The sequence below is a fragment of the Anaeromassilibacillus sp. 1001302B_160321_C8 genome, from assembly GCF_015554745.1.
GTDB classification, from domain to species: domain Bacteria; phylum Bacillota; class Clostridia; order Oscillospirales; family Acutalibacteraceae; genus Anaeromassilibacillus; species Anaeromassilibacillus stercoravium.
This window is the reverse complement of the sequence record NZ_JADNJD010000009.1, coordinates 1-57,671: the sequence shown is the minus strand read 5'-3', so window position 1 is coordinate 57,671 and position 57,671 is coordinate 1. Positions and strand designations below refer to the sequence as shown.

Annotated in this window: 53 protein-coding genes, 4 tRNA genes and 1 riboswitch (1 of these 58 running past the window's edge); of the genes, 40 read left to right on the top strand and 17 right to left on the bottom strand. The window is 54.7% G+C overall.

All coding sequences use genetic code 11. From position 1 onward, the window contains the following. The 13 genes from argH to I2E77_RS07775 form a co-directional block, all read left to right on the top strand. Nucleotides 1-700: the 3' end of an argininosuccinate lyase gene (gene argH / locus I2E77_RS07835; protein ID WP_195450967.1), read on the top strand. The gene continues 710 nt to the left of window position 1, outside the view; only the last 700 of its 1,410 coding nucleotides appear in the window; its start codon lies off the left edge, out of view; its stop codon occupies nt 698-700. Further along, a complete protein-coding gene (locus I2E77_RS07830) occupies nt 697-993 on the top strand; it encodes a hypothetical protein (RefSeq protein ID WP_087231653.1) in 297 nt (98 codons plus the stop codon). Before argH ends, I2E77_RS07830 begins: the two co-directional genes overlap by 4 nt. A gap of 37 nt (nt 994-1,030) precedes the next feature. Further along, nucleotides 1,031-2,071: an N-acetyl-gamma-glutamyl-phosphate reductase gene (gene argC, locus I2E77_RS07825; RefSeq protein ID WP_195450966.1), complete on the top strand. Its 1,041-nt coding sequence runs from the start codon at nt 1,031-1,033 to the stop codon at nt 2,069-2,071. A 36-nt stretch (nt 2,072-2,107) separates the two neighbouring features. Then, nucleotides 2,108-3,328 carry a bifunctional glutamate N-acetyltransferase/amino-acid acetyltransferase ArgJ gene (argJ, locus tag I2E77_RS07820; RefSeq protein ID WP_195450965.1) on the top strand — a complete coding sequence of 407 codons (1,221 nt, stop codon included), beginning with the start codon at nt 2,108-2,110 and terminating at the stop codon, nt 3,326-3,328. 91 nt (nt 3,329-3,419) lie between these two features. After that, nucleotides 3,420-4,280 carry an acetylglutamate kinase gene (argB, locus tag I2E77_RS07815; protein WP_087231662.1) on the top strand — a complete coding sequence of 287 codons (861 nt, stop codon included), beginning with the start codon at nt 3,420-3,422 and terminating at the stop codon, nt 4,278-4,280. Nucleotides 4,281-4,297: 17 nt separating this feature from the next. Further along, the gene (locus tag I2E77_RS07810; protein ID WP_191441778.1) at nt 4,298-4,621 is read left to right on the top strand and encodes an MGMT family protein; all 324 of its coding nucleotides are present in this window, start codon (nt 4,298-4,300) and stop codon (nt 4,619-4,621) included. A gap of 38 nt (nt 4,622-4,659) precedes the next feature. Further along, the gene (locus tag I2E77_RS07805; protein ID WP_195450964.1) at nt 4,660-5,838 is read left to right on the top strand and encodes an aspartate aminotransferase family protein; all 1,179 of its coding nucleotides are present in this window, start codon (nt 4,660-4,662) and stop codon (nt 5,836-5,838) included. Between the two features lie 43 nt (nt 5,839-5,881). After that, nucleotides 5,882-6,790, top strand: a complete 909-nt coding sequence (gene argF / locus I2E77_RS07800; RefSeq protein WP_087231671.1) for an ornithine carbamoyltransferase — start codon at nt 5,882-5,884, stop codon at nt 6,788-6,790. Between the two features lie 442 nt (nt 6,791-7,232). Beyond that, entirely contained in the window at nt 7,233-7,841 is a 609-nt protein-coding gene (locus I2E77_RS07795; RefSeq protein WP_191448473.1) for a recombinase family protein, read from the top strand. Between the two features lie 234 nt (nt 7,842-8,075). Beyond that, nucleotides 8,076-9,629 (top strand): SpaA isopeptide-forming pilin-related protein, encoded by a 1,554-nt coding sequence (locus tag I2E77_RS07790; RefSeq protein ID WP_195450963.1) that lies wholly within the window; start codon nt 8,076-8,078, stop codon nt 9,627-9,629. 183 nt (nt 9,630-9,812) lie between these two features. Then, nucleotides 9,813-10,655: a class C sortase gene (locus I2E77_RS07785; RefSeq protein ID WP_087234675.1), complete on the top strand. Its 843-nt coding sequence runs from the start codon at nt 9,813-9,815 to the stop codon at nt 10,653-10,655. 27 nt (nt 10,656-10,682) lie between these two features. Then, entirely contained in the window at nt 10,683-11,768 is a 1,086-nt protein-coding gene (locus tag I2E77_RS07780; protein ID WP_191363069.1) for a Cna B-type domain-containing protein, read from the top strand. Continuing rightward, nucleotides 11,761-12,405 (top strand): sortase, encoded by a 645-nt coding sequence (locus I2E77_RS07775; protein WP_087234673.1) that lies wholly within the window; start codon nt 11,761-11,763, stop codon nt 12,403-12,405. The genes I2E77_RS07780 and I2E77_RS07775 overlap by 8 nt, the downstream gene beginning before the upstream one ends. A 315-nt stretch (nt 12,406-12,720) precedes the next feature. Here the strand turns inward: I2E77_RS07775 and I2E77_RS07770 are convergent, their stop codons facing one another. Then, on the bottom strand, nt 12,721-14,283 hold the full coding sequence (locus tag I2E77_RS07770; RefSeq protein WP_237967004.1) for a ClC family H(+)/Cl(-) exchange transporter: 1,563 nt from the start codon (nt 14,281-14,283) through the stop codon (nt 12,721-12,723). A 901-nt stretch (nt 14,284-15,184) separates the two neighbouring features. Further along, nucleotides 15,185-15,514 carry a winged helix-turn-helix transcriptional regulator gene (locus I2E77_RS07765; RefSeq protein ID WP_195450962.1) on the bottom strand — a complete coding sequence of 110 codons (330 nt, stop codon included), beginning with the start codon at nt 15,512-15,514 and terminating at the stop codon, nt 15,185-15,187. Nucleotides 15,515-15,584: 70 nt separating this feature from the next. Here I2E77_RS07765 and I2E77_RS07760 point away from each other — a divergent pair, with 70 nt between their 5' ends. The 5 genes from I2E77_RS07760 to I2E77_RS07740 all read left to right on the top strand — a co-directional run bounded on the left by I2E77_RS07760 (nt 15,585) and on the right by I2E77_RS07740 (nt 20,226). Further along, on the top strand, nt 15,585-16,619 hold the full coding sequence (locus I2E77_RS07760) for a nitroreductase family protein (protein ID WP_207738219.1): 1,035 nt from the start codon (nt 15,585-15,587) through the stop codon (nt 16,617-16,619). 7 nt (nt 16,620-16,626) lie between these two features. Then, nucleotides 16,627-18,171, top strand: coding sequence for an ABC transporter permease/substrate-binding protein (locus I2E77_RS07755; RefSeq protein ID WP_207738218.1), 1,545 nt, complete (start codon nt 16,627-16,629; stop codon nt 18,169-18,171). Between the two features lie 10 nt (nt 18,172-18,181). Further along, a complete protein-coding gene (locus I2E77_RS07750) occupies nt 18,182-18,943 on the top strand; it encodes an ATP-binding cassette domain-containing protein (RefSeq protein WP_195450961.1) in 762 nt (253 codons plus the stop codon). A 107-nt stretch (nt 18,944-19,050) separates the two neighbouring features. Continuing rightward, a complete protein-coding gene (locus tag I2E77_RS07745) occupies nt 19,051-19,245 on the top strand; it encodes a hypothetical protein (protein WP_140400383.1) in 195 nt (64 codons plus the stop codon). A 453-nt stretch (nt 19,246-19,698) separates the two neighbouring features. After that, complete coding sequence (locus I2E77_RS07740) at nt 19,699-20,226, top strand: GNAT family N-acetyltransferase (protein WP_087234668.1); 528 nt, start codon at nt 19,699-19,701, stop codon at nt 20,224-20,226. Between the two features lie 375 nt (nt 20,227-20,601). Here the strand turns inward: I2E77_RS07740 and I2E77_RS07735 are convergent. Beyond that, nucleotides 20,602-20,686, bottom strand: a tRNA-Leu gene (locus tag I2E77_RS07735). A 214-nt stretch (nt 20,687-20,900) separates the two neighbouring features. On the opposite strand from I2E77_RS07735, the gene I2E77_RS07730 reads away from it, so the two are divergent. After that, nucleotides 20,901-20,976: transfer RNA gene (locus I2E77_RS07730), tRNA-Pro, on the top strand. Between the two features lie 210 nt (nt 20,977-21,186). Here the strand turns inward: I2E77_RS07730 and I2E77_RS07725 are convergent. The 7 genes from I2E77_RS07725 to murD all read right to left on the bottom strand — a co-directional run bounded on the left by I2E77_RS07725 (nt 21,187) and on the right by murD (nt 27,450). Then, nucleotides 21,187-22,458 (bottom strand): methionine gamma-lyase family protein, encoded by a 1,272-nt coding sequence (locus I2E77_RS07725; RefSeq protein WP_195450960.1) that lies wholly within the window; start codon nt 22,456-22,458, stop codon nt 21,187-21,189. Beyond that, nucleotides 22,455-22,916 (bottom strand): NUDIX hydrolase, encoded by a 462-nt coding sequence (locus tag I2E77_RS07720; RefSeq protein ID WP_195450959.1) that lies wholly within the window; start codon nt 22,914-22,916, stop codon nt 22,455-22,457. The genes I2E77_RS07725 and I2E77_RS07720 overlap by 4 nt, the downstream gene beginning before the upstream one ends. Next, a complete protein-coding gene (locus I2E77_RS07715; protein WP_087234665.1) occupies nt 22,909-23,094 on the bottom strand; it encodes a DUF6440 family protein in 186 nt (61 codons plus the stop codon). Before I2E77_RS07715 ends, I2E77_RS07720 begins: the two co-directional genes overlap by 8 nt. Continuing rightward, complete coding sequence (locus I2E77_RS07710; RefSeq protein ID WP_195450958.1) at nt 23,091-23,843, bottom strand: GNAT family N-acetyltransferase; 753 nt, start codon at nt 23,841-23,843, stop codon at nt 23,091-23,093. Before I2E77_RS07710 ends, I2E77_RS07715 begins: the two co-directional genes overlap by 4 nt. Next, on the bottom strand, nt 23,840-24,865 hold the full coding sequence (locus I2E77_RS07705) for a M42 family metallopeptidase (RefSeq protein ID WP_191363075.1): 1,026 nt from the start codon (nt 24,863-24,865) through the stop codon (nt 23,840-23,842). Before I2E77_RS07705 ends, I2E77_RS07710 begins: the two co-directional genes overlap by 4 nt. Before the next feature lies 1 nt (nt 24,866). Further along, nucleotides 24,867-25,886 carry a M28 family peptidase gene (locus I2E77_RS07700; protein ID WP_195450957.1) on the bottom strand — a complete coding sequence of 340 codons (1,020 nt, stop codon included), beginning with the start codon at nt 25,884-25,886 and terminating at the stop codon, nt 24,867-24,869. Between the two features lie 169 nt (nt 25,887-26,055). After that, entirely contained in the window at nt 26,056-27,450 is a 1,395-nt protein-coding gene (gene murD, locus I2E77_RS07695; protein WP_191363077.1) for a UDP-N-acetylmuramoyl-L-alanine--D-glutamate ligase, read from the bottom strand. Nucleotides 27,451-27,622: 172 nt separating this feature from the next. Here murD and I2E77_RS07690 point away from each other — a divergent pair, with 172 nt between their 5' ends. From I2E77_RS07690 to I2E77_RS07615, 16 genes are all read left to right on the top strand, one after another. Continuing rightward, a complete protein-coding gene (locus I2E77_RS07690) occupies nt 27,623-28,900 on the top strand; it encodes a PepSY1/2 domain-containing protein (protein ID WP_087234660.1) in 1,278 nt (425 codons plus the stop codon). Between the two features lie 130 nt (nt 28,901-29,030). Next, nucleotides 29,031-29,213 carry a helix-turn-helix domain-containing protein gene (locus I2E77_RS07685; protein WP_243252565.1) on the top strand — a complete coding sequence of 61 codons (183 nt, stop codon included), beginning with the start codon at nt 29,031-29,033 and terminating at the stop codon, nt 29,211-29,213. Between the two features lie 92 nt (nt 29,214-29,305). After that, the gene (locus I2E77_RS07680) at nt 29,306-29,608 is read left to right on the top strand and encodes a helix-turn-helix domain-containing protein (RefSeq protein WP_243252564.1); all 303 of its coding nucleotides are present in this window, start codon (nt 29,306-29,308) and stop codon (nt 29,606-29,608) included. Between the two features lie 318 nt (nt 29,609-29,926). After that, entirely contained in the window at nt 29,927-31,162 is a 1,236-nt protein-coding gene (gene fabF / locus I2E77_RS07675) for a beta-ketoacyl-ACP synthase II (protein WP_195450955.1), read from the top strand. Nucleotides 31,163-31,174: 12 nt separating this feature from the next. After that, nucleotides 31,175-32,818 carry a class I adenylate-forming enzyme family protein gene (locus I2E77_RS07670; RefSeq protein ID WP_195450954.1) on the top strand — a complete coding sequence of 548 codons (1,644 nt, stop codon included), beginning with the start codon at nt 31,175-31,177 and terminating at the stop codon, nt 32,816-32,818. A 203-nt stretch (nt 32,819-33,021) separates the two neighbouring features. Further along, on the top strand, nt 33,022-34,587 hold the full coding sequence (locus tag I2E77_RS07665) for a response regulator transcription factor (RefSeq protein ID WP_191363081.1): 1,566 nt from the start codon (nt 33,022-33,024) through the stop codon (nt 34,585-34,587). After that, a complete protein-coding gene (locus I2E77_RS07660; protein ID WP_172749735.1) occupies nt 34,572-36,368 on the top strand; it encodes a cache domain-containing sensor histidine kinase in 1,797 nt (598 codons plus the stop codon). The genes I2E77_RS07665 and I2E77_RS07660 overlap by 16 nt, the downstream gene beginning before the upstream one ends. A gap of 189 nt (nt 36,369-36,557) precedes the next feature. Further along, the gene (locus tag I2E77_RS07655) at nt 36,558-37,871 is read left to right on the top strand and encodes an ABC transporter substrate-binding protein (RefSeq protein ID WP_087234655.1); all 1,314 of its coding nucleotides are present in this window, start codon (nt 36,558-36,560) and stop codon (nt 37,869-37,871) included. Between the two features lie 87 nt (nt 37,872-37,958). Continuing rightward, entirely contained in the window at nt 37,959-42,236 is a 4,278-nt protein-coding gene (locus I2E77_RS07650) for a family 43 glycosylhydrolase (protein ID WP_195450953.1), read from the top strand. A 552-nt stretch (nt 42,237-42,788) separates the two neighbouring features. Continuing rightward, nucleotides 42,789-42,980: riboswitch (cobalamin riboswitch) on the top strand. A gap of 162 nt (nt 42,981-43,142) precedes the next feature. After that, the gene (locus I2E77_RS07645; protein WP_195450952.1) at nt 43,143-44,186 is read left to right on the top strand and encodes an ABC transporter substrate-binding protein; all 1,044 of its coding nucleotides are present in this window, start codon (nt 43,143-43,145) and stop codon (nt 44,184-44,186) included. Beyond that, nucleotides 44,170-45,318: a FecCD family ABC transporter permease gene (locus I2E77_RS07640; protein WP_243252563.1), complete on the top strand. Its 1,149-nt coding sequence runs from the start codon at nt 44,170-44,172 to the stop codon at nt 45,316-45,318. The genes I2E77_RS07645 and I2E77_RS07640 overlap by 17 nt, the downstream gene beginning before the upstream one ends. Beyond that, nucleotides 45,315-46,076 (top strand): ABC transporter ATP-binding protein, encoded by a 762-nt coding sequence (locus I2E77_RS07635; protein ID WP_191396054.1) that lies wholly within the window; start codon nt 45,315-45,317, stop codon nt 46,074-46,076. Before I2E77_RS07640 ends, I2E77_RS07635 begins: the two co-directional genes overlap by 4 nt. Before the next feature lie 17 nt (nt 46,077-46,093). Beyond that, nucleotides 46,094-46,315, top strand: a complete 222-nt coding sequence (locus tag I2E77_RS07630) for a hypothetical protein (RefSeq protein WP_172749734.1) — start codon at nt 46,094-46,096, stop codon at nt 46,313-46,315. Continuing rightward, nucleotides 46,287-47,066, top strand: a complete 780-nt coding sequence (locus tag I2E77_RS07625; RefSeq protein ID WP_191396055.1) for a class I SAM-dependent methyltransferase — start codon at nt 46,287-46,289, stop codon at nt 47,064-47,066. The genes I2E77_RS07630 and I2E77_RS07625 overlap by 29 nt, the downstream gene beginning before the upstream one ends. Nucleotides 47,067-47,069: 3 nt before the next feature. Continuing rightward, a complete protein-coding gene (locus I2E77_RS13925; protein WP_330608916.1) occupies nt 47,070-47,543 on the top strand; it encodes a methylated-DNA--[protein]-cysteine S-methyltransferase in 474 nt (157 codons plus the stop codon). Next, nucleotides 47,530-48,249 carry a DNA alkylation repair protein gene (locus I2E77_RS07615; protein WP_243252562.1) on the top strand — a complete coding sequence of 240 codons (720 nt, stop codon included), beginning with the start codon at nt 47,530-47,532 and terminating at the stop codon, nt 48,247-48,249. The genes I2E77_RS13925 and I2E77_RS07615 overlap by 14 nt, the downstream gene beginning before the upstream one ends. A 141-nt stretch (nt 48,250-48,390) precedes the next feature. Here the strand turns inward: I2E77_RS07615 and I2E77_RS07610 are convergent, their stop codons facing one another. Both I2E77_RS07610 and I2E77_RS07605 read right to left on the bottom strand, forming a co-directional pair. After that, nucleotides 48,391-48,780: a YybH family protein gene (locus tag I2E77_RS07610; RefSeq protein WP_195450951.1), complete on the bottom strand. Its 390-nt coding sequence runs from the start codon at nt 48,778-48,780 to the stop codon at nt 48,391-48,393. Nucleotides 48,781-48,844: 64 nt separating this feature from the next. Further along, on the bottom strand, nt 48,845-49,264 hold the full coding sequence (locus I2E77_RS07605; RefSeq protein WP_191363165.1) for a YjdF family protein: 420 nt from the start codon (nt 49,262-49,264) through the stop codon (nt 48,845-48,847). Nucleotides 49,265-49,773: 509 nt separating this feature from the next. Between I2E77_RS07605 and I2E77_RS07600 the strand changes: the two genes are divergently transcribed. From I2E77_RS07600 to I2E77_RS07585, 4 genes are all read left to right on the top strand, one after another. After that, a complete protein-coding gene (locus I2E77_RS07600) occupies nt 49,774-50,439 on the top strand; it encodes an HAD hydrolase-like protein (protein WP_191406006.1) in 666 nt (221 codons plus the stop codon). Nucleotides 50,440-50,529: 90 nt separating this feature from the next. Next, nucleotides 50,530-50,605, top strand: a tRNA-Thr gene (locus I2E77_RS07595). Between the two features lie 100 nt (nt 50,606-50,705). Then, nucleotides 50,706-50,791 (top strand) — tRNA-Tyr (locus I2E77_RS07590). Between the two features lie 66 nt (nt 50,792-50,857). Further along, nucleotides 50,858-51,358, top strand: a complete 501-nt coding sequence (locus I2E77_RS07585; RefSeq protein ID WP_191521514.1) for a hypothetical protein — start codon at nt 50,858-50,860, stop codon at nt 51,356-51,358. A gap of 172 nt (nt 51,359-51,530) precedes the next feature. Here I2E77_RS07585 and I2E77_RS07580 read toward each other — a convergent pair whose 3' ends face one another. The 4 genes from I2E77_RS07580 to I2E77_RS07565 form a co-directional block, all read right to left on the bottom strand. Continuing rightward, nucleotides 51,531-51,971, bottom strand: coding sequence for an ACT domain-containing protein (locus I2E77_RS07580; RefSeq protein ID WP_087234611.1), 441 nt, complete (start codon nt 51,969-51,971; stop codon nt 51,531-51,533). Nucleotides 51,972-51,987: 16 nt separating this feature from the next. Beyond that, complete coding sequence (locus I2E77_RS07575) at nt 51,988-53,289, bottom strand: phenylacetate--CoA ligase family protein (protein WP_087234610.1); 1,302 nt, start codon at nt 53,287-53,289, stop codon at nt 51,988-51,990. Nucleotides 53,290-53,714: 425 nt separating this feature from the next. Continuing rightward, nucleotides 53,715-54,098 (bottom strand): P-II family nitrogen regulator, encoded by a 384-nt coding sequence (locus I2E77_RS07570; RefSeq protein WP_191363168.1) that lies wholly within the window; start codon nt 54,096-54,098, stop codon nt 53,715-53,717. A 19-nt stretch (nt 54,099-54,117) separates the two neighbouring features. Then, nucleotides 54,118-55,359: an ammonium transporter gene (locus I2E77_RS07565; RefSeq protein WP_087234608.1), complete on the bottom strand. Its 1,242-nt coding sequence runs from the start codon at nt 55,357-55,359 to the stop codon at nt 54,118-54,120. A 462-nt stretch (nt 55,360-55,821) separates the two neighbouring features. On the opposite strand from I2E77_RS07565, the gene I2E77_RS07560 reads away from it, so the two are divergent. Further along, on the top strand, nt 55,822-56,952 hold the full coding sequence (locus I2E77_RS07560) for a DUF4317 domain-containing protein (RefSeq protein WP_191448923.1): 1,131 nt from the start codon (nt 55,822-55,824) through the stop codon (nt 56,950-56,952). Between the two features lie 48 nt (nt 56,953-57,000). Here I2E77_RS07560 and I2E77_RS07555 read toward each other — a convergent pair whose 3' ends face one another. Continuing rightward, on the bottom strand, nt 57,001-57,276 hold the full coding sequence (locus I2E77_RS07555; protein WP_191363169.1) for a DUF1905 domain-containing protein: 276 nt from the start codon (nt 57,274-57,276) through the stop codon (nt 57,001-57,003). Nucleotides 57,277-57,671: the final 395 nt, after the last annotated feature.

Genomic DNA, 57,671 nt, shown 5'->3' with positions numbered 1-57,671 from the left:
CGCCGCGGCGGTGGCCATTGCGATGGTGCATCTCTCCCGCTTCTCGGAGGAGATCATCCTGTGGTGCTCCTGGGAGTTCAAATTTATCGAGCTGGACGATGCGTTCTCCACCGGGTCCAGCATCATGCCGCAGAAAAAGAACCCGGATATCGCCGAGCTGGTCCGCGGCAAGGCGGGGCGCGCCATCGGGGACCTCACCACGCTCCTGAGCATGATGAAGGGCCTGCCGCTGGCGTACAACAAAGACATGCAGGAGGACAAAGAGGCCGTGTTCGACGCGGTGGATACCCTGCACATATGCCTGACCGCGTTTGTTCCGATGGTGGATACCATGAAGGTTCTGCCTGAAAATATGCGCAAGGCGGCGGCAAAGGGCTTTATCAACGCAACCGATTGCGCGGACTATCTGGTGGGCAAGGGCCTGCCGTTCCGCGATGCGTATAAAGTGACGGGCGCGCTCGTGGCCTATTGCATCGACCACGATTTGACTTTGGAGACCCTGCCCTTGGAGGAATACCAGAAGTTCCACGCCCTGTTTGCGGAAGACGTTTACCAGGCAATCTCCCTGGACACCTGTGTGAATGGCCGGAAAGTGCCGGGCGGCCCGGCGCCGGAGAACGTGGAAAAAGAGGCGCAGCGGGTGTTGGCGCTCATGCAGGACGCCGTATGGCCGTACGATGAAGGGGGCGAGACGCCGTGAACAAGTTGGAAAAAGCGGCAAAGCGCTTGCGGCCGGTGGAGCCGAAAAAGGGATACTTCTGGATGGTGGTCTGCATCATCCTGGGCTTTGTCGTGGGCGCATACATCCAGCAGTATGTGATGGGGCCGGTCGGCGGCCTTTGCGTCGGCGTGATCGTGGATGAGGCGGTCTACAAGATCCGCATGAAGCGGTTTATCAGCAAGGGCGGCATCCCCACAAAACCGGAAAAGCCGGAGGAGAAACCGGCCGAAACAGCGGAAGACGATGCAAAAGAGAAAAAAGAAAAGATGTAAGAGTCCGTTTTGGACAAGGATATAGAAGGTGACGAGAATGAATATCAAGGCAGGCGTCGTGGGCGCGACCGGTTACGCCGGCGCGGAGCTGGTCCGGTTGCTCACCGGGCATCCGCAGGCGGAGCTGGCGGCCATCAGCTCGGTCAGCTTTACCGGGCAGGCGCTCAGCGACATCTATCCGGCGTACTACCACATCTGCGATTTGGTGTGCGGTACGCAGGAGGAAGTGGTGGAGAAGAGCGACGTGGTCTTTGCTGCGCTTCCGCACGGGCTTTCGCAGGAGCTCGCAAAGACGTGTTACGACGCGGGAAAGGTCTTTATCGACCTGGGGGCGGATTTCCGCCTGGAAAACGAGGACGATTATAAGGAATGGTACGGCGGGACCTACCTCTATAAAGAGCTGCACGAGCAGGCGGTCTATGCATTGCCCGAGCTGTTCCGCGAGCAGATTCGCGGGAAGAAGATCATCGCAAACCCCGGCTGCTATACCACGGCTGTGCCGCTGGCGTTGGCGCCGGCGCTGCGCAAGGGGTATATCGCCGCAGAGGGGATCATTGCGGATTGCAAGTCCGGCGTCACGGGCGCGGGCCGCAAGCTGACCCAGAACACCCACTATCCGGAGCTCAACGAGGGCTTCTCCGCCTATAAAGTGGCGGCGCACCGGCACACGCCGGAGATGGAGCAGAGCCTGTCCCATGTGGCGGGCGGGGCGCCGGTCAAGCTGACGTTTGTGCCGCACCTGCTCCCGGTCAACCGGGGGATCTTGGCCACCTGCTATGCGAAGCTGCAAAAAGAGGCCTCCTTGCAGGAGATCCGGCAGGCGTACGAGGAACAGTATGGGGACGAAACCTTCATCCGGCTGCTGCCGGAGGGCCGCGTGGCGGATATTAAGAATGTGCGCTACTCCAATTACTGCGATATTTCCCTGCACATGGACCCGCGCACCAACACTTTCATCGCCATTTCCGCCATTGACAACATGGTCAAGGGCGCTGCGGGGCAGGCCATCCAGAACATGAACCTCGCGTTCGGCCTGGACGAGACCTGCGGCCTGATGCTGACGCCGCCGGCATTCTAAAAAGGGCGGCAATCCATTTTTAGGAGCGAATGAATCATGCAAGCGATTTCGATAGAAGGCGGCGTGACTGCCGCACAGGGGTTCCTGGCGTCCGGCATGTATTGCGGGATCCGCAAGAACAAAAGCAAGCCCGACTTGGCGCTGATCTATTCCAAGGTCCCGTGCGCCGCGGCCGCGGTGTACACGCAAAACCTGGTCAAGGGCGCGCCGATTCAGGTCACGCGCCGCAATCTTGCGGACGGCATTGCACAGGCGGTCATCTGCAATTCCGGAAACGCCAACACCTGCAACGCGGACGGCGAACAGAAGGCGCAGATGATGTGTGAAGCGGCTGCCAAGGCGCTGCATTTGGAACCCGAAGACGTGGTCGTAGCGTCCACAGGCGTGATCGGCCAGGTGCTGCCGATTGAGCCGATCCTGGAGGCCACGCCGAAGCTGGCGGAGTCCCTCACAGAGGACGGTTCCGCAGATGCGGCCAAGGCGATCATGACCACGGACACGGTGGTCAAAGAGGCGGCGGCCGAAGTCACCATCAACGGGAAGACGGTCCGCATGGGCGGCATCGCCAAGGGGTCCGGCATGATCCATCCCAATATGGCGACCATGCTGTGCTTTTTGACAACGGACGCGAACATCGCCCCAGCGGTGCTGGACAGCGCCCTGCGCATCGCAGTGAAGGACAGCTTCAACATGGTCAGCATCGACGGGGACACATCGACGAACGATATGACCGCCATCCTGGCAAATGGCTTGGCCGAAAACGACCCGATTGAAGAGGGGACGGAGGCGTTCGATCTCTTCACGGAGACGCTGCGTGCGATCACCATCCGCCTGGCGCGCATGGTTGCAAAGGACGGCGAAGGCGCGACAAAGCTTTTGGTCTGCAAGGTGACCGGCGCGGCCAGCGACGCGGATGCGCGCACCGTGGCCAAGAGCGTGATCTGTTCCAGCCTATTGAAAGCGGCCATGTTTGGCGCGGACGCCAACTGGGGCCGCGTGCTGTGCGCCATCGGGTATTCCGGTGCGCCGGTGGACATCCACCGGGTTGATGTGGGCTTCGCATCGCGGGCGGGCAGCATCGAGGTGTGCGTCAACGGTGCGGGCATCCCCTTCGACGAGGAGGTTGCCAAGAAGGTCCTGAGCGAGGACGAGATCGACATCCTGGTGACACTGCACGACGGCAATGCAAGCGCTTCGGCCTTTGGCTGCGACCTGACCTATGATTATGTGAAGATCAACGGGGATTACCGCACCTGATGTTCCGGCAGGGCGGCCGCGTGCGGATGGGAAGCATCTGCGCGCCGCGCCGGAAGCGGCTACTATTTCCAATTTGAAGGGGACGACGAGTATGAAAATATCCACCGCCGAGCGGGCCAAGGTGCTTGTACAGGCGTTGCCATACATCCAGAAATATGCGGGGAAGACCGTAGTGGTCAAATACGGCGGCAACGCCATGATTAACAACGATCTGAAGGACGCCGTGATGAGCGATATTGTCCTGATGCAGCTCGTGGGCATCAATGTGGTGCTGGTGCACGGCGGCGGGCCGGAGATCAGCGCCATGCTGAAAAAGATCGGCAAGGAGAGCCAATTTGTCGGTGGGATGCGCGTGACGGACGAGGAGACCATCGATATTGTGCAGATGGTCCTTGCGGGCAAGGTCAATAAAGACCTCGTGCAGCTCTTGGAGCACCACGGCGGCCGGGCGGTCGGCCTGTGCGGGCTGGACGGCGGCATGCTGACGGCGGAAAAGCTCCGCTCCAATGAGGGGGACCTCGGTTACGTGGGGCGGATTGTGGACGTCAACACGGACATCATCATCGACGCAACCCGCAACGGCTATGTGCCAATCATCTCCACAGTGGCCGGCGGGGAGAACGGCGAGGTGTTCAACATCAACGCCGACGTCGCGGCGGCGCGCATTGCGGCAAAACTGGACGCGATCAAGCTCATCCTGATGACGGATATCCGCGGCCTGCTGCGCGACAAGGACGACGAGAACACCCTGATCCCCGTGGTCAATGTGAGCGAGGTGCCCAGCCTCAAGAACCAGGGCATCATCAGCGGCGGCATGATCCCGAAGATCGACTGCTGCGTGGAGGCGGTCCGGCGCGGTGTGAACCGCGCGCACATCCTGGATGGCCGCATCCCGCACTCCATCTTGATCGAGCTGTTCTCCGACGAAGGCATCGGGACCATGCTGTATTGATTTAGAATGTAACGGCGATGAATTTTAACGAACGTGTATATGCGATTGTGCGGCGGGTCCCAAAGGGAAAGGTCATCTCCTATGGGCAGGTGGCGTTTTTGGCCGGAAGCCCCAGAGGCGCCAGGGCGGTCGGTTGGGCGCTGCACCGCAATCCCTATCCGTGGGTCATGGGCGGGGAGAACCCCGTCCCCTGCCACCGTGTGGTCAACCGCGAAGGGCGGCTTGCGCCGGAGTTTGCGTTTGGCGGCCCGGAAGAGCAGCGCAGGCTGCTGGAGGGCGAGGGCGTAGTGGTCAGCGAAGACGGATATGTGGATATGAAAACCTATTGCGTCGAATTTTAAGGGGCGGCGTTTGCAGCCCGCAGATAGAAGGGATCGTTATGCTTTTTGAGGAAGTCAAGCAACAGGAACAGTCGTATCTGATGCCCACCTATGGGCGGTTCCAGGTCGCGCTGGTGAGCGGCAAAGGGGCCACGGCTGTGGATACGGAAGGAAAGCCATATATTGACTTTGGCGCGGGAATCGGTGTGAATGCGTTGGGCTACTGCGACCCGGACTGGGTCGAAGCGGTGTGCGGCCAGGCGGCGGCGCTCCAACATATTTCCAACCTCTATTACAATCCCGTGATGACCCAGTTGGCGGAAACCCTCTGCAAACAGACGGGCTTCTCCAAGGTCTTCTTTGCAAACTCCGGCGCGGAGGCCAACGAGTGCGCGATCAAGCTGGCGCGCAAGTACGGCGTCCAGGCGCATGGGGAGAGCTGCAACCGGATTGTGACCCTGAACAATTCGTTCCATGGCCGCACGGTGACGACGCTGTCCGCGACCGGGCAGGCGGGGTTCCATCAGTACTTCACCCCCTTTACCGAGGGCTTTGCCTACGCCGATCCCAACCTGGAGAGCGTCCAGGCACAGGTTGACCAAAACACCTGCGCGGTGATGATCGAGCTGATCCAGGGCGAAGGCGGCGTCTGCCCGCTGGACAAGGGGTTTGTCCAGGCGCTGGCGGCGTTCTGCAAGGAGCGCGATATCCTGCTCGTGGTGGACGAGGTGCAGACCGGCGTGGGGCGCACGGGCAAGCTGTATTGCTATGAGCACTACGGCGTCCAGCCGGATGTGATCACCAGCGCGAAGGGGCTGGGCGGCGGACTGCCCATTGGGGCCTGCCTCTGCACGGAGCGCCTGGGCGCTGTGATGGGCGCGGGCATGCACGGTTCCACCTTTGGCGGGAACCCGGTTGCCTGCGCGGGCGCGCTGGCAGTCCTGAAAAAAATCAGCAAGCCGGGCTTTTTGGAGCAGGTTGCGCAAAAGGGCGATTACCTGCGGGAAAAGCTGGCGGCCATGGATGGAATCGAAGAGGTGCGCGGCATCGGCATGATGCTGGGGGCCAGGCTCAAGGCGGACAATGCCAAAGCAGTGGCAACGGCTTGCGTGGAGAACGGGCTCCTGGTGCTCACGGCGAAAAATATGCTGCGGTTCCTGCCGCCGCTCACCATCACCCAGGAGGAGCTCGACAAGGGCCTCGCCATTTTGCAAGAAACCATTTCAAACTTACAATAATATAGAAAAAACCGCCCAAGGGCGTATACGGAGGGATTGACCGATGAAACACCTGTTAAAAATGCTCGACCTTTCGACCGAGGACATTACCGAGATCCTCAACCTCGCGGACCAGCTCAAATATGAGCAGAAGCACGGCATCGAGCACCGCCACTTGGCGGGCAAGACGCTCGGCATGATCTTTGAGAAGGCTTCCACAAGGACGCGCGTGTCCTTTGAAGTCGGCATGTACCAGCTCGGCGGCCTGCCGATCTTCCTCTCGGCCAGCGATTTGCAGATCGGCCGCGGCGAACCGGTGGAGGATACTGCGCGCGTGCTGTCCCGCTACCTGGACGGCATCATGATCCGCACATACAAGCAGTCCGAGGTGGATGCGCTGGCCCAGAACGGCACCATCCCGATCATCAACGGCCTGACGGATTTTGCCCATCCCTGCCAGGTGTTGGCGGACTTGATGACTATCCGGGAGCACAAGGGCAGCTTGGACGGCCTGAAAATGTGCTTCATCGGCGACGGCAACAATATGATGAATTCCCTGATCGTCGGCTGCTTGAAGATGAAGATGGAAGTGGCGGTCGCCTGCCCGAACGACTATAAGCCAAACGCGATGGTGCTCGACTTCGCCGTACAGCATCCGGCGTTCAGCATCACAAACGACCCGAAGGAAGCCGCACGCGGCGCCGACGTGGTGATCACAGACGTTTGGGCTTCCATGGGCCAGGAAGAAGAGGCGCAGAAGCGCCGTGAAGCGTTCCAGGGCTTCCAGGTCAACGACGAGATCATGTCCGTGGCAAAGCCGGACGCGATGGTCCAGCATTGCCTGCCGGCGCACCGCGGCGAGGAGATCACAGCGGAGATCTTGGAGAAGCATTCCACAGAGATCTTCGACGAGGCGGAAAACCGCCTGCATGCGCAGAAGGCGGTTTTGGTCAAGCTCTTGGGCAGAAAATAAAATATTTCAGGACGGCGAAGGGTTTTCTCGAAAAGGATACCCGGAGCCGTCTTTTTGTATGAAGCAAAACTTTCCCGTTTCAGAAAAATAAAGATACATTATTTCCTTTTCCGTTCTTCCCCCGCTCTCAAGTTTTTGAGGGCGGTTTTTTTATATGAACATACGGCAATGGGGAGAAAGGGGGAAGATCGTTTTAAGATGCTTTGAAGCGTAGTATATATGAAAAATATTCATTATAGAAAATTTAGCAAAGGGGAATTTGTGATTAAATTGCACTTATTTCGAATTATTACATAGGAAAAATGTAGTAATTGGGATGATGTAAATTTTACTAAGCATATATTAAACGTATTTCATGTATTTTTGCTGATAGAAGAACCGAAAAACGTCCATCCTATACAATGATTGTATCCCGATTTTCAATGATAGGAGTGGATCAAACATGCAAGAAATGATGTATGGTTACATTCGGGTATCGACGAAGGATCAACATGAGGACCGTCAAATGATTGCAATGCAGGAGTTTGGGGTATCGGAAAAGCGTATCTATATGGACAAGCTCAGCGGGAAGGATTTTGACCGTCCACAATATAAACGGCTTTTGCGCCGGTTAAAAGGAGGGGATACACTGGTCGTCAAATCCATCGATCGTTTAGGCAGGGATTACAGCGAGATACAAAACCAATGGAGGATTATCACCAAGGAAAAGAAGGCCAATATTGTTGTATTGGACATGCCGTTGCTGGATACACGCCAAAAAGGGAGGGATTTAACAGGAACCTTTATCGCAGACCTGGTCCTTCAAATATTAAGTTATGTTGCCCAGGTTGAGCGCGAAAACATCAAACAACGGCAGGCGGAAGGAATTGCAGCAGCCAAAGCGAAGGGGGTGCGGTTTGGCAGAGAAAAAATGCCGATCCCAGAGGAGTTCTATGCGCTTCGAACCCGATATCGGGAAGGCAGCATCACCGCCCGCGCTGCCGCCAGAGAACTTGGCGTTGCGCACAGCACTTTTTTGAAATGGAACCAATCTATTATGAAAAATTTATGAAATATATGTTGGTTTTGATGGTAGACTTTTAAAACCAAAAATGCTATAATAAACAAAAATTCTGTAATGTAATGTAAATTAGTCTCATTCGTACTGCAAAATAGTTAAATTGCACAATAATTAAGGAGATTTTTATATCAAATTTCCATTGGCAGTTTTGAATCCTTTACGATTACAAACTGTACTTTTGAAGGGTTTGAAGAGGCTATCCGCGGACAGTCCGATAACGCAAATGTGAGCAATGCTGTAATCGATGGAAACCAGTTCATCAATTGCAATTTTGCCGTTCATGAATACGCAGGCGAATCGGACGCTTCGTCGCAGGGTACATACAGCTTCACAAACAATACGGTTACAGGTACGCCGGAGCTTTATAGCAAGGCGTATTTTGAAGACCTTTATCAGGACGCAAACCGTGTGGAGTGTAACGGCTACACCATCGTTATCGAAAACAACACCTTTACCAATGCGATTGTTGGCCTGGTAAACCTGGAAGACAACAACGGAAGTTATGAAGATGTTTATGCGGACAGCGCAAACAACACCTTCGGCGATAATACGTTTGTTGTCTCCGGCAGCAAAGTTTCGGGACAGATTGAGATGCACGCCAATTACGTTGCGCCGGAAGACAGCAATGGCTATTGGAAATGGACCGGCAAAGAAAACCTTGAGGGAGGCGGAAATCCCTCGGATGCCGCAGAGCGCGTTCAGGGGGCCATTGACAAGGCAAATGCGGAAGGTTCGAAAACGTTGACGTTTGGCGTGGACAACCCGGACAATTTCCTGCTGACCTTCACATGGTTTAAGGACGCTGTTTATTGGGTGAGCGGCGACAAGACCAGCTATCCTGGCTTGGAGAAGTGGATCGTCTTGGAGAACGGTACGGAAGTGGAAGCCGATACCGCCGCAGCGGGCGACGAAGTGGACTTCAAGCTCGAATCCAATGTGCCGCAGGATCTGCTCAATTACCTGAAGCCCGACCCGGCCGATCCGCCGCAGGTTGCGGTAAACACGATTGAGCCCAACAGCGGCACCTATCCCCTGACCTTCCACGATAACATGGATGAGGCGTTCGAGAATCCCACCAATTTTGTGGTCAAGGTTGGCGATACCGAATTGACCGAAGGTCAGTACACGTTGGTTACGGCCGGTTTGACAGACGGCTGTGATTTCGAGGTCACAGTGGATCTGGCGGCCCTGTATGAGGCGGGCCTTATCAGCGAGGATGATTTGGGTGTCACCCCTGTTACGGTAACCTACACCGCAACCTTGAAGGAAGGCACCACGGCGGGCGATTACTATAACACCGCGTGGGTTTCCTATCCGAATAGCGAAACCGAACAGGATAAAGTCAAAGTAGAAACCTTTAAGATCGACGTCTTCAAGTATGACCAGGCAGACGAAAAGGGCCTGGCAGGGGCAGAGTTCGCCCTCTACGACGAAACGGCGATTGACCAGGACGGCAATTTGATCGAAGGGGCAACGCCGGTCCTGGAAGGAATCGTTTCGGGAGAGGACGGCCATGTGGTCATCGACGGTTTGGACGCCGGGAAATATGCACTGGTAGAGACAAAGGCTCCGGACAACTATGTAAAGAGCGATACGCCTTTGATGTTGACCATTGAAGCGGGTATCGAACCCAATGTTGTCAACGTCAAGTTTGCGAACAGCAAGATCCCGCACACCGGCGGTATGGGCACCACTCTCTTCACCATTGGCGGCGTTGTGCTCCTCGCAGCGGCGGGCACTCTGTTTGTCGTCTCCCGCAGAAAGCAGCAGCACAGCTAATCGGGATGGCGCTGAAAGTGCAAATTAGATCAAATTAAAACGGTTATGTACCGCGGGGAGGGAGGTAGCTCCCTCCCCTGCGGTATCGTTGTTTTGCCGCGGCGGCAGGAGCTTTTCCACAGAATTTGGTCTGCGGGAAAACTCGTACCGCCGGGAAGGGTGAAAAGGATTTTGCGTACGAACATGAAAAAAAAACGAAAAATTAGCACGCTTCTAGCGGTTTTGTTGCTGATTGTAGGGCTGGGGGTTTTGCTGTATCCAAGCCTGAGCGACCTTTATTACCGCTGGGAAGCAGAGCAGGAGATTGCTCAATATAATCAAGTTGCAGAAGCAACACAAGAGGATTATTCCGACCTTTGGGCTGCGGCGGAAGAATATAACCGCAAATTGGCACAGGGCAATGCCTTTTCTGTTGCCGCGACAGCGGAGGAAGAGGCTAAAATTGAGCAATTCCTCAATCCGCTGGGCAATGGGATGATGGGGTATATTGATATTCCCAAAATCAATGTCCACCTTCCGATTTACCAGGGGATTGAAGAACAGGCGCTTCAAGCAGGCGTGGGATTCTGGCCGGGCACCAGCCTTCCAACAGGAGGCCCCAGCACACATTGCGTGCTTACAGCCCATAATGGCCTGGTCCGCGCAAAAATGTTTACGGATTTGGACCAGCTAGTAGAAGGCGATACGTTTTCCCTGTCCATTTTGGATCGGGTATTGACCTATGAGGTGGATCAGATCCTTGTTACAGAACCGGATGAGGTGGACGCACTGCAAATTGTAGAGGGACAGGACTACGTTACCCTTTACACATGTACCCCATATGGCGTGAATACCCACCGGCTTTTGGTAAGGGGACACCGCATTGAGACACCGGAAAACGTAAATTTGGGCAATGGAGCCGTGGATATCATACGGACGCAATCCGGCATGACGGTTTTGATTACCCTAGCAGTGGTTGGGCTTCTCATTCTGCTTTTCCGCATTTGGCGCATCTTCCGCGCCCGCAAGAAAAAGCAGCAAACATAAGAGATTTTACGAGGCGGTGATCGTTCCATGAATATACAACGGTTTTGGAAAAAGTTTGCAGTTGCCTTTATGGCCCTGGTATTGCTGTTGCCTTGCCTGGCAATACCAGCATTTGCATACAATCCAATCGATACCAGCCGCGAAACGTCCCTGACCGTGCATTTTGGCGAAGGGAGCACGGATTTTTCCGGCGTGGAATTCCGGATTTACCGGGTGGCCAATGTATCTGAATCGGGTGAATTTACCCTGGCTGGCGATTTTGTGGATTATCCCATTTCCCTGGAGAATTTGGATAATGCGGGGTGGCGTGCTCTGGCCCAGACCTTGGCAGGCTATGTTGCCCGCGACCATCTGGGCCCTTATAAAAGGGCAAAGACCGATGAAAATGGGCGGGCATTCTTTGACCATCTGCCTACGGGCTTGTATCTTGTGATGGGGGATTCCTATGAGAAGGGCCGCACAACCTATACGCCTGACCCATTTGCCCTTTGCCTACCGAATCCGGATGGGGAAACAGGGGAATGGATTTATGATGTGGAAGCCTCCTGTAAATATGACAGCGAATATGATCCTCCTCACGGAGGGGGCGGCGATGATGACCCATCAAGTGGCGGTGGAGGTGGTACTCCTGTGACCGTCACCCGCAGGGTGCAGAAGATTTGGGACGACAGCGGCCATACAGAAAACCGCCCGCAAGAAGTAGTTGTTCAACTCTTGAAGGATGGCGTGGTTTCCAGCACGGTGACGCTAAGCGCAAGCAACAATTGGTCCTATACTTGGTCGGGGTTGGATGCAAATTCCAATTGGCAAGTAGTGGAACGCGATGTAGCAAACGGATATACCGTTTTGGTAGAACGGGAAGGCGACCTCTTCCGTGTAACCAACACCTACCAAGAGGATGTACCAGTCACCCCGCCTTCCACAGGGGAGTCCGAGGCCCCGCCCTCGGCGGAAAGCATCGAGCCAGCGCCTGAACCTGAGCCTGAGCCCGAAGAGAAGCTGCCCCAGACGGGCATGCTTTGGTGGCCTGTTCCGGTGTTAGCCTGCGGTGGAATATCGCTGTTTTTTGCCGGATGGGCCCGGCGCCGGAGACAGGAGGATTCGGATGTATAGAAAACATGATAACAATCGGAAACGTCGTTCCGGTACCGTGTTCATGTTAGGAGGGCTGCTGCTATTCGCAGCAGCCCTTTTTTTGACAGGATATAATCTGTGGGATGAACAACGGGCCGGGGACGCGGTGGCCGCTATCTTGGAACAAATGTCAGCGCTCCAGGGACGTGCGCAGGAAGGGCTGGGGGCCACGGGGGGCCAGGATCAAGAGGTACCGGATTATGTGCGAAACCCGGATATGGAGATGCCAACCGTGCAGATTGATGGAGAGGCATATATCGGGGTTTTAGAATTTCCAAGCCTCAGCGTGTCCCTCCCAGTCATAAGCGATTGGAGTGCGGCAAAATTGAGGACAGCGCCCTGCCGCTATACAGGGTCTGCTTATCGGGACAACCTCGTCATAGCGGGGCATAATTATCGGACGCATTTTGGAAAGCTGCAAAACCTTTCCCTTGGGGATACCGTGCTATTTTTTGATGCGGATGGAAATCGATTTGCATACGAAGTAGCAGGGGTTGAGGAATTGGACTCCACCGCCATCGAGGAGATGGTCACCGGGGATTGGGATCTGACGCTTTTCACCTGCACGCTCAGCGGGCAGACCCGGTTCACCGTGCGTTGCATAAGATCTGAATAGCTGCTTCCTGCATTTAAGGGGAGAGAAGGCCATAGAAAAAGTCTGTTGCACCGCACCGAAAGGCGTCAAAGGAAATGGTATGGGAAGATACACTGTACAGCTCAGCCAGGCGCTTCTGTAAGGTTTGCCAGCAGATCGCCCACACTTATAGCAAACGCTGGGAAAGAAAATGATACCATCCATGCGGGAATCAAAAAGGGGAGGCCGGCGTGCAGATGGGATCGGCCGCAGATACGGGTTTCCCCAGCTTCCACAAGGATATTGTAAAAATGGCTCCGGAAAGCATTCGCTTTCCGGAGCCATTTTCAACGACATTTATTGGGGGGCAGACATGCTTTTACATTGTTTCTCCAATGCCGTATGGACGGGCTGGCTTTCGGATTCGTTACACAGCAATACAAGAATATCGCCAGCTTCCAAAATGGTATCCCCATGGGGGACGAGCTCCTGGTCGTGCCGTTTGACCGAAACCACCAGTGCCCCGCTGGGCCAAGGAATTTCCTGGATGGTTTTGCCGCACACTGGCGCCCCAAAACAGACGGGCGACTCGATCAAAAGCTTTTCGCCACTGGGTGGAGGAGTGGCGCCCTGCTTTTTCATGAGCCTTTCCAGGAGCATGTCATAGACAGGCTTTGCGTGCAACAGATCTGCAACGGCGTAGGCGGTCAGGGAGACCAGTGAGAGGGTCAACAGATGGGAGAAATTCCCAGTCATTTCACTGATCAAAATGATGCCAGTAATGGGGGCCCGGACGATTGCCGCAAACAGGCCGGCCATACCAAGAATGACAAAATTTTGCAAAGGATTTTCAATGCCACAGAGACCTAATACTTCGCTAAACGTACTGCCAGAGATCGCCCCCAATACCAGCAGCGGGAGGAAAATGCCACCAGGGACACCCGATCCAAAGCTGATCATGGAAAAGAGGAATTTCAGGCAAAATAGTAACAGCAGGGACTGGATTGCCATATCTTGCGAGACAAGCTCAATGAGGTTGTGGCCGCCGCCTAATACCAGCGGATATACAAGCAGACATGCGCCCGCCAAAAGGAATGGAATGGCGGTCCGGATGAACTGCGAACCAATTTTGCTGTATAGGTCCTGAGATTTCGCCACGCAGAAATTATATAGGGTCCCCACCAGCCCCAAAAGGATGCCGAGAATCAAGACCATCCAATAATTTTGCAACGGCATCATCTGTGCAGCAGAAAAGTCAAAGACCGGTTTTAAGCCGAAAACATAGCGGGAAATAAAATCGGCTGTAATAGAAGCCGACATTGCAGACAAAAGGACATCCGTTGAGAAATTCTTATGTAGCTCTTCCAAGGAAAAGAGCACGCCCGCAAAGGGGGCGTTAAAGGCGGCGGCAAGCCCCGCGCTTGCACCGCATGTCATCAGCATTTTTTCTTCAGTCTTGTCGCGATGGGATAACCGGGACACGCCTTTTCCCGCCATAGCGCCCATCTGGATGGAGGGCCCTTCGCGGCCCAGGGAGAGCCCTGCGCCGATGGTCAGGATCCCTCCGATAAATTTTGCCAGCAACACCCGCCACCAAGTCTGCGAGAGCCCGCCTTGCATTTCCCCTTCCACCTGCGGGATGCCAGAGCCACTGATGAACGGTTCTACGCGGAGAAGCAGCGTTACCAAGGCGGCAATGCCTAAGAGAGCAAGCATCCAGAGGGAAACAGCCCAGGGATGGGCGGAAAGAAATATCCCAATGGATTGCCGGAAGGCATCCGCCTGTTCCAATGAAACCCGAAAGAGCACCGCGACCATGCCCGCGGCGAATCCAACGGCGATTCCCTGCAATACCAAAGAATAACGGAAGCTGCGGAATCGTTTGATCAGCTTGGCCGTGGTAGTTTGATCCTGTTGCAAAGAGTTGCACCCCGTTTCTCATTCTCATCTTTCCCTTTGAGGGACAAGTATGCTTTTTTATATTATAGCACGGAAGGCAAAAGCTGTCGATTGAACGTGGCCACGGCAGGAAACGGAAATTGCCGTTGGTGCGGATGTTTATATCGGTTTTAATGCTTTATAAAAGGATCTCTAAGGGAAAGGAATATAACACAAAAGATGAAATGCCGCTATGCTCCTGAAAAATAGGGGAATGGGATACCCTGATATCCGCGGCCGAGCATTGAGTCCACAAAGAGGGAACTGCTTTTTTACGGGGCACGGAAATCGTACCGTTCCCTTTTGGGGGTGAGCGGAAATTTTCCGGAAACCTTGTCCGGTTTCAGAACGCGCGATATCGGGGAGAAGCCGGCATAGCGGCGTTGTAGCCCCTTCACCCCAAGGGTTCAAACGGAAGATGGGGAAATCAAAGTGAAATAGAACGAACCGGGGTAAGCGTCCAAAGTACCAGGAACCGTTGCTCCATAACATCAAGTCCATCTTGTCCAAGTAGCGGAAGGGCTTGCTGCCTGCGAAGGACAGGCGGCAAGCCCTTCCGCTTTGCCTTGATACAGCGGCTATTGTAATGACCCGGATCACCCACCAGCTCGTATGGAAAATTCTATCCGGCCAATCCTTTCAGATAGAGCAGATCCCTTTTGAAGGACCCGGAGAAGCTTGTTATCCCTGTATGGTCCAGGCAGTTGCCTTTGCAGCCCATGCTCTGCTGGATGCCGTTTCTTTTGCACATACGCCGGCACAGTTTATGTTGCTATTGCCGGCCCTGGCTTGGAGTGGGAACCAGCCCTGTCCCATCTGGGATCGTTTTAACAGACTTATCCAGCATAGCCGTTCCAACAAAAGGGGCATGTTGTGCTTCCGGTTATGAACCATTTTGCGCTTTGTAATCGATTCCCCATTGTTCCATGGCCTTAATGATAGGGCGCATCGATTCGCCTAATTCGCTCAAAGAATATTCCACCCTTGGAGGGACTTCCGGATAGACCGTCCGTGTGATGATGCCGTCTTCTTCCATTGAGCGCAGGCTGTCCGTCAGAACTTTTTGGCTGATCCCCTCTAAATTTTTGCGCAGCTCGTTAAAACGCCACAGGCGCGCAAGAAGGTTGCGCAAAATCAAAAGTCTCCATTTACTTCCCACCATTTGTACGGTTGTCGCAACAGGGCAAGCGGGCAACTCTTCTTTCTTCAGCATATCGATACCTCCCCCAATTCCCATTGGTTGATATTTGCATATTACACTCAAATTATAGTGCTGCATACGCGTGGAATCAAGCGTGCTATACGGAATAAAAATTTTTTATCCAACAATCCCCGCAACAACGCAAGAGTCACAAAAAGGTAACGTAGGTTATAAAAAAGTGCGTACTTGTAGAGCAAACAGGCACCCGTTACAATGGTGTCGAAAGCAAAGGACGGAGGTACTTATGATGAATCAGGCAAAGTTTGTTGTGGATATAGAAGCGTGTGTGGGATGTGGAAAATGCGTAAAGGTTTGCCCCGGCGGAATTCTCCGCTTGAATCCATCCCAAAAGGCTGAGATTGCGGATTTCAAAGAATTTGGGTGGAACGGTTGTTGGAAATGTGAGCATTGCCTTGCCGTCTGTCCAATGGGCGCCATTTCCATTTTCGGCCACAGGCCGGAAAACAGCCTCCCCATGGTCGATTGTACCATTGCGGCACCTGCAATGGATTCCCTGATTGCCAATAGGCGTTCCTGCCGCAGATATAAGGACAAAAATGTTGATACCGCCGTTATAAACGATATGCTGGGACGCCTGTCAGGGGCGCCCAACGGTGGCAATAAGCAGCAGGTGGAATTCACATTGATCGATGATCGGGTCCAGATGGATCACTTCCGCCAGATTGTTTATTCCCGGATGGAGGCACTGGCAGCGCAAGGGATCTACCCAAAGGGGTTTAGCAAAGAGGCATATGGAGATATGAAACGATGGGAAAAGACGGTGCGCCCCGATATGCTTTTTTGCGGAGCGCCACATATTTTGATTCCCCACGCACCGTTCGGCCACGGGGAACCCATACAGGATGTGGTGATTGCCGGGACATATTTTGAACTTCTTTGTGCTTCCCGCGGCCTTGGAGCGGTAATGTTGACGTTCCCTCTCGGTGCGTTGGAACAAATGCCGGATATCAAAGCAATGCTGAACATTCCGGCCCACCATTACATCGGCATGATAATTGGCTTCGGTTATCCCGAAATCCAGTATGCAAGAGGCGTACAAAGGGAAATGGAACAAGACCGTATCCATCGCTTGGCTTTTGAGAAAGCCCCAATATAAGGAGGGGATGAACGTGTTAAAAGATATGTTGTCTATTTTTACGGATAGAGCAGATTTTTTCTGGGAGTTATTGCTAGAGCATTTGGAAATAGCATTGGTTTCTATTTTGATTGCCATACTGTTCGGAGGGCTTGTAGGGATTCTGATCAGTGAATTCCCAAAAGCCGCAAGGCCGGCGCTAGGCGTGATCAATTTTTTGTATACGATACCGTCCATTTCTATGCTCGGTTTTTTGATCCCCTTTTCAGGTGTGGGCAATGCAACGGCCATTATAGCGCTGGCTATGTATGCATTGCTGCCGATGGTACGCAATACGCACACGGGTATTACGAATGTAGACCCCTCTATTTTGGAAGCGGCGAAAGGTATGGGAAGCACAAAAGCGCAGATTTTGTTTAAGATCAAACTCCCGCTTGCTATGCCAGTGATTATGTCGGGGGTTCGCAATATGGTGACGATGACAATTGCCCTTGCAGGTATTGCCTCTTTTATTGGTGCAGGGGGGTTGGGGGTCGCGATTTACCGGGGCATTACGACCAATAATGCGGCAATGACAATGGCCGGCAGCTTGCTGATTGCTTTGCTTGCCCTTGCAATGGATTTTATCCTTGGTTTCATTGAGAAACGTATCCGGAGACACAGCGCAAAAGCAAAGAGAACCAACAAAATGATGGCTGCCGTTGCGGCTGTCCTCTGTTTGGGCATTGTAGGGGGCGCCATAATCCATATACCGCAGAAAGACACCATACATATAGCCACAAAACCGATGACGGAACAATATATCCTCGGTGAAATGCTGGACATCCTGATCGAGCAGGACACAGATTTGAATGTTGAGCTGACGCAGGGGGTCGGCGGCGGGACATCGAATATCCAGCCCGCAATGGAGAGCGGGGAATTCGACCTGTATCCTGAGTACACAGGCACGGGTTGGAATGCGGTCCTCAAACACGACGGTTTATATACCGAAGATTTATTCGGTGAATTGAAAAATGAATATAGCGAACGATTCCATATGGATTGGATTGGGATGTACGGCTTTGACAATACGTATGGTTTGGTTGTCCGCCGTGAAATTGCAGAAAAATATAACCTTAAAACCTATTCCGATCTCAAATCTGTAGCAGGCGATCTCACATTTGGTGCGGAATATGATTTCTTCGAACGCGAGGATGGCTATGACGCCCTTTGTGAAACCTATGGGCTGGATTTTGGCAAAACAATGGATTTAGACATTGGGCTCAAATATCAGGCGATCCGCCAGGGAAAGATCGATGTGATGGTGATTTTTACAACAGACGGGCAACTGTCGGCTTCAGATGTGGTTGTTTTAGAAGATGACAAGCATTTCTATCCTTCCTATATTTGCGGGAATGTGATTCGCGCAGACGTGCTTGAGGAATACCCGGAATTAGAAGCCGTATTTGAAAAGCTGAACGGGCTGATTAGCGACGCGGATATGGCCGCAATGAACTATGCCGTTGAAACGGAAAGCAAAGAGCCGCGAGAGGTAGCGGAAGGGTTCCTTCAAAACCATGGCCTTTTGCAGTGAGGTGGATGAGATGAAAACAGAGATTGAATTTAAGAATGTTAAAAAAGTATACGGCGAAAAGGTAGTGATGGAGGGCTTTAATCTTTCCATAGAAAAAGGCGAGTTTGTAACGATTATCGGTTCATCGGGCTGTGGCAAAACGACGGCGCTCAAAATGGTAAACGGTTTGGTGCAGCCGACTTCGGGGGATATATTTGTTGACGGTGAAAATATCCGCAATAAAAATCAGACACAACTCTGCGGAAATATCGGCTATGCCATTCAGGGCAGTGTGCTGTTTCCGCATATGACGGTAGAGCAAAACATCGCTTACGTTCCAAACTTGCTAAACAAGCGGGATAAAGGGAAGACAAAAAACGCCGTATCCAAATGGATGAAAATCGTGGGGCTTTCAGAAGATTTGAAGGACCGCTATCCGTCCGAACTTTCCGGCGGCCAGCAGCAAAGGGTTGGTATCGCCCGCGCTTTGGCAGCGTCCCCTGAGATCCTTTTAATGGACGAGCCGTTCGGTGCGGTGGATGAAATCACGCGGGGGCAGCTTCAGATGGAATTGAAGCGGATCCATGGGCAGACAGGTATTACCGTATTGTTTGTTACCCACGATATTTCCGAAGCGCTGAGGCTCGGCACAAAAGTGCTTGTTATGAACAACGGCAAAATGGAACAATTTGCAAAGCCTGGGGATCTGCTTCGGAGTCCTGCAACGGAATTTGTAAAGGAACTTGTAAAAGGAGAGTGCCGCACCAGCGGCTTCTCGCTACAAGATGATTGATCTGTATACGGTTATTTAGCCGACGCTATGGAGGGGGGGATCGTGTGGCGGAGGACAAGGGCTAGAAGAGTCGCCTTGGGCGGTACGCTATGGAGTCCGGGGCAATCATGCAGCAGGTATACCGCAAGAAGATGGAAATACCGGTTGAGGATATAAAACGGTTTTCAAACGGAATTTTACATATTCGCGATGAGGGGCGCACAAGAATGTCGATGGGCGCACTTTTCGGGATAGTGGAAAAAGTTGAAGAAACATTTTCCAAAAAATTGTATGGCAGCTTGACAAGTAAAAATGTCAGTTGACTTTCACTGGCGAAAATGGCACAATTACTTTACACACGCCATATGTCGCAATCCCGATTACCACGGATAGAAAGGAACTTTTTATCTGTTTTCCGGCGGCACAAAGCCGAAAGATGTCCAGAAACTTCTCTGACACTCGGATGTCAGCGCCACAATGGACATCTACGCTCACGTCACAAGGGGAGCGTACTTCCGCAAGGCTACTGGATAGGGGACCCAACGGAGAATAAAAGATGCCCTTGTTTCAGCTCGTAGGGCAAAACAAGGGCAAACAGATAAGGTTTGAACGGAAAACAGGTGTGGAGCCTTGAAAAATCGATGTTTTTGCGAGCGTGGATCATGAAAGTGGAATTTGGAGTGGGAAACGATGAAACTATTTGATTGGGGCGGCAGAGAATAAAGGCATACTTCTTTGATGAAATGCACTATAAAATTTAAGGAGAACAAGGAAGTATGAACAAAATAAATTTAAGACCAATCATTACCATTGAAGACAAGAACACATTCGTAAGTGAAATACAAGAAGCTTTTCAAGACTCTTATGTATCAGAGTTTGGAAAATATGAAAAAACAATTCTTCCCATAGAAGATATAGAAGAATCTTTTAACACGAAAGGCTCTGAAGCCTATATTGCAGAAATCGATGGAGAAAGGGTCGGAGGAACCATCGTCGTTATAGATGATACGACCGGCTACAACTCACTCCATCTTTTGTATGTGAAATCAGACGCACAGAATACTGGAAACGGATTTAAAATATGGAAAGCAATTGAAGAATTACATCCTGAAACAAGAATTTGGGAGACGCATACTCCATATTATGATAAGCGAAATATCCATTTTTATGTAAATCGTTGTGGCTTTAAGATTGTAGAATTTTTTAATCCTAAACACAAAGACCCACACCAAATAAGTGAAACCGCAGGCAACATCCCAAAAGAGAACAATTATTTCTTTAGATTTGAAAAAGAAATGAAGTAGCCGGATTTTAATTTCTATTTTAACCATAATATCGAGTTCTTCCGCTGCGACAACCACCATTCCGGGCTCCACCATGGTTCGTCTGCCCATTATATCTGGCTGGACTTCTCTTGGATAGGTGCCGGATGACCGGAAAATCCCCGAGCGGGACATCCTTTTGGAAACGAGAAAAGGCGTAGCATTAAGCTACGCCCCCGCACAGACCGCTATATAGATTAGGGAATAAAAAATGAGGAGTATTATCAAAAGAACTTTTTAGATCCTTTAATAATACTCTGCATGGGATTACGCTACAAAAAAGACCCGCTACAAACGCGAGCGAAAAGGCATAATAAAAAAACCGAGCCTGGAACGCGAATTGCGTCCAGGCTCGACTGGTGCGGGTGACAGGACTTGAACCTGCACGCTTTGCAGCGCAAGAACCTAAATCTTGTGCGTCTGCCAATTCCGCCACACCCGCATTTACAAAATCTTATCGGAATATAGAGTTCTTCTGTAAATTTACGCTACTCATTATAACGAACCTTTCCTTAAATTGCAAGTCTTTTCCATGGAGATATTGACTTTCTATGTGGTTTTCACTATAATAATAAAGCTATACACTTTATTATGTGCTTACATAATTTGTGTATCATTGCGATAAGAAAACCGAAAAATAGATGTTGTTTTTCAATCGGGGTGTAGCGCAGTTGGTAGCGCGCCTGCTTTGGGAGCAGGATGCCGCAGGTTCAAATCCTGTCACTCCGACCAACCGGAGAACTCTTGTAGGGTTCTCCGTTTTTTTGTATCTTAAAACTTATTTCTGTATAAGGCCAAATGAGTAGTGTATATATTTGAAATTCTTTGGCGCAATGGGGAATGCTGCCGATATAGATGTCGATATGAATTGGGAATGCCAATGAAAAAATCCATGGCATTCCCGGTTGTTTTTTCAAATCATTTTTTAAACAGATTTCACCACTATGCTTCCAGAATGCCCCGCTCCAACATGGATTGCGCCGCGAGCATAGCGCCCAGGCGCCCGCTGTGGAAATTCAACCCGCCCTGCATCCAGGCGGCATAGGGCTCGCGCAGCGGCGCGTCCGCAGAGAGTTCGATGCTCGCGCCCAGGGTGAAGGCGCCTGCGGCCATGATGACCTGGCAGTCATAACCCGGCATGTCCCATGGCTCCGGCGTGACAAATGCGTCCACGGGGGCGCCCTTCTGCACGCCCTGGCAGAAGGCGATCAGGGCCTCTTCCCGGCGCAGGAGGACGGCTTGAATGATGTCCGCGCGCGGCTCGTCGGGCTTGGGCGTTACATCGTAGCCGAACTCGCTGAAGAGCGCGGCCGTAAACGCAGCCGTTTTGAGCGCTTCGCCCGTGACATGCGGCGCATGGAACGCACCCATAAACAGTTCGCGGTTGTTGCCGAGCGTACAGCCGATTTCTTTGCCGGTTCCCGGGGTGGTTAGCCGGTAGGAGCAGCTTTCCACCAGGTCGCGCCGCCCGGCGATGTAGCCGCCCGTGGGGGCAACGCCGCCGCCGGGATTCTTGATGAGCGAACCCGCCATCAGGTCGGCGCCGTGGCTGGTGGGTTCGTCGCGCTGGACGAATTCGCCATAGCAGTTGTCCACCATCACAATGCAATTGGGCGCCTTCTCCTTGGCAATTTTGGCGATGCGTTCGATGTCCTCCACAAAGAGGGAGGGGCGAAGGCTGTAGCCGCGCGACCGCTGGATATAGACCATTTTGATCGAGGGGGTGACGCGCTGGGCGATCGCCGCATAGTCCGGCGTGCCGTCGGGCAAGAGATCGACCTGCTCGTAGCGGATGCCGAATTCCTTCAAGGAACCGTTCCCATCCCCGGTCAGGCCGATCACGCCGCGCAGCGTGTCATAGGGCAGGCCGGTCACGCTGAGCATGGTATCCCCCGGACGCAAAACGCCGAAGAGCGCAACGGTGAGCGCATGCGTGCCGCTCACAAAATTATAGCGCACCAGGGCGTCCTCCGCGCCGAGCGCTTTGGCATAGACCTGGTCGAGCACCTCGCGGCCCCGGTCGCCATATCCGTATCCGGTCGAGGCCGCAAAATGGCTTTCGCTCACACCGGAAGAAATGAAGGCGGACAGCATCTTCTGCTGGTTGTAGTCCGTTGTATCGTCGATGCCTTTCAGGACGGGGGAAATTTTTTCCATCGCGCGGGCTGCCGCATCCTGGATGCGTGAATCAATTTGAAATGCAGGGTAAATCATGGGGTTCCTTTCTCCTTCTTCCATTTCCCGACGTTCTCCGCATAGAGCGCCATCTTAGGCTGCAATTGTGGATACGTCATATTTGTTGGCAATTCGGCAAAGAGCCGCATTTCCGCCATCTCCATGGGCGGCAGTTCTTCAAAAGTTTCAATTGTTGCGGTATATAGGACGCCGTAATTTTTGTCTACACCGTCGATCGGATCGCCCTCCACGGAATACGCGCAAAGGTACTCCAGATGGTAGCGGACCGCGCCGGTTTCCTCCCAGAGCTCACGCCGCGCCGCCGCCTCCGGCGATTCCCCCGGCTCGATGTGCCCGCCGGGGAATTCCCAGGTTGTCCGCGCCTTTTGCCGGCAGAGAACCCATTTTGCGTCCTTTTTCGCCAGTACGAACGAAAAAAGCGGGGAGGCGCCGTGCGGCAGGCGGGGATAAAAGGAAATCACCGGCATGTCAGCCATGATACGGCTTCACCGGCGAAATGACGGGCTTTCCTTCGCGGTCGAGCAGGGGGGTCAACCCTCCCGCATATCCGTTGCAGACCTGCAAATAGTTTACACCGGTCACCTGGTCCACTAGGATCCGAACGACATCCATGGTTCCCTGGGAAAAGACCACTTCAAAACGTTTTTCTTTCATAGGTTGTTCCTTTCTTGGACATCCAGCTCTGCAAAATGGCTGTGTCCAGTAAATCCAAGTGTTCGATAAAAGGCTTCGTTTTCCCCCGAAGCGCGGAAAATATAGATGGTATCCACCGGCAGGCTTGCCGCCAAAGCGAGGACAACCCGCGCCCCGAACCCGCGGCGCCGGACATCCGGCCGCACAGCCACCGCGGACAATACCGCCGCCTCCTCCGTTTTTGCAGAGCAGATGGCACAGGCGGCCAGGGAATCCCTCGCGCGAATGGCGGCGGAGCGGGCGGCCCCGTGGCGCGTCCGGTGGGAGAGGTCGAGATAAAACGGCTCAAACGGCGGCGGGAGAAAGCTGGCCGTTTGGCTTGCACGTAAAAGGGGATATAACAGCCGGGGGCTGGGGTCCCAGAGGATTTCCGCTTCCTCCACAGGGGCAGCCCGCTCTCGTAACGCCATGATCTCCCCTGTGGCGCGGCGGGGAAACGGCAGCGCCCGGGCTGCCTCGGCGGAACAGAGCACGGTCCGCGCCCCGGCAGCGGGGAGGAAGGCGGCCAGCTCGTCAAAGTCCGCACCGGCGCGCGCGTCCAGGATCATCACATCGTCCAGAAGGCATAGGGCTGCCCCGCGGCCCTGCACCCAAAACCGTGCGAACGGGTGAGCAAAGCCGTACGCAGCGGCCGTGGCGCGGATGCGGCAAGCAAAGGCGTTTCCCGAAAAGGAGGCGAGCGCCTCGGGGTGTTCTACAAATGCAATCATTCGCCGCCTGCAATCTTTTCCGCCAGCCGTTCGATCAGCGTTTCGGCCTCATGGAAATCCTTCTGGGAGATGAGGCTGACAGCGGAGTGCAGATACCGGCACGGCAGGGAGACCGCCACCGTGCGGACGCCGCCGCGCGAGACGTGGATGGCCCCCGCGTCGTTGCCTCCGGCCACCGCCTGTTTTGCCTGGCAGGAGACGCCGGTTTCCTTTGCCGCGTCGAACGCCATCTGGTAATATGCGCGGTCGTAGATGGTGCGGCGGTCCATAAAGGAGAGGACCGGGCCGCTCCCGACATGGCAGACCTGCTTGTCCTCCGGGACACCTGCGACGTCGGCGGCGGTGGTGCTTTCCACCACGATGGCGGCGTCGGGGTCCGCGATATACGCCGCGGTTTTGGACCCGTTCAGCCCGGTTTCCTCCTGCACGACAAAGGCGAACAGCATGTCGTAGGGCAGCGGCTTTTTGAGCAGGTCGATCAAGATGGCACAGCCTGCGCGGTCGTCCAGGGCGCGGCTTTTGATCATACCGTGCGCGGTGTCGAAGAGGGAGTCGAAGGTCACCGGGTCGCCCGGGGAAACCGCCTCCTCCGCCTCCTGGCGGCTGAGCGCGCCGATGTCGATATAGAGATCCTTGACCGGGACGGATTTTTCCCGCTCTTCGCTGGTGAGCAAATGGATGGGCTTTGCGCCGATCACGCCGGGGATGCCCTTTCCAACGGTGACGGGCTTGCCGCACAGCACCCGGCGGTCGATGCCGCCCACCGTGGCAAAGCGGAGCAAACCGTTGTCTTCAATATACGTGACGGTCATCCCCACTTCGTCCATGTGGGCGTTGAGCATCAACTTGGTCTTAGCGCGGTTCGCCCCCTTTTTGAAGGCGAGAAGATTGCCGAGCGGCGTGACCTCCACGCAGTCGGCATACGGACGGATTTCCTCCAGAATGATTTCGCGGATTTCCTCCTCGCATCCGGAGATGCCGCGTGCGCAGCAGAGACGCTCCAAAAGTGCCAGATCCGCCATTTCAGTCCACCCCCTTCACATATTCCGCCAGCAGGCGCGCCGTATACGCCACGTCCTGGGTGTCGATCACCTCGACCGGCGTATGCATGTAGCGCAGCGGGATGGACACCATGGCCGTGGGGACGCCGGTGCGGGAGACGGCGATTTCGTCCGCGTTGGTGCCGGTTTCCCCGCCCATGATCTCCATGGAGTAGGGGATCTCGTGCTCTTTGGCGAGCTCCATCAGCCGGTTTGTCATCGGACGGTTGAGAATGGGCGCCATGCCGATCATGGGGCCACCGCCCAGCTTGCCGCATTTTGCCGGGTCAACGCCGGGCTGGGCGGCAAAGCTGACGTCCACCGCGATGGCCTCCGTGGGTTCCAAAGAGTAGGCGCCGGTCTGTGCGCCCTGGCCGCCGGCCTCTTCGCGGCTGCTCAACAGGATGGTGAGCCCACAGGAGAGCGTTTGATTGCGCAAAAGCTGTGCACAGCGGATCAATGCGGCGCATCCCGCGCGGTCGTCCAGGGCCGGGGAGGTGATGCGGGTGCCCAGGAGACGCTTCTGCGGCGCGCGGACCAACACCCGGTCGCCGGGGGAGACAAGTTCCTGCGCCTCTTCCGTGGAAAGCCCCAGGTCGATGGCCATCCGGTCCACGGACTCCACCTTGTCCTCGCCGCCCTCGGTCAGATGCGGGGGCATGCAGCAGACAATCCCGGTCAACGGTTCCTTGCCAAACACGGTGACCGGGCTGCCCGGGAGGACCCGGCGGTCCGTGCCGCCGCAGCGGTCGACGCGCAAAAAGCCGTTCGTTTCGATACGGGTTACGATCAGGCCCACTTGATCCAGGTGGGCGTCCAAGAGAATCTGCTGTTGGGCGGTTTGGTTCCCCATGCGGCAGATGACATTTCCCATGCGGTCGATCTCGGTTTCGCCGCAGTCGGAAAGCTCCCATGCGGCGCGCCTGGCCGCTTCGGATTCGTCGCCCGGCGTGCCGGGCGCTGCGCAGAGCGCAAAGAGCAGTTCCTGTAAATCCTCGGTCATGGTATTCCTCCTGCTTGATACGATACAATTTGTATAATTTATTAAATTTATTACGGATGATTATAATCACCAGACGGATTTGCACGGTTTGGAGAACGACCGCGATTTCCATCGAAAACACACAGTTTATACAATTTGTATAAATGATATTCTATATATTAGGATTGTATTATTTGAGCGCGTTGACCAAGCGCTTGAAGTGGTTTCCACGCTCGGCGAAATTGGCATACAGGTCAAAGCTCGCGCTGGCGGGGGAGAGGGACACGATGTCGCCCGCTTGCGCTTCGGCACGGCAGATCGCCACAGCCTCTTCCATGGAGCGGGCATGGAGGATCTTGGGGCTGCCCTCCTCATAGGCGGGGGCCGCTTTTACCGCGGCCTCGATCTTCGGGCCGGTTGCGCCCATCAGGACCAGCGTTTTGACCTTGCCCACGATCACTGGGCCGAGGTCGTCGTACGGAATTTTTTTATCGTATCCCCCGGCGATCAGGATGATCTTGCGGTCGTACAGGGAGAGGGTGCCGCGCGCCGTGCGGGTCGGGCTGGTGCCGATGGAATCGTTGTACCACTTCACGCCGTCCAGCTCGCGCACCAATTCGGCGCGGTGCTCCACGCCGCCGAAGTTGCGGGCCACCACGCGGATGATGTCGATGGGGACGTCGCCCCAGACCGCGCAGATGGCCGCCAGATAATTTTCTACATTGATGGCGCCGGGGATTTTGATCTCCGACGCATCCATCACATAGGTGTCGTCCTTCCCCTGCGAGAGCAGGATGCGGCCCGCTTCATCGACCCAAGCGCCATAGGCGCAGCGCCCCCTCCGGCTGAAGGTGTAAAGCTGCCCGCGCACCTCGGGCGCAAAGCCTGCGGTGATGGAATTGTCTGCATTCAAAACGGTCCGCCCAAAGGCGTTCTGATGCAGGAAGATGTTCTTTTTGGCATCGATGTATTCCTGCATATCCTTGTGGATGTCCAGATGGTTGGGCGACAGGTTGGTCACCACCGCCACGTCCGGGCTCCTGCGCATGGAGATCAATTGGAAGCTCGAGAGCTCCACCACCGCGACATCGTCCGGCGCGACGCGCTCAATCTCCGGGAGAAGCGGCCGGCCGATGTTTCCGCCCAGATGGACCTTTTTCCCGGCCGCCTTTAAAAATTCCGAGACAATGGTGGTTGTGGTGGTCTTTCCGTCGCTGCCGGTCACCGCATAGATCTTGCAGGGGCACAGGTCGAAGAAGAGCTCCATCTCAGAGGTGACCGCCGCGCCGCGCGCACGGGCGGCGTCCAGATCCGGCAAGGTGAATTTCATGCCGGGCGTGCGGAAGATGATGTCCTCATCCAGGTTTTGCAGGTATGTCTCCCCGAGATGCAGGGCAACGCCGCGGGCCTCCAGATCGTCCCCCGTCTTGCCGAGTGCTTCCCGTGTGCGCCGGTCCCGCGCCGACACCACGGCCCCTTTTTCCTGAAACAGCGAAATCAGCGGCAGATTGCTGCCGCCGATGCCGCAAAAGGTCACCCGTTTGCCTTTGACCGAATCAAAAAATGCTTCTACTCTGCTGTCCATCGAACCGCCCCCGTCTGATCATTTTGCACCGTTTTTATTTGGAAATCGTTCAGCAGTAGTATTATAGCGCGCAGCAAATCGTTTCGCAATCCAAATTCCGTATAATCGGGCGAACCGCTGCTAAAAATAACCACATCCCATGACCACAAAACAGGAAGGGCGGTCGAATTGTATGACAAAAAACCGGAAAGTGCTGTTTTTGTCCCTTGCGTTGGTTGCCGTGATCCTGGTGCTGGGGGGCACGACGGTGAGCGGCTACATGCAGGCGTCCAAATACAAGATGAATTTAAACTACAACTACCAGCGGGCCGTGACAGACCTGGGCGACTGCGTGGACAACATCGAAAATACATTGAATAAGAGCATCTACGCCAATACGCCCACCCAGCAGAACGGCCTTGCGGCAAAGCTGATGCGGGAGACCAGCATGGCGAAGGCGGCGCTGGGGATTCTGCCGCTGGAGAGCGGCAACCTTGCCAACGTGAATAAGTTTATCTCGCAGGTGGGCGATTTCTCCATGGCGCTGTCCTCCAAAATTTCCGCAGGGGGCAGCATCAGCGAGGAGGAATATGCCTCCATGGAAAACCTGGAGCAGTACGCAAAGAAGCTGAAAGAGGGGTTGGACGGCATCCAGCCGGACTTTGACGCCGGGCCGGTGGACGCCAGCTTCCAGCAGGCAGCGGACGATTTTACGGACTACCCCTCGTTGATCTACGACGGCCCCTTCTCCGACCACATCGGCCAGCAGGAGCCAAAGCTCCTGGCGGGGCAGAGCGAGGTGCCACAGGGCAACGCCCAGAACAACGCGGCGTCGTTCCTCGGCGTTACACAGGACAAACTGACCCACACCCAGGACAGCGCCGGCGGCCTGCCCACCTATAATTTCGACTGCGGCACCATCCGGATCTCCGTGACAAAGGCGGGCGGCGTGGTGAGCGCGATGACGGATGGCCGGGAGATCGGGGAAATCCGGCTGGATGCGGATGGGGCGCGCACCGCCGCGCAGGGCTTTTTGGAGGCAAAGGGCATCCAAAACATGAAGGAAAGCTATTATGTCATCAACGACGGCATCTGCACCATCAATTATGCCTATTCCCAGGACGGCGTGACGTGCTATCCCGATCTGGTGAAGGTGGCAGTGGCGTTGGACACCGGCGGCATTGTCGAGTATAATGCGACCGGCTATATTATGAATCACACGGACCGCGGTGAACTCACGCCAAAAATCACGCAGGAAGAGGCGCAGAAGTCCGTCAGCCCCCGGCTCAAGGTGGAGAGCGGTTCCTTGGCGCTCATCCCCACGCCGGGATTAAACGAGGTGTTGTGCTACGAATTCCAATGCACAGGGGAAAATGAGGACCGCGTGTTGGTCTATATCAACGCCTCCACCGGGATGGAGGAGCAGATTTTCATTCTGATGCAGTCGGATTCCGGGGTACTGGTGAAATAGGGGGAGAGCGTGCGGGATTGCCGCACGCTTTTTCTCATTGACGATCATGCTTATAATCACTATAATGGGATCATCGAAGCCCCTGTCACTTTAAGCCGGGGCTATTTCCTACCGCCCTTTGCGAAGCCTTATGGTGAACCGGCATGTTTCCTATTACCACTTGGCAAACGAAGGGATTGATCCGCAGACATTACAGGGAATCCGGCACGATCAACCCATCCCCACGAAAACATTGGACCGGTTATGCCGCATGTCCGAATGTCAGCCGGGGGAATTGGTCGAGTACCTGGAAGATGGAAAAGAAGACATGTGATTAATGAAGAAAGAATTTTTTCATTCTTCGCTTAGATTGTGGGAAGACGCCTTCCCTGCAAGAAAGAATCGTTGCCGATGGAGGGTGATGGGTTGGACGTTCAGCAACACATCCGCGAACTTATGGAAGAGCGGGGATGGAGTGAATATAAATTAGCGAAGATGGCAAATCTGCCACAATCCACGATCAGCAATTTATTTAAGAGGAATAATGCTCCAACGCTATACACATTAGAAGCGATCTGCAAAGCGTTTGGAATGACCCTGGCACAATTCTTTTCCGAAGGGAAGGAGCCGATGGAATTGACGGAGGAGCAACGGGCGTTGTTTGCAAAGTGGGCGACCCTTTCAGAGAAGCAAAAACGGGTATTGTTCGAGCTGATCGATATTATGTAAATAGAGCGTGTTCGCCCGGGACCGGCGGCGCTATTGCCTTCCCCGCTTTGGGGAAGGTTTTTGTTTTCGTATGGCTTATCCAGCGATTCTTCTTTTATTTTTGATACTTTTCTGTTATAATAACGGGTAATAGTATCAGAACAGCGGTTAGCCGGCAATGTCCCCGGGGGAAAATCAGCTTTTTCTTTGCAGAGTGGGGAAGTGGCCGGCCAGCCGTTTGGCGCCGATTTCCATGCAGAGCCGCCTGCGGACCGATGAATTTCAAGGCCTCCGCGGACTGCTGCAAATTTCAGGGGAAATGAGGAATGGGGAACTGGCATGAAAGAAAAAACATTGGTAATCACCGGCATGGGGGCGGTCACGCCGGTCGGCATAGGGGTAACCGCCTATTGGAATGCGCTGATCGAAGGCTGTTGCGGTGTTGGCCCGATCACGCGCTTTGATGCGTCTGATTTGCCCGTACAGATTGCAGCTGAGTTGAAGGATTTCAATCCGGCCGATCACATGCCCAAGACGCTTGCGCGCACCATGGACCCGTTCATGCAGTTTGCCTATGCTGCGGCGCAGGAGGCATTGGAGAGCAGTGGTTTTCCCATCGAAGCCGAGTCCGACCGGATTGGCATTGTGATGGGCACGGCTATGGCGGGCGTGACCACGGTGGCGCACACCCAGGAGGCGTTTGATGCAGGCCGCCGCGTCGGCCCGCGCTTTGTGCCCATGGCCATCGGCAATATTGCGGCCGCGCAGATCGCCATCGCGCGCGGCATCCATGGCCCGAGCATGACCCTCAATACGGCCTGTTCCGCGGGCGGCGACGCGATGATGGTCGCTGCCATGCTGCTCAACGCGGGCGAGGCGGACGCAGTCCTTGCGGTTGGCGGGGAGAGCATCCTCTGCCCGATCGTGGTGTCCGGCTTGTCGCAGGCCAAGGCGCTTTCGCGCTGCAACGACGATCCTCTCCATGCCTGCCGCCCGTTTGACCTCAACCGGGACGGTTTTGTCATCGGGGAAGGCGGCGGCGCGCTGCTGATTGAAACCGAAGAGCACGCCCTCGCGCGCGGCGCAACGATTCACGCGGTGCTGGCAGGCTGGGCCAACACATCGGATGCACACCATGTCACGGCGCCCTGCCCGGATGGTGCGGGTGCTGCGGCCTGCATGAAGCGTGCGCTGCAGCGCGCCGGGATGCAGCCCTCCGACATCGGGTACATCAATGCGCACGGTACCTCGACGCCGCTCGGCGACAAGGCTGAAACATTGGCGGTCAAGGCCGTGTTCGGTGGGCGCGAAACGGCCCCGCCGGTCTCCGCAACCAAATCCGCAACCGGCCACTTGATGGGCGCGGGCGGCCTGACCGAGGCCATCGCCTGCATCAAAGCAATCCAGGAAGGCATTTTGCCGCCCACCCTGCATCTGGATACCCCAGACCCGGACTGCGACCTGGATTATGTACCCCATACGGCCCGCAAGGTCGAGATCACAGCCGCCATGTCCAATTCCCTGGGCTTTGGCGGACAAAATTCCAGTATCATTCTTTCCCGATACGAGAAATGAGGCGAACACAGTATGAATAACCAGTATACGTATGACGTCACCATGTTCCGCGACACGTTCGAGTCGCGGTTCACCTATCTGAACGGATTTCTGCGCAATGTATCGCGTTTTAGCACCCGCCCAGCGCTGAACGACCCGATTTCCGGCCGCCGCTGGACCTATGCGGAGCTGAACGCCGAGGCCAACCGCCTGGCGCATGCACTGCGCGCGGACGGGGTCGGTAAGAACGACGTGGTGATGTTTGCGCTGCTCAACTCCCCTGAGTTTGTATTCTGTTACCTTGCTGCACACAAAATCGGCGCGATTGCCTGCCCGGTCAACTACCGGCAGGGCGCGGGCGAGATTGCGCTGGTCATCGACGACAGCCGCCCCAAAGCATTCCTCTACGATGCGGAGTTCGGCGACCTGTCCGCGGGCGCGCTGGGAATGTGCGTGTACAAACCGGATGTCACTATTATGGTGGATTACAAGGGCGGCGCGCAGGCGCCCGACGGCCATATTCTGTATCAGGACTATGTGGCGAATCAGCCGGAAACCGATCCGCCCATCGGCTTTGCCCCTCATATTTACGACGAGACCACCCGCCTATATACCTCCGGGACCACCAACCGGCCCAAGGGCGTGCCGATCAACAACGTGAACGAGGTCCTTTCCGCGCACGATGTGATGATGCACTTCCCGCTCGGCCCGACGGACCGCACCATGAATATGACCCCGTGGTTCCACCGCGGCGGCATCCACTCCGGCGGCCCGTGCCCGACGCTGTATGCGGGCGGCGAAGTGGTCATTTTGCGGGACTTCAGCCCGAAACGCTGCCTGGAATATGCGGAAAAATACGAGGTTTCGTTCCTGATCGGCGTGCCGACCATCATCGCCATGCTCGCGCGTGCGCAGGAAAAGGCCCATGCAAAGCTGTCGGCCCTGCGGGGCATTGTGACCATGGGCGCCCCGTTTGAAAAGGCCGCTTGCGAAAAATATATGAAGCTCTTGACCCCCAATATTTTCAATGGCTATGGCACCACGGAGACCTTCTGGAACACCTTCCTGCGCCCGTTTGACCTGCCGGATATGGCGGGGTCTGCCGGACGCTCCTGCACGGACGACGACGTCCGGCTGGTCGCCCTGCGCGAAGACGGTTCGCATGCCGAGCCGGAGGACACCGTGCCGCGCGACGGGAAGACCCCTGGGGAGATCATCATCTCCTCCCCTGCGAAGAGCGCGTTCTGCTATTTTAACAATCCGGAGATGACTGCCCAGAAATTCTACAAGGGCTGGCTCTACACCGGCGACGTGGGGACATGGGATGAAAACGAGTTTGTCACCGTTTCCGGCCGGAAGGACGATATGATTGTGTCCGCGGGCGAAAACATCTACCCGACGCAGATTGAGGCCGTGCTGAACGAGCATCCCAAGGTGGCGGAGAGCGCCGTCATCGGGATTCCGGACAAGCTGCGCGGCGAGGTTGTGGCGGCTTATGTCGTCCCCTCGGACGAAAGCTTGACGGTGGCCGAGCTCAAGGAATATTGCATGCACAGCCCCATGTTGTCCTCGTACAAATGGCCGCGCGTGTACAACCTTGTGAAGGAATTGCCGCACACCGCAACCGGCAAACTGATGCATTATAAACTGCGCGAGCAGGCAAAACAATCTAAATAAAATCCGTGGAAAAAATCGCCGTCCGGTTTGGACGGCGATTTTTTCGGTTGGGAAAGCGGGGAAAACCGCCCTTTTAAGGGGGCTTTCATCCGGCGGCCGCTTATGCTTCTATGAATGAAAGAGGTTGCGGCGCTTGTTGGAAAAGCCCGGATACGCTATAATAAGGGTGAAAAAACCGCTGGACGGCGGGGAGGGGGAGCAGGATGTCTACCTATTGCCGCATCTTGATCGTTGAGGATGAATATCTCACCCGTCAGGGGATCAAGGGCATGATCCATTGGGAGCAGGAGGGGTTCCAGATCGTGGGGGAAGCGTCCAATGGGGAGGAAGCCTTGGCCCGGATCGAGGAATTGAAGCCGCAGATTGTGCTGACGGATGTGGTCATGCCGGTGATGGATGGGATCGCCCTGACCCAGGCCATCCAGGAGCGGTATCCGGAAACCCGCGTCATTGTGTTGAGCGGCTACAGCGACTTTGAATATGTAAAATCCATCTTCCAGCACGGCGCGGTGGACTACATCCTCAAGCCCACGCTGAACCAGCAGGAATTGCTGGCGACCCTCTGTAAGGCGGCTGGGCAGATTCCGGATTTCGTGCTCACCCGCGGGGGAGGGGATTCGTTCGAGAGCGTCATCAACCAGGCGCTGTCCGGGTTCCCCGCGCCGGACGCCCTGGAAAAGTTGCGCAAGGTATTTCCCTATCCGCACTTTTTCCTGGTGGGGATGAATGTCCCCTATGTGCTGGGAAATGCAGCCAATCTCAGCCGGGAGGCCGGGATTTTAGCAGCCGGCGCAGAGGAGTTCCTGCCCGGCGTAACCGCGCGGGTGGCCACGATCGACCGCAAGTTTTTGCTGATGATCGTCAATTATGCGGCGGAGCCGTACCGCTCGTTGACGGAGCGCGTCAGAAAGCTGGTGGCCGCCGTACGCGTAAAGTCGCCGCGCGCCTTTTATGTCTACACCAGGGAGTTCAGTGGATTGGGCCTGCTCAAAGAGACCTATACCCGCCTGGCCGCGCTCTCCCGGCAGCGCTTTTATTGCCGGGACGTGTTCATCCAGGGGGAGGATGCGTTTGCCCCTGCCGCCGCAGAGCCGTTCGACGCCGCAAGATTCAACGCATTGGTCCGCGCATCCGATATGCGTCAGGCGCTGGAGCAATTGGACGCCTGGCTGCGGCGGGCGGTTGACCGGCATGCCCCCGGGGAATTCGAGCTCAAATCCCTGGTGCAGGATGCGCTCTATCAGATGTTGGCCTTTTGGGAGGAAAGCGGCATGGATGCGGAACGCATCGCTTCCCTCAAGCGCGACTGTTTTATCCGGATCAGTGAAGCAAAATTCGCGGAAGATCTCCTGGAAGCCTTTGGCTGCATCCGGGCCGATTTCCTCACGCTGTTTGAAGAGCGGGCGCCGCGGCAAGGGAAGCGTTCCGTCCAGGAGATCCTCGACTATGTGGAGGAACACTGCGCCGAGGCGCTGACCCTCAACGATGTCGCCAAGCGATTCAATTTCAATTATTCTTACCTGTCCTCGTATTTCAGCGCCAACAACCGGGAGGGGTTCAGTGAATATCTGAACCGCGCCCGCATCCGCCGCGCGGAGGAGCTCCTGCGCAAGGGCGATATCCCGGTGTCCGAGGTGTGCGGGATGGTCGGCTATGGGGATCACAGTTATTTCTGTAAGGTGTTCAAGAAATTCACCGGGAAAACGCCGAGCGAGTTCCGCCGTCAATGCGGCGCCGCGGTTGGAGGGAAACGATGGAAAAAATCTTAGAAAAACTGCGGTCCAATAGTTTGCTGCTGAAAATTCTATCGGTCATGCTGCTGAGCGTCATATGCGTTGCTACATTGACGCTCAGTATTTCTATCCGGGCGTCCGAGGACGTATATGTGGACACCTTTACGGAGTCCAATTCCCAGATCATCGGGCAGATTCGGGAAAATATGGGCCGGTTCAACGATGAGATTTCCGAAATCATGAGCGTGATCAAGAACAACTGGGCCTTCCGGAGCTATCTCACCAGCGAGGACCGCAGCTCCGCGACCGCGTCGTACACGCAGTACAGCATGGTGTGGAACCTCGAACACGCCCTGCCGCCGGATTATTTTGAGAAGATGAGCATTGTGCTGGTGGGCGTCAACGGCAGCAGCTATTTGAGCAGCGATGCCGGGCTGACCGTTTCAGTCGAAGAATTGCTGGACAGCGCGGTCACACAGGAGACGCGCCGCCAGCCCAACCGCATCCTTTATCAATATGTAGACGACGGCTTCACCACGCTGACCCAGGGGGACAGCGCCATCGTTGCCAGTACAGGCCTGAATTATGCCGGCGGGCAATCGAACTACGGATATGCCTATGTGGTCATCCCGCAGGAGGTCCTGCGCGATTTTTACAGCAGTTTCAGCAGCGACGCAAACAGCCTGATGCTGCTGGACAGCGAAGGGCGCATTATCTCGTCCACCCAAAAGGAACTCATCGGCTTTAAAAATCTGGAGCTTTTGGAGACGGCGCAACAGGTGGAAGAAAACAGCCTGCCCTATGGGGAGATCGTCCAGTCCGGGCGCCAGATGGCCGTGGTTGCCCAGGAGATCCCCCATTGGAATTTCCATTTGGTTGGATTGATCGACCGCGAAAGCATCCTGCGCGCGGTCGGCAGCTACAAGCCCATTGAAATTATGACGTTGTTGGTGGTCCTGTGCGTGTTCGCCATCATGTTCCTCGTGGTGCGCAAAACGACGCGGCCGATCCATTCCCTGGTCGCAGAGATGAAACAGGTAACGCAGGGGGATTTTAGCCGGCACATCCCCGTGGAAGGCAACTATGAGGTGCGGGAACTTGCAACGGCGTTCAATTACATGTTGGATGGCCTCGACAGTTACATGGAGCAGATCATGACCATCGAGGACGAAAAGCGCGAGGCGGAGATCCGCGCCTTGCAAATGCAGATCAACCCGCACTTTATCTACAATACGCTCGCCTCCCTGAAATGGATGATCTGGCAGGGCAATTCCGAAAGCGCTGTGCAGGCGATCGATTCGTTTAGCCGCCTGCTGCGCGGGACCATCAGCAAACGCGAGGAACGCATCCCTGCGGCCGAGGAACTCGACAACTTAAAGGATTACGTCTTTTTGCAGCATTTGCGCTTTGGGGAGCAGATTCAGGTCCGGTTTTCGCTGGCCGAGGACTGCCGCAACTGCCTGATGCCCAAGCTGACCTTGCAGCCGTTTGTGGAGAACGCATTTTTCCATGCGTTCAGCGGGGCGGAGGAAGGGAGCATCTTTGTGTCGGTCCGCCGCCGCGGGAATGACCTGGTCAGCGAAATCATCGACAATGGCTCCGGCATGAAACAGGAGGAGGTCGGCCGCACGCTGTCCACCGGCGGGAAAGCAGACCACTTCACCGGGATTGGCATCAAAAATGTAGACGACCGGATCAAGCTCCTCTATGGCGCGCAGTACGGCGTTTCCATTTCCAGTGAACCGGGCAAGGGCACGGCAGTCACCATCACGATCCCGGCGCAGGAGAAAGAATCCAAAGATCCTACCAATTTATAAAAAAAGTACAAATGTCTATGAAAAAACATCTAAAAAAAATACCAAATGAGAGAAAGAAATTGCTAATACCTATGGATTGGTTTTTAGTAAAATAAGATACAGATGAAAAGAAACAATGCGTTTATGCAAGCCGCCCCTCTTATGGGCGCTGTCAAAAAGGGCTTGCAGAATATGACAGGAGGGGTTAGCATGCGTTGTTCCCGTTTGCTGGCCCTGGCGCTGGCTTTTTGCCTGTTGTGGGGGTTGACAGCCTGTGCAAAAACCGGTGGTGGACCGGCGGAACAGCCGGCCATGGAGGCAGAAGAACATACATTGACCATATGGGCTTGGGACGATACCTTCAATGTGAAGGCGGCGAATTTGGCAAAGGCGTATTATGCAAAGACCGATCCGGGCGTCCAGGTTGACATCGTCACCATGGCCCAGACGGACATCATCACCCGGCTCAATACCGCGTTTTCCTCCTCCAACTATGAAGGGCTGCCCAACATTGTCCTGATTGAGGATTACCGGATCCAGAATTTCCTGAAGTCGTACCCCGGGGAGTTCCGGGACCTTTCCTCCATTGTGGACCCCAATAAATTTATGGAATATAAACTCCGTGTCATGACGGAGGAGGGCAAGATCTATGGCGTCCCGTTTGACAGCGGCGCAGCCGCCCTGTTTTACCGCACGGATTACCTCCAAGCGGCGGGATACACGCAGGAGGACATGCAGAACCTGACTTGGAACGAATACATTGAAATCGGTAAGGACGTCAAAGCGGCGACCGGCAAATATATGTTGACGTTGGACCCCAGCGACCTGGGCCAGGTGCGCATCATGATGCAGTCCGCCGGGGCATGGTATGTAAAAGAGGACGGCGAGAGCGTGGACATTGCGGAAAATGAAGTGCTCAAGGCGTCGCTTTCCACGTACCAGCGCATGGTGGATTCCGGGATTGCGTTGCAGGTGTCCGGCTGGGACCCGTTTGTGAAGGCTTTCCAGGAGGGAGAGGTCGCCAGCGTCCCCTCGGGCTGTTGGGTGATGTCCAATATTGTGAAAGCGGAGGAGCAGAGCGGCAAATGGGCCGTGGCGCCGATCCCGCGGTTGGACGGCATCCCCGAATCGGTCAATGCTTCCAGCATTGGCGGCGGGAGCTGGTATGTATTGAGCAGCGTCCCGGGTGCGGACCTGGCGGTGGACTTCTTGGGGAAGACCTTTGCTTCCAACGAGCAGTTGATCGACGACCTGGTGAAGGACATCAGCTTGGTGAGCACCATGAAGTCCGCAAAGGATTTGAAATACCGAAGTGAGCCCAGTGAATTTTTTGGAGGCCAGCGGATCTATGAGGATCTTGCGGCCTGGACCGAGCAGATCCCGCCGGTCAATTATGGGCTGTATACCTATACCATGGAGGACATCATCGCCCAGAGCCTGCAATCCATTATGCAGGGGGCTGATATGGATGAGACGCTCAAAAACGCCCAGACACAGGCGCGCGCTTCCGTCCTCCACTCTTAATTTGCATACGGCCGCCGGCGAGGCGGTTTGTAGAGAAGGCTGAAAAGCCAGGACAGAAGAAAGGCAATAGGAAGGAGAAACGCAAACATGAAGAGAACCAAACGCAGGGCCCTGCCTCTGCTGCTCTGCTTGTGCATGCTGTTGCAGACTTTTGTTTCTGCGCCGGCACTGGCGGCAACCGAGAGCGGGGAACCCGGAGACCTGCTCTACTTCGTCAACTGCGCTGCAACCAATGTGGCGGACGTGGCGGAGGGGGACGCCATGGGCGGGTACCAGTCCGTGACGGACCAGCCCTATGGCGAGGACGCTGGGACGGGGAATGCCTGGGGCTATGTAGAAGACGAATACATGGTCCGCGGCGGCAATGCAGACAGCGTTGTCAAGACCGATACGTACTGGTACACCAGCGACAGCATCCAGTATGACCCGGAGACCAGCGGCTTCCGGTATAACTTTGCTGTGGAAAACGGCAGCTATGAAGTCACTGTTGGCATTAAGATCCCCGGTTGGTGGGGCGCCAGAACGGTGGACATCGATCTGGAAGGCACCCGCACTACGGATCAGGCCAGCGTGCCCGGCGGCTCGGCGACCAATGCGACGTTTGAGCGCACTTCGGAGATTATGGTCACGGACGGCGAGCTGAACGTATTTGTCCATAACTCCAAGCGTACCTCTGCGGATGGAGACCCCATCCTCAGCTACATCCTGGTCAAGCGTGGCGAAGTGTATGACAAGGCCACTTTGACGGATAAGATCGCGGAGATCGAGGGCAAGGTGGAAGCGGACCAGGCGGCCGGCGTTGTCTATGCAGAAGAGCCCCTTGGCGAGCTCTATGTGGGCGAAGAAAATAAGGAGGACAACCTCCAGGCCCTGAACGCTGTCCTGGCATCTGCGAAGGAGTTGGCGGCGCAGGACAACCCGAGCCCTGCAGACGTGAAAGAGACCTGCGAGCATCTGGACACGGTCTACTCCGACCTGCGCTCCATCGAAACCTATGATTCCTTCTCCGGCGTCAACGGCGATGTATGGAAGGACACCAACGGCAAGCCCATCCAGGCGCACGGCGGACAGGTGCAGAAATTGCCCATGCCCGATGGAACGGAAAAATGGTGGTGGGTTGGCGAGGATAAGACGACCGGAAGCCACAGCAATGGCATCAGCGCGTATTCCTCCGACGACCTGTACAACTGGACGTTCGAAGGCTATGTGATGCGTTCGGTCCCGAACCGTGAGGCGTTGGATACGGACCCGTATTTCACAGCCCTCTACGGCGACCTGACCGAAGAAGAGAAGGATTATGTCTACCTCTGCATCAACAAGGACACGGCGATTATCGAGCGCCCGAAGATGATTTATAACGAGGCAACCGAAAAGTACATCATCTGGTTCCATGCGGACGGCCCCACCGAGGAGTCCACTTCCAGCTACGCGGCAGCAGCAGCGGGCATGGCGATCAGCGATACGCCGAACGGCCCGTTCACCTTTATCCGCCGCTCCCGTTTGCACCAGCTTCCGGAAGAGGAGTATCTGGAGGACAACGGCGTGCTCGACTGGTATGAAGAGCCGCAGAACCGCGGTTTTGCCCGCGACATGAACCTGTTTATCGACGACGACGGGACGGCGTATATCATCTATTCCAGCGAAGAGAACCGCACGATGTTTATCTCCCGCTTGAACGACGAGTACACGGACCTCGACGTGCCGCAGGAGCCGGTCGGCCTGGCAAAGAACGGCGTGGACTTCGTCCGCCTGTTCCCGGGCGGGCAGCGCGAAGCGCCGGCCCTGTTCAAGTATGACGGCACCTATTACATGATTACCTCCGGCGCAACCGGCTGGAGCCCGAACCCGGCCCGCTATTGGAAGGCCGACGAAATTCTCGGCGAGTGGACCGACATGGGCGATCCTTGCATCGGCGATACCGATGGGAAGACCTTCTGGTCCCAGAGCACCAATGTGATCCCGGTGGACCCGGAGAACGGCAAGTTCATCTACATGGGCGACCGCTGGGGTTATGGAAAAGAACAGGATTTCAGCGCGGAAGCGCTTGCAGATTCCCGTTATATCTGGCTGCCGGTGCAGATCGACGCCAGAGGGAATATCAGCCTCCAGGAATACAACGATTGGGATCTCAGCGTATTTGATTCCATCAACAACATCAAGCTGAACAGCGAGATGGATGATATCTATTATGGCACCGAGAACCTGCCGGAGCAGGTAAACGTCAGCATCCGTGAGGATGAGGGGTGGGTGACCAAGGACGTCAATGTCTCCTGGGATTTCAGCTCGCTGATTCCGGGCGCAGAAAATACGGTAACCGGCACGCTGGAAGACGCCAATGGCCTTACGATAACGGCCAATGTCGTTGACATCCCGGAGAACCTGCTTTACTTTATCGACAGCGGCGCTACGAATGGCTCCGAGCTGTACGATGTCATCAAAGAGATGGCCCCGAACCTGGTCAATACCGAGGCGTATGACCAAGCCTATACCGAGGGTAGCTGGGGCTATACCGGCACCGATGACGACATCGCACCCAAGAATCCGGAAAGCCAGGACGCTTATACCAGCGGTTTCTGGGCAAAGGGCGGCAAGAATATCGATTACAAGCTACCGTTAAAGGCCGGCGAGTATCAGGTTTCCCTTGGTTTCCAGGAGTGGTGGAGTACATCCCGCCCGATGAAGGTCGTTGTTTCTTATGAAGGCGCGGACGGGCAGACGGTTGAGACTACGATTGGCACATTCACCAATTCCGGCGAACAGGCTTATCTGTTCCCGTTTACGGTAGAAAACGACGCGGATGTCACCATCAGCGTTCAGAGACAGAATTCCAACAACCCCGACCCGGTCCTGAGCTGGATTGCCCTGACCGGCGAAGTGGAGGAAGAGCCGAGCGAGCACATGCTGACGGTCACCTTCCCGAACACCGTCGAACTGAGCATCGATGGCGAAAGCCAGACGATTGCCAACCTGATCGGCGCATATAAAGACGTCGTAATGGCGGACACCGAGCTTGAGCTGACCTTTACGCCGCGCGTAGAAGGCCGCGAGATCGCAGGCGTCACCGTGAATGGCGAAGCCATTGCGGAAGACAGCTTTGACGTTGCCGAGTATGTGTACAGCGCGGCTATGCCGAACGCGGACACCACGATCGAGCTTGGCTTCACGGTCGTTGACAAACAGAACCTGCGCGCTGCCATTGAGATTGCAGAAGGCAGAGCGGACGAAGCAGCGGAAGCCGTACCGTCCGTACAGGAGAAGTACGAAGCGGCTTTGCAGGCGGCGAAGGACGTCGAAGCCAAGAAGACCGCAACGCAGGACGAGATCAACACCGCATGGAGCGACTTGATCGACGCGCTGCACTACCTGAGCTTTGTTGCAGGCGACAAGAGCCAGCTGGATATCCCGATGGAGATCGCAGATTCTATCAACCGCGACCTGTTCACGCCGGACAGCCTGAAAGCGCTGGACGAAGCGTATGCGGCGGCGGAAGACCTGCTGGACGATGAAGAAGTCCTGGAAGCGGACATCACCGCAGCAGTCGATGCGCTGTATGACGCGATTTACGACTTGGTCTACCGCGCAGACATCACCGAGCTGGAAGCGCTGGTCCTCAAGGGCGACGGCATTGTTGAAAACGCGGACCAGTACATCCAGAACGAGGCATGGACCGCATTCGAGACCTCTCTGGAAGAAGCAAAGACCGTGCTGGAAAATGCAAACGCAACGCAGGATGCGGTGGATACCGCAGTGAAAGACCTTACGGCAGCGATTTCCGCCCTGCGCATGATCCCGGATAAGGATGCGCTGGAAGCATTGATCGGAGAAGCTGAAGCGATCAACACCAATAAGTACACGGCGAAGAGCGTGGCAACGATGAAGGCCGCCCTGAGCACCGCGAAGGCAGTCCTGAACGACGCAGAAGCGACCGAGGAAGAGGTTGCGGACGCAGTCGAGGCGCTGGAGAACAGCATCGACGGCTTGGTCGAGAAGAGCACCTCCACGGGCTCGAAGAACAGCGGCAGCACATCTGCAAACGTCGGCAACGCATACGGCGCAGCGGGCGTTGTATCTGCAAGCCAGAGCGTGGCAGCGAATGCCTATGTGGTTTCCGACACGACGGTCAACTTCACACTGAAGCGCGGCCAGGCGTATTGCTTCAAGATGACGGTGGTCAACGGCAACGCCATGACGCCGGGCTTCACGGTCGGCAACGGCGATGTGCTGAAGACGCAGTTCGTGGCGAAGGTCGGCAACGACTATTATTACAGAGTCTATGCCATCGGCACGCCGGGCCAGAGCACGGGCGTTTACACCACCCTGCCGGGCAATGCAGCCGTGAAACATTGCACGGTTACGATTGGATAAGTGCTTTCTTAGGGAACGCCGTAGGCGCGAAAAGACGCTGTGCGTCCGATGTCTGATTGCTTCCGTAGGGTTTCCCCTGCGGAGCGGAACACGCCATAATTGCGGTTTGCTTCCGTGGTTGCTGCCGTAGGCGTGAAAGATGCTGTGCGTCCGCGTAAGACGTTGCACGTCCAGTGAAGCACTGCACGGTAACCATTGGCTAATTTAAAATGAAAGGGAAGGATTCTTCCCGATAACGGTAAGGCCCTCACCCTGGGAATTCCCAGGGTGAGGGCCTTGCTATGTTTTATCCTTCTATTTCTCACATGTGGTGGGACTGTAATTTTTGCCTGTATGAAAATTTTCGCTTGCCTCTGTAGGGCCTTCCCATATGGAGCGGAAAACAAACTCCTCGCGGTTCGTTTTCTTAGGGAACGCCGTAGGCGCGAAAAGACGCCATGCGTCCGCCGTAGGCGCGAGAGACGCTGTGCGTCCGCGAAAGACGCTGCGCGTCTGCAGTTCATGGAGATCGTTGACATTTCCCATACCGTGTTTTATACTGAAAACGACAAAAGAATCAAATGGGTCCATGGTTCAAACCACACGAGGGTTTGATGAAAAGGGAAACAAGTGCGAATCTTGTACAATCCCGTTGCTGTGATTGCGGAGCCACTTCCAAGATGCCATTGATAGAATTCCTGTTGAGAAGGCGGAAGATGGTGTGGATGCATCAGTCAGAAGACCTGCCATGGACTCGGTGGCCATTCTGCGGACGACGGAGCCGGTTGCCAGAAAACGCCCAAGGGGGACGTATACCCTTTTGACGGTCTGGAAGCCCCGCCCGCAACACTCGTTGCGGGCGTTTTTTGTTGTCTTTTGTCACGGAAGAACGAAGTGATTTCAGATCGAAAAAGGAGTGGAAAAATCATGAAAAAGAGAATCCTTGCATCCCTGTTGGCGCTTTCTATGCTGCTTAGCGTTACAGCCTGTAGCAGCGGCCTGCAGACGTCCTCCCAATTGGAGAGCGTGTCCTCCAGTGAACCGGCCGGTTTGGACGCCTCCTCACAGGAGGCATCCCAAGACGAGTCCGATTATTATCCCGTGACCGTAGAGGTGTATAACAACGCGCAGGAACTGGTGCCCTATACCTTTGAGAAATGCCCGGAAAAGACGTTGGTCTATGGGAGGAACAATGTGGAAATCCTTCTGGCGCTCGGCCTTGGTGATAAAATTGAAATGGTGGCGGATTGCAGCAGCGTACTGCCGGAGTATGCAGAGGAATTTGCCAAGCTGGATCTTCTAAAAAATCACCAGGACGTCGGCTATTTTGTCAAGGAATACGCTTTGAGTTTGGAGCCCGACATGGTCATCGGGTGGTATTCCTTGTTCAATATGGAGGATCGCATGGGGGACGTCGATTTTTGGCATGACCGTGGAATCGGAACCTATACGACCATTAATAGCGTGCTGCGTGGGGACGAATCCTTGGAGAATGAGTATCAGGATATCCGGAATCTTGCAAAAATTTATAACCGCCAGGAGAAGGCGGAAGAAATCATCGCCGATATCCAGCAATATGTCGACCAGGGAAAGCAGGCCGCGGAGGGAAAAGAGCCCCAACGCATCTTGATCGCAGAAAAATGGGAGGGCGAATACGACATCTATCATGCTAAGACAGCTGCGGGCGATATTGCGGCGCAGATGGGCGCCGAACCGCTTGGCCAGGCGGGATGGACCGATGAGGAGATCGTGGATGCCAACCCGGAAGCGATTTTCGCCGTACATGTGAGCTCTGTTTCGGACGAAGAGGCAATTGCCCTGTATACGGAAAATCCTGCATTGGCCAGCGTGGACGCGGTCAAAAACGGCCGTATCTATCCGGTGGAATACAGTCTGGCGTATGCACCCGGGGTCCGCACCAAAGATACGGTAAAACTATTCCTCAAGAGCCTCTATGGGATTGAGGCATAAGATGCAGCGGGGGGATAAACCCGTTCTTGGGAAACGCCCAAGCACGGATAAAACCCTGTCCCAGCGCCTTACAACCGGCGTGTTTCACGGAATACCGGCATATCTCTGCGCAGTCGTCCTTTTGCTGGTAGTTCTGGTGGGGTCCGTGCTTTTTGCTGTGACCGTCGGGTCCGCGGACCTGACGGTGCGCCAGGTGTATGAAGTCATCCTGTTTGAATGGTTCCACATCGGGGACCCCGCAACGCTGGCGCAAGGGGCCGTCCACGACATCGTCTGGTATATCCGGTTGCCCCGGATCGTGCTGGGGGTGGCGGTCGGCATGGGATTGGCGACCGTGGGTGTTGTGATGCAGGCCGTCGTGCAAAACCCGCTGGCGGACCCGTATATCCTGGGAATTTCTTCCGGCGCATCCTTGGGCGCAACGGCGGCAATCCTGCTGGGGATCGGCGCCTTTGGCTCGAATAGCGTCGGTGTCTGCGCCTTTTTGGGCGCGTTGGGCGTATCCTTTGCCGTCATCGGGCTTTCTCACCTTGGAGGCCGTGCAACGCCGGTCAAATTGGTCTTGGCGGGCGTGGCGCTCAGTTCGGTTTGTTCTGCCATTTCCAATTTTATCGTCTATGTGGCGGACGATCCCGGCCGCTTTATGACGGTCACCTTCTGGCTGATGGGCAGCTTGGCGGGGGCGGAATGGGAGAGCAACGGCGTGATTTTTTTGGTTGTGCTTCTGGCGATCGCCTTTTTCTTGACGCAGAGCCGCACGCTCAATCTCATGCTGCTGGGGGACGATACGGCTATCACGCTGGGAACCAATTTGCGCCGTTACCGGCAAGTGTATCTGGTGATGGCCTCGCTGGTGGTCGGCTTCGTTGTCTATGCATCGGGCGTCATCGGATTTGTAGGGTTGATGATCCCTCATGTAATCCGCGTGCTGTTCGGCGTGGATCATCGGAAGCTGTTGCCCCTGTCCGCTCTGGCGGGCGGCATCTTCCTGGTTTGGGCCGACGTGGTGGCCCGGACGATCCTTCCAAATGCGGAGTTGCCGATTGGAATCCTGATTTCGATTGTGGGGGCGCCGGCGTTTGTCCTGCTGCTTGTCAAAAAGACTTATCAGTTTGGAGGGAGGCCGTCATGAGGATTGATGCAGAGGGCCTTTCGTTCTCCTGGGGAAGCACGCAAATTTTAAAGGACATCTCCCTGCGCGCGGAGAATGGTTGTTTTGTCGGGCTGATTGGGCCGAACGGCAGTGGGAAGAGCACCTTTTTGAAATGTATCTATCGCGTATTGCAGCCCAAGATGGGCTGCATCCGGCTGGACGGGGAACCGCTTTCCCATATGAGCCATAAAGAGGCTGCAAAACGCTTGGGCGTGGTTGCACAGCACAATGCCTATGATTTTGATTTTCTGGTAAAGGATATGGTGCTGATGGGGCGCGCGCCGCATAAGCGCGCGATGGACCGCGATACAGCGGAGGACTATGCGATCATGCGCGAAGCCCTGAAGCAGGTGGGCATGGAGGTGCTGGAAAACCGCCCGTTTTCCAGCCTGTCCGGTGGGGAACAACAGCGTGTGATTTTGGCGCGCGCACTGGCGCAGCGCACAGAGGCTTTGATCCTCGACGAGCCCACCAACCATTTGGACATCAAATACCAGCTGCAATTGCTCAACATCGTCAAGTCCATGCATAAGACGGTCCTATCCGCTTTTCACGACTTAAACCTGGCGGCCATGTACAGCGACGTCATCTATGTGGTCAAGGATGGTCAAATTTATAGCAGAGGAACGCCGCGCGAGGTGCTTACAGAGCAGATGATCGAAGAGGTATACGGCGTGCGCGCCAAGGTCCGCACCGATGAAGATGGGCAGCTTTTGATTATCTATCAGGCAAAATAAAAAGGGAAGGGCCTGCCTTGGAGGAAAATCTCCAAGGCAGGCCCTTTGGCGTGCATTTTTTCGGGGCAATTGAGGGCCGGATAAAATTTGTTTGGTTCGCGGGCTGGAAAGGAATGCATGAAAATTCCGCAAAAGGATTTGCAGAGATTGGGATACGGCTTTATAATAGAAATAGCAATGATGAAACCAGCCAAGAAAGAGGGGAAACCGATGAATCGAGAACAGTACACAAAATATAACGCGGAACAGTGGGATCAGTGGGTTGAGGACGGGATCGAATGGGGAATCCCGATCTCCCACGAGGACTATTTGGCGGCAAAAAACGGGACATGGGACGTATATCTCACGCCGATGCGCCCGGTGCCACACAGCTGGTTTCCAGCGCTCAAGGGGGCGCAGCTTTTGGGGTTGGCCAGCGGCGGCGCACAGCAGATGCCGGTTTTTGCCGCTTTGGGCGCAAATTGTACGGTGTTTGACTATTCCAAAAAGCAGCTGGAAAGCGAGCGGATGGTGGCGGAACGCGAGGGCTATTCCATCCAGATTGTGCGCGGCGATATGACCAAGCCCTTGCCCTTCCCGGACGGCCAGTTTGACGTGATTTTCCATCCGGTTTCCAATTGCTACATCGAGGATGTATACCAGGTGTGGCGGGAATGTTACCGCATTCTCAAGCCGGGCGGCGTCCTTCTGGCGGGGATGGACAATGGGATTCCCTACTTGTTCAACGACGATCAAACACTTGTGGTGGAAAATGCGCTTCCGTTTAACCCGTTAAAAAACCCGGAGCAATGTGAAAAGCTGATGCGGGACGGGGACGGCATGCAATTCAGCCATTCGCTGGAAGAGCAGATCGGCGGTCAGTTAAAAGCGGGGCTTCGGCTGACCGACCTCTTTGACGACCGCGACCGGCCCGGCCAGGGACGCCTGCGGGACTTCACGCCCACCTATATCGCAACCCGCGCGATAAAACCGGAAAAGGAAGGAATGTAAAGCGTGGACGGTCTGTTTCTATACGACACTGAAATCGGTCGCATCGCGATTGGAGAAAATGGGGGCGCGATTGCCCTTCTGCGGCTTCCCGGCGAAGAGGTGCCGGGAACGGTTGTGCAACACGAAACGGAACTGCTTCGCAAAGCGGCGGAGCAGCTCCGGGAATACCTGCGCGGGGAGCGGAAGATGTTCGACTTGCCATTGGCGCCGGAAGGTACGGCGTTTCAGAAAGCGGTCTGGAGCGCTTTGCAGGAAATCCCCTATGGGCAGACGCGGTCCTATGGGGAAATCGCCGCGCAGATTGGCCGCCCCAAGGCGTGCCGCGCAGTCGGTATGGCGAACCACTGCAATCCCATCCCGATTTTTATCCCCTGCCACCGCGTGGTGGGGGCGGACGGCAGCTTGACAGGCTATGCGGGCGGATTGGAGTGTAAAAGAACCCTTTTGGATTTGGAGAGACGGTATGGGGCGCGCTGATGCATCTTTGAATATGGAATGGGGCTGGGAGGCTGTCCGGAAGGAATTGCAGGCGATGGCAGAACCGGACTATCGGGCGTTTGCTTCCGGCCTGATTCCAGGGGGAACGCCCATGCTGGGCGTGCGGCTGCCTGCGCTGCGTGGGTTGGCCAAGCGGATTGCGCGCGGGGACTGGCGCGCCTTTTTCCGCGCGGAAAAGGGGAAGTGCTTTGAAGAGACGCTTCTGCGCGGAATGGTGATCGGCTATGCAAAGGCTGATGTAGCGGAGCTGCTTGCTTATACGGAGGCGTTCGTCCCGGAGATTGGCGACTGGTCCACCTGCGACAGCTTCTGCAATACCCTGAAGTTTGTCCGCAAAGATCCGGAACGGGTGTGGGCGTTTTTGCGGCCCTATTTTTCCTCCGAACGGGAATTTGACGTGCGCTTCGGCGTCGTGATGCTCCTGGATCACTTCATCCAAGAGGCGTTCATCGACCGTGTCCTGGAGACCCTGGACAATGTCCGGCATACGGGGTATTATGCGCAGATGGCAGTCGCCTGGGCGCTTGCGGAATGCTATGCGCGCTTTCCGGAGCGGACCATGGCCTATCTGCCCAATAGCCGGCTGGATACGTTCCCTTTCAACAAGGCGTTGCAAAAGATGACCGAATCCCGGCGAATCTGCAGGGAGGAAAAGGAACGGCTGCGCGCCATGAAGCGCCGGTAACGGCGTTTAGGCTGCTTGGTCAAGGGGAAATAAGGCCAGAAGGCCGCAACTGGAAACGATCACAAAGCCAGAGCAACGGATCGTAAAAAAGGGGAAGCCACTGTATCAACAGCGGCTTCCCCCTCTTTTGAATGTGGTTCATCAGTCGTCCAATAGGGCGGTCCCATAGGAGTTGTCGATGGCGCAGAGCCATTTTCCACCGATGCGGCGATAGACATAGGTCGCACGGCGCTCCATGCTGTACGAAGATTCCGCCTTGTTGTCCGCGTCCAGAAGCGTTTGCGACAGGACCAGGACCGTGTCCCCCGCTTCGATCATCCGCATTTTTCCCTGTGTGGGGACGAGGCTGTTCTGGAAATAGGCGGCAATCTGGATGAAAGCTTCCTTGATGGCTTTCTTGCCATGGGCCTCCTTTTCCCCATTGATCACCAAGACGGCGTCCTCTGTGTAAAATTCCATCAGGTCGTCAAAGCGTTCCTCACGGATCGCCTGATCCGCCTGCTGGATGAGGGATTGAATCTCTGGATTCATCGATCAACGCTCCTTTCAAAACGCTAGCCTTTAAAATACAGCGGAAAAGGATGTGGGGCAGATGTTACCTGCCCCTGTGCTTTTCCTTTTTGCGCTGTTGGCGCAGGGCAAACCGCCGCGCTTTTTCCTCTTCGGATTGCTGTTTGCGGAGTTTTTTGCGCTCTTGTTTGCCCAGTTCCCGCTGCATTTGCAGGGCCTGTTGCGATTTGGTTCCCGTTCCGGTGCGGCAAAGCGCCTGCTTTGCTGCGCGCCGCGCCCGTTTGGGGTTCCGAATCTGCGAGGGGATTCCCTCTGCTGCAACGGGTGGACTGAACCGCATGCTATCCCAGTGCTTGAGTAGGAAGTCGTATACCTCGTAATCTTTGGGTTCTGCGCCAAAGACCACCCGGCATGCTTCCACCTGGCCGCTTTCGGTGCGCTCATAGACGCCCACCCAAAACGGTTCCTCAAAAAATACCGTGAGTTTCGCTGCTGTTGTGTCCATTTTGATTCCTCCCATTGTATAATCCTGCAAAGAACGGACGACCCATGGGAGGGAGGGTTACTGGCCGGGAGATCCCCGGCGCGCGGACTACCAACCGCGCCGTGTTTTTATCCTTGCCACTCTATCATACCGTCTTTTTGCTTAGCCCGCAAGAGCGCTTCCGGAAAGGGATGCTGGCTTTTTCTCTCCGGTTTGGAAAACATGTTTTTAACTTGCTTTTTATAGCCTTTGTCTTGACAGGATAGGGGAAAATGGATTAAAGTTGGAAAACGTATGGGAGAACTTTCCGATGGCCGGAACAGGTCTGCGTAGAACCACAACGTCTACAGGAGACGGAGGCAGAATGGAAAAAGCCCCACCGGGAGGAAGCTTCCCGACAAATTAGGATATACTAGTATGGCTGCGGACAGGTTTTGCAAAGCGGACAGGCTGTTGCACAAGTCAGGCGGCAGCAGGTGGCCTATGGATCAAAGTCTCAACCGGGAAATGGAAGGACGGAGGAACTACCGATGAAATGTAATTATAAGATTGTTCTGTTTGACTTGGACGGAACCCTCTGCGAATCGGGCGAGGGAATTTTAAACAGCGCCAAGTATGCAATCCGTGAGATGGGATTTCCCGTCCCTCCGCCGGAGGTCATGCGCAAATTTATCGGGCCGCCCATGGGACAGAGCATGCGCAATTTTTGCGGGATGAGCCAGGAGCAGGCGGAAAAGGCCGTTGCGCTGTATCGCCAGCGGTATAACCGGATCGGTTGGAGAGAAAACCGCCTGTATCCGGGAATCGAGGCGCTATTAAAGGATTTGAAAGCTTCCGGCGCAAAGCTGTCGACGGCCTCCTCGAAGCCAAAGCCGATCTTGGAACACATCGTCCAAGCGTATGACATCCGAACATATTTTGACGCGCTGGTGGCAGCCGGGCCCGACGGATTCCATTCCAGCAAGCCGGAGATGATTGCGCAGGCGATCCGGGAGTGCGGCGGCGCAGAAAAGCGCGAGGTTGTCATGATCGGAGACACCCATTTTGACGCGCGCGGCGCGGTTGAGGCTGGGGTGGACTTTTTGGCGGCAGCTTATGGCTATGGGACAAAAGAGGAGCTAGCAGAGGCTGGGGCGGTCTGGTTTGCGGATTCGGTGGACGCCCTGCGGCCCTATCTCTTTTCCAACGAAAATTAAACCAAATTTTTCAAAAATCTTTGCATTTCGGGCTTGACAAATGGACAAAAAGTATGGTATATTAGTCAAGCACTCTTGAGTGATGCAAATGCTGGTGTAGCTCAGTTGGTAGAGCAGCTGATTTGTAATCAGCAGGTCAGGGGTTCAAGTCCGTTCACCAGCTCCAGCAGGTTATCTGCTTTTGGCGGACACGGAGCTTGGTGTTTGGGAAGAGTTCCCTGTCAACGCCAGAGACAAGCTTGCTTCTGAAATGGGGCGGCACATATGGAGGAGTTCCCGAGTGGCCAAAGGGGGCAGACTGTAAATCTGTTGCTTTTCAGCTTCGATGGTCCGAATCCATCCTCCTCCACCAATGTAAGAAGATCCGGCATGTGTGAATGTGCCGGGTCTTTTGTTTTTTGTAAAGGATGTAGCAGATATGGTATTCGATATGGCGTTTCATATGGCATTCCCCTTTTGGGAGGAGATTCAAGAGCAGGGATGTGGCATTGAATTTGCATATGCCAGAACCGCTACTTTGGAATCGTATTCTGAGAACCGGCATTTCGCGATTGCATTGTTGAAAAGCAGGACGGATGATACATATTGGTTAAAATACTATATCTGTAAATGGGAAAAAAGCCCCACGCGTGCGAAGGATTGCATTTTACTTTCCTGCAACAGGAAAGCTTCTTCTTTGGCGGAAAAAGCGAATCAAACATATCCAACACATGTACAGCGAGTGGATGGTTTTGACGGCTATCGTTGTTATTTCTATCAAAGGAGACAGAAGATATATTCCTGGTGGGTAGCTTGTCCGGATGGGTGGGCGGAGATGGAACGTGTTGTGCAGGAGTTGATTCATGAAATCCCCTACCCATCGCCCTTGCATGAACCATGTTTTATTACGGTCAGCCAGGCGTTATCCGAAGGAATTTGAATGCTCTGCTTCCTTCCGGATGGGCTGGAGATGGTTTGCCTCCTTTTTGTTACAATCGCAGCAGAAATACTGCCGAAGCGCATCGGAAAAACCGGCATGGAAAAGGGCATCCAACGAAATCCCTGTTGGATGCCCTTGCTGTTTGATGAAACCGTTTGGCTGTGTGCTTTTATTAGTCGTTGAACAAGGCGGAAAGATCATCTTGCGCAAGGGGGCGCGCTTGATTCTGAATCAATACCCCAACGGCCTTTTCCGGATCGTTGACACGGAATACCATATAAGCTACGTCCTTTTTGCGCGCGGTAAAAGCATAGGAGTATTCCACGTTGATGCCGCCTTCTCCAAGTGCAGTGAGCAGTTTCACAAGGCTGCCTGGCTTGTCAGAGAGTTCGACCGCCAGGACCGGCGTGACCGCACAGATATAGCCGGCATCTTTGACGACATTGACCGTTTTATAGGGGTCGTCTACAATCAGGCGCAGGATTCCAAAATCCTGCGTTTCGGCAATGGAAAGAGCGCGCATATCGATCTGGTTTTCCTCCAAAAGCCGGGTGAATTCAGCCAGCTGTCCAGGCTTGTTTTCCAGAAATACGGAGATCTGATTGATAGTCATTTCCAAAGCTCCTTTCTCAGTACAGGTTGCGTTTGTCGATTACACGTACCGCTTTGCCTTCGCTGCGGGTAATGCTCTTAGGCGCTACAAGCTTCACAACCGTATAGATTCCCAGCATGGCTTTCAGAGCGTCCACCAGTTCCTTTTCGCGGGAAGAGACTTGAGAGAGGTTGTCGGAGAACATCTCGGGCGTCATCTCTACCTGGACCTCCAGCTTATCGCTGTTGTTTTCACGGCTGACGACGATCTGATAGTTGGCAGGGTATCCCTTGTTAAGCAATACCGTTTCGATCTGAGACGGGAATACATTGACACCCTTGACGATCAACATGTCGTCACTACGGCCCATCGGCTTGGACATACGCACATGGGTACGCCCGCAGGGGCATTTTTCGTAATTGAGCACACAGATATCACGTGTGCGATAACGAAGCAAAGGGAAAGCGTCCTTGGTAATACAAGTGAAGACCAGCTCGCCGACGCTGCCTTCCGGCAACACTTCACCGGTTTTTGGGTCGATAATTTCAGGGATAAAATTGTCTTCGTTGATGTGCATACCGTGCTGGTCGCTGCACTCAAAAGCGACGCCAGGGCCGGAAATCTCGGTCAAGCCATAGATATCGTACGCTTTGATCCCTAGTTTGTTTTGGATATCCTGGCGCATCTCCTCGCTCCATGCTTCTGCGCCGAAGATACCGGCCTTCAATTTGATCTTATCCCGCAGGCCGCGTTCAATAATGCTCTCTGCCAGATAGGCGGCATAGGAAGGGGTACAGCAGAGGATGGTGGAGCCCAGGTCACACATGAACTGAATCTGCCGGTCGGTATTGCCGGAAGACATGGGCAGGGTTAGGGAACCGACTTTATGGGAGCCGCCATTCAGGCCGGGGCCGCCGGTGAACAGGCCGTAGCCATAGCAGACGTGTACCACATCTTCTTTGGTGCCGCCGGCCGCCACGATTGCACGGGCGCAGCATTCGTCCCACAGGTCAATATCGTGTTGCGTATAGAAAGCGACTACCCGGCGGCCGGTTGTGCCGCTGGTGGACTGGATACGCACGCAATCCTCTAGCGGGACAGCCAATAGGCCGTATGGATATGCTTGGCGCAAATCTTCCTTGGTTAAAAAGGGGAGTTTATGTAGGTCGTCAACGGAACGGATATCGTCTGGAGTAACGCCCTTTTCCTCCATCAGATGACGGTAATAAGGTACATTCTCGTAGACACGTTTCACGGTCGGGATCAGGCGCTCGTTTTGCCAAGCTCTGATTTGTTCCCGGCTGGCACACTCGATTTCAGATTGATAATAATGCTCCATAAAGGGGATCTTTCCTTTCTATATAATGATAATGGGATAATCGTGTAGGAATCCAACGATTTTATAGAGATTATACCATTTTACCTAGATAAAGTAAATATATTTAGTGCGTTTATGTGGACGTTTCTATTGGCGTATCTTTTGTTTTTTCCACCATAGAAATGGATTTGGAGAAATAGCGGAGCCTAAAGCGCCTGGGGCTTGTTGCGGCCGGGAAGGGATTCCGTGGGACCTCGTTTTTGCGCCTGAGCGGATGGAGGAATGGCTAAAGCGCATTTCGAAGAATATTTTGTGGGGTTGTTTTGCGTAAAAATTCAAAGTGGAATCATTTTCTGAGAGGCTCTGACAACCCGGAGCTGTCTAAGAGATCGAAAAAGCAGCTGCCGGTTTTCGCTGGCAGCTGCTTTTTCGATATAAACCGTATGTTAGGCCCTTGATGGGGTTTCGCCGGATTCGCTTGCGGATTGAAGCGCCGCATAGCCGGTCTCACCGGTGCGGATCTTTAATGCATCGGTAATTTCATAGGCGAAAATCTTTCCATCGCCCACTTCACCCGTATAAGCAACCTCTTTGATCTTCTGGATGGTTTTGTCTTTCCACTCTTCCGAAGAGACGACGATTTCCAGCTTGATTTTTGGCAGCAGCATGACGTCGATTTCCTGCCCGCGCACGACGGTTTTATAACCGCGCTGGGCGCCGAACCCCATCACTTGATAAGCAGTGACGCCGTTGACGTCAATTTCATGCAGGGCTTCCTTGATGTCCTCGAGCTTTTCCTCGCGGATGATGGCTTCTACCTTGTACATCATACTTATGTATCCCCCTTCATCAGTCTAAACCGTTAAACGACGGATATGCCCGCTCGCCATGCTGGGTCATATCAAGCCCAAGCAGTTCCTCTTTGTGTTCAACCCGCAGCTTGGTAAAGATCCGGGTGATCCCGACGCACACCAGCGTCCCCACCACGGCGACTGCGATTGTGATCAGGATGCTGACGACCTGTGCGGTAAAGAGCCCGGCCTCGCCAAAGACCAACCCGTTCCATCGCGCAACTGGATTGATGTCCGTCCTTGCGAACAATCCGGTGGCAATGCCGCCCCAGATCCCGCCAATGCCATGGCAGCCAAATGCATCCAGCGCGTCGTCGATCTTGAGCTTGTTCTTTAAGAAATTCATCGTGAAGTAGCAAATGGGGCTGACCACCGCCCCGATGACAATCGCTGCCCAAACCGGGACAAAGCCCGCGCCGGGCGTGATGGCAACCAGCCCGACAACCAGTCCGGTGGAAGCGCCCACCAGCGTCGGCTTTCCATCTTTGATGACGTCGATCAACATCCAGGCCAGCAAGGCTGTTGCAGAGGAAAGGGCCGACGTCAAAAATGCATGCGCGGCAAGGCCGTTGGCGCCCAGCGCAGAGCCGGCGTTGAATCCGAACCAGCCAAACCAAAGAATCGCCGCGCCCAAAAACACAAACGGGATGTTGTGGACACGATAGGATGTGTGTTCCACACCGCTGCGCCTGCCGAGAAGGATCGCCAGGACCAAACCGCTCACACCGGAGCTGATATGGACAACGTTGCCGCCGGCGAAGTCGACAGCCCCCATTTCGGCCAGAAGCCCACCGGCTCCCCATACCATATGTGCCATGGGATAGTAGACAACCAAGGACCATAATGCGATAAAGAGAAACAGTGCCTTATAACGCATACGTCCTGCCACAGCGCCCGTGATGAGCGCCGGCGTAATCATGGCGAACATCATCTGGAAAACAACATACGTGAGCGACGACAGCGTCGGCGCATAGGACAATGCTTCATTAAAGTCCAAACCATTGAGGCAAATATACTCCAAGCCGCCGATTATGCCGCCGTGGTCCGCACCAAAGGATAGGGAAAAGCCGCATACAATCCACATAACGACGGAGAGGCCCATAATACCAACGCAAGCCATAATGGTGTTCACGATGTTTTTTCGCCGCACCAAGCCCCCATAGAAAAAAGCCAACCCTGGCGTCATAAAGAATACGAACGCCGCACAGATCAGTACAAAACCGTTATCCCCTGTACTCATACGATCACCCTCCTAAAAATTTAAAAATAAAATAAAAAAAGGCGTTCCCATCCCTTGGGAACGCCTTTGCTCGCCACTATTATAGCGAAGTAAATTAGAAAAGTCAATGGTCAATTTATAATTTCATTCGATGCTTTTAAAATATGCCTGGTTAAAATATATCTGGTTTTCTGGCCTTATCGCATCAGGCGCGGATTTCCAGATTAAAGAGCATACGGGGCATGGGGATCGTGCGAATCTGGAACATCCTGTCGAAGCGGGAAGAAACATTTTGAGAGGGATGGGCTGTGTGTTATAATAGTTCCGGCTCTTTGACGGGGGCATTTGAAGGACGCCGGTACGCATGGCGTCAATATAGCGATGACGCTGCAAAACCGTATCGGGGAATTTTAAGGCGCATATCTGCCTGCCAGCGGATATGCAGTGGAAATAGAGGATTCATTAGAGAAAGAAGGGGTTGTAATGAACGAAAAAGAAGTCGCAGAAATCCGCCGCCGGTTCCGGCCGGAGAAAAGTAATATCGCCTATATTCGGGGCTGTTATGTCAATGATAAGCGGGAGATTGTATCTGAATTCCGCCAGTCGTTCGCGCTGACGCCGCAGGAAGAATCGGAGAAGCTCTTGGCCATCTTAAAGAGGACGCTCTCTGGGACGCTGGGGAAAAATTTGATTGATATTGATTTCACCACCCGCCAAGTCGTAGATAGCGAGGAACATAGCTTATTAATGGAACTTCGGAATTCTTCTCTCAACAATGAAGAGGCGGCGCAGGCGCTTTTCCAGCGGATTGTCCAGTCTTTGTCTATCGAGGGGCATTATGTGATCCTGCTGGCGTATGATACATACGATGTCCCTTACCGCTCCAAGGACGGGGAACAACAGGAGGACGCCTCTTCCGAAGTATATTCCTATTTCTTGTGCAGCATCTGCCCGGTCAAGATGACAAAACCGGCATTGAGTTATTATGTAAACGAGAATATGTTCCACAACCGGAAGGAGGATTGGATTGTTGCGGCGCCGGAGATCGGTTTCTTATTTCCTGCATTTGAAGACCGAAGCACCAATATCTACAGTGCCCTTTACTATACGCGCGATATTGCGGAGAATCATCAGGAGTTCGTGGACGCGGTGTTCCACTGTGAAGTCCCCATGCCGGCGGCCGAGCAAAAGGAAACCTTTGAATCGATCCTTGGCGAAACGTTGGCCGAAGATTGCAGCTACGATGTGGTGCAATCGGTGCATAACCAGTTAAGCGGGATGATCGAAGAACATAAGGCCAACAAGGAAGTGGAACCCCTGGTGCTCTCGAAAACAGCGGTCAAGCGGGTATTGGAATCCTGTGGGGTGCCGGAAGAACGGACGGCCACTTTCGATGAAAAATATGATACAGTATTTGGTGCAGATACGGAGCTCCGTCCGCGGAACATTATCAATAGCAAGCAATTTGAGGTCTGTACGCCGGACGTCACGATCCGGGTGAATCCGGAGCGCAGCGATCTTTTGGAAACACGTGTGATCGATGGCAAGAAGTATATTTTGATCCGTGCGGAAGAAGGGGTTGAAGTAAACGGCGTGCAGATCCATATCTCGTAAGAAAAAGGCGTGAAGAGGAATCCTCTTTACGCCTTTTGATTTCCATCCCTATCGTTTGGCGGGGATGCGCTCTACCAATGTGACATGGACCGTGTCCCCCGGCTGTTTGCCGATTTTCGCGCGGATATCTTTGCGCAGGCCAAGAATGTGGCGGACAGTTTTCATGCGCACCAGGCTGCCGTCGTATGGTTCGCCGTCGAATGTTGCATGGACGGGAACCCGGCTTTTTCCAAATGCTGCTTTTACATCAAAGGGGATTTCGATATACGCACCGTCGATGTTGGGGACTTTTTGAATTTCCGCGTCAAAAGCATATTCGCCCATGATCGAACCTCCTTCCGGTCCTTTTATCATGCCCCATCCTACCGGCAAATTTCACAGGGGATGGCGATCGTGTTGTAGGAATAGGCTTGTGATGCAATGGGAGATATGGTAGATTATATAGGCAAGTTATTGGCGCTTTCCCGGCCTTGGAAAGAGGCTGGAAAAAGAATTTGAAAAAAGTTTCAAATTTTTTTAAAAAAGGTGTTGACAAAAGGGGTAGGGTTTGGTATTATATTCGAGCACCTTACGAAACGGCCCAAACGAAAGGGACAAGGCGAGAGGCCATAAACCCAGACGGGAAGCCGGTTCGAGGGTTGTGAAGGACCTTGAAAATTAAACAACGTTACGAAATGAAGGACCCGTAATGACTTTGAGAGAGACGGGAACATCCGAAA

Excerpts from the sequence above, each read along its gene's own strand:
- I2E77_RS07655 (WP_087234655.1), top strand. The coding sequence starts at position 36,558 with ATGCGTTGTTCCCGTTTGCTGGCCCTGGCGCTGGCTTTTTGCCTGTTG.
- I2E77_RS07765 (WP_195450962.1), bottom strand. The coding sequence starts at position 15,514 with ATGCTGAAGAAAGAAGAGTTGCCCGCTTGCCCTGTTGCGACAACCGTA.
- I2E77_RS07795 (WP_191448473.1), top strand. The coding sequence starts at position 7,233 with ATGCAAGAAATGATGTATGGTTACATTCGGGTATCGACGAAGGATCAA.
- I2E77_RS07755 (WP_207738218.1), top strand. The coding sequence starts at position 16,627 with ATGAACGTGTTAAAAGATATGTTGTCTATTTTTACGGATAGAGCAGAT.
- I2E77_RS07660 (WP_172749735.1), top strand. The coding sequence starts at position 34,572 with ATGGAAAAAATCTTAGAAAAACTGCGGTCCAATAGTTTGCTGCTGAAA.
- I2E77_RS07705 (WP_191363075.1), bottom strand. The coding sequence starts at position 24,865 with ATGGCGGATCTGGCACTTTTGGAGCGTCTCTGCTGCGCACGCGGCATC.
- I2E77_RS07610 (WP_195450951.1), bottom strand. The coding sequence starts at position 48,780 with ATGAATCCAGAGATTCAATCCCTCATCCAGCAGGCGGATCAGGCGATC.
- fabF (WP_195450955.1), top strand. The coding sequence starts at position 29,927 with ATGAAAGAAAAAACATTGGTAATCACCGGCATGGGGGCGGTCACGCCG.
- I2E77_RS07720 (WP_195450959.1), bottom strand. The coding sequence starts at position 22,916 with ATGGCTGACATGCCGGTGATTTCCTTTTATCCCCGCCTGCCGCACGGC.
- I2E77_RS07565 (WP_087234608.1), bottom strand. The coding sequence starts at position 55,359 with ATGAGTACAGGGGATAACGGTTTTGTACTGATCTGTGCGGCGTTCGTA.
- I2E77_RS07715 (WP_087234665.1), bottom strand. The coding sequence starts at position 23,094 with ATGAAAGAAAAACGTTTTGAAGTGGTCTTTTCCCAGGGAACCATGGAT.
- I2E77_RS07650 (WP_195450953.1), top strand. The coding sequence starts at position 37,959 with ATGAAGAGAACCAAACGCAGGGCCCTGCCTCTGCTGCTCTGCTTGTGC.
- murD (WP_191363077.1), bottom strand. The coding sequence starts at position 27,450 with ATGGACAGCAGAGTAGAAGCATTTTTTGATTCGGTCAAAGGCAAACGG.
- I2E77_RS07605 (WP_191363165.1), bottom strand. The coding sequence starts at position 49,264 with ATGGACACAACAGCAGCGAAACTCACGGTATTTTTTGAGGAACCGTTT.
- I2E77_RS07700 (WP_195450957.1), bottom strand. The coding sequence starts at position 25,886 with ATGACCGAGGATTTACAGGAACTGCTCTTTGCGCTCTGCGCAGCGCCC.
- I2E77_RS07805 (WP_195450964.1), top strand. The coding sequence starts at position 4,660 with ATGCTTTTTGAGGAAGTCAAGCAACAGGAACAGTCGTATCTGATGCCC.
- I2E77_RS07575 (WP_087234610.1), bottom strand. The coding sequence starts at position 53,289 with ATGGAGCATTATTATCAATCTGAAATCGAGTGTGCCAGCCGGGAACAA.
- I2E77_RS07555 (WP_191363169.1), bottom strand. The coding sequence starts at position 57,276 with ATGGGCGAATATGCTTTTGACGCGGAAATTCAAAAAGTCCCCAACATC.
- I2E77_RS07645 (WP_195450952.1), top strand. The coding sequence starts at position 43,143 with ATGAAAAAGAGAATCCTTGCATCCCTGTTGGCGCTTTCTATGCTGCTT.
- I2E77_RS07745 (WP_140400383.1), top strand. The coding sequence starts at position 19,051 with ATGCAGCAGGTATACCGCAAGAAGATGGAAATACCGGTTGAGGATATA.
- argJ (WP_195450965.1), top strand. The coding sequence starts at position 2,108 with ATGCAAGCGATTTCGATAGAAGGCGGCGTGACTGCCGCACAGGGGTTC.
- I2E77_RS07585 (WP_191521514.1), top strand. The coding sequence starts at position 50,858 with ATGGTATTCGATATGGCGTTTCATATGGCATTCCCCTTTTGGGAGGAG.
- I2E77_RS07725 (WP_195450960.1), bottom strand. The coding sequence starts at position 22,458 with ATGATTTACCCTGCATTTCAAATTGATTCACGCATCCAGGATGCGGCA.
- I2E77_RS07775 (WP_087234673.1), top strand. The coding sequence starts at position 11,761 with ATGTATAGAAAACATGATAACAATCGGAAACGTCGTTCCGGTACCGTG.
- I2E77_RS07780 (WP_191363069.1), top strand. The coding sequence starts at position 10,683 with ATGAATATACAACGGTTTTGGAAAAAGTTTGCAGTTGCCTTTATGGCC.
- I2E77_RS07710 (WP_195450958.1), bottom strand. The coding sequence starts at position 23,843 with ATGATTGCATTTGTAGAACACCCCGAGGCGCTCGCCTCCTTTTCGGGA.
- I2E77_RS07615 (WP_243252562.1), top strand. The coding sequence starts at position 47,530 with ATGGGGCGCGCTGATGCATCTTTGAATATGGAATGGGGCTGGGAGGCT.
- I2E77_RS07670 (WP_195450954.1), top strand. The coding sequence starts at position 31,175 with ATGAATAACCAGTATACGTATGACGTCACCATGTTCCGCGACACGTTC.
- I2E77_RS07740 (WP_087234668.1), top strand. The coding sequence starts at position 19,699 with ATGAACAAAATAAATTTAAGACCAATCATTACCATTGAAGACAAGAAC.
- I2E77_RS07810 (WP_191441778.1), top strand. The coding sequence starts at position 4,298 with ATGAATTTTAACGAACGTGTATATGCGATTGTGCGGCGGGTCCCAAAG.
- I2E77_RS07560 (WP_191448923.1), top strand. The coding sequence starts at position 55,822 with ATGAACGAAAAAGAAGTCGCAGAAATCCGCCGCCGGTTCCGGCCGGAG.
- I2E77_RS07685 (WP_243252565.1), top strand. The coding sequence starts at position 29,031 with ATGGTGAACCGGCATGTTTCCTATTACCACTTGGCAAACGAAGGGATT.
- I2E77_RS07580 (WP_087234611.1), bottom strand. The coding sequence starts at position 51,971 with ATGACTATCAATCAGATCTCCGTATTTCTGGAAAACAAGCCTGGACAG.
- I2E77_RS07635 (WP_191396054.1), top strand. The coding sequence starts at position 45,315 with ATGAGGATTGATGCAGAGGGCCTTTCGTTCTCCTGGGGAAGCACGCAA.
- I2E77_RS07785 (WP_087234675.1), top strand. The coding sequence starts at position 9,813 with ATGAAAAAAAAACGAAAAATTAGCACGCTTCTAGCGGTTTTGTTGCTG.
- argF (WP_087231671.1), top strand. The coding sequence starts at position 5,882 with ATGAAACACCTGTTAAAAATGCTCGACCTTTCGACCGAGGACATTACC.
- I2E77_RS07750 (WP_195450961.1), top strand. The coding sequence starts at position 18,182 with ATGAAAACAGAGATTGAATTTAAGAATGTTAAAAAAGTATACGGCGAA.
- I2E77_RS07665 (WP_191363081.1), top strand. The coding sequence starts at position 33,022 with ATGTCTACCTATTGCCGCATCTTGATCGTTGAGGATGAATATCTCACC.
- I2E77_RS07690 (WP_087234660.1), top strand. The coding sequence starts at position 27,623 with ATGACAAAAAACCGGAAAGTGCTGTTTTTGTCCCTTGCGTTGGTTGCC.
- I2E77_RS07570 (WP_191363168.1), bottom strand. The coding sequence starts at position 54,098 with ATGATGTACAAGGTAGAAGCCATCATCCGCGAGGAAAAGCTCGAGGAC.
- I2E77_RS07625 (WP_191396055.1), top strand. The coding sequence starts at position 46,287 with ATGAATCGAGAACAGTACACAAAATATAACGCGGAACAGTGGGATCAG.
- argC (WP_195450966.1), top strand. The coding sequence starts at position 1,031 with ATGAATATCAAGGCAGGCGTCGTGGGCGCGACCGGTTACGCCGGCGCG.
- I2E77_RS07640 (WP_243252563.1), top strand. The coding sequence starts at position 44,170 with ATGGGATTGAGGCATAAGATGCAGCGGGGGGATAAACCCGTTCTTGGG.
- I2E77_RS07600 (WP_191406006.1), top strand. The coding sequence starts at position 49,774 with ATGAAATGTAATTATAAGATTGTTCTGTTTGACTTGGACGGAACCCTC.
- argB (WP_087231662.1), top strand. The coding sequence starts at position 3,420 with ATGAAAATATCCACCGCCGAGCGGGCCAAGGTGCTTGTACAGGCGTTG.